55 protein-coding genes, 2 pseudogenes and 1 riboswitch (1 of these 58 running past the window's edge) are annotated in these 56,165 nt (G+C 59.8%); of the genes and pseudogenes, 35 read left to right on the top strand and 22 right to left on the bottom strand.

What is annotated here, in order from left to right; all coding sequences use genetic code 11:
- Positions 1–619, bottom strand: partial view of a phosphoenolpyruvate--protein phosphotransferase gene (gene ptsP / locus JWS10_RS19150; protein WP_299509387.1) — the 5' portion only. It extends 1,628 nt beyond the left edge of the window; 619 of the gene's 2,247 nt are visible here — the first part of the coding sequence; its start codon is at positions 617–619; its stop codon lies off the left edge, out of view.
- 237 nt (positions 620–856) lie between these two features.
- On the opposite strand from ptsP, the gene JWS10_RS19145 reads away from it, so the two are divergent.
- Positions 857–1,234: a hypothetical protein gene (locus JWS10_RS19145; RefSeq protein ID WP_299509386.1), complete on the top strand. Its 378-nt coding sequence runs from the start codon at positions 857–859 to the stop codon at positions 1,232–1,234.
- Between the two features lie 47 nt (positions 1,235–1,281).
- Positions 1,282–1,965, top strand: coding sequence for a L,D-transpeptidase (locus JWS10_RS19140; RefSeq protein ID WP_299509385.1), 684 nt, complete (start codon positions 1,282–1,284; stop codon positions 1,963–1,965).
- A 93-nt stretch (positions 1,966–2,058) separates the two neighbouring features.
- Here JWS10_RS19140 and JWS10_RS19135 read toward each other — a convergent pair whose 3' ends face one another.
- Positions 2,059–2,868, bottom strand: a complete 810-nt coding sequence (locus JWS10_RS19135) for an SDR family oxidoreductase (protein ID WP_299509384.1) — start codon at positions 2,866–2,868, stop codon at positions 2,059–2,061.
- A gap of 87 nt (positions 2,869–2,955) precedes the next feature.
- On the opposite strand from JWS10_RS19135, the gene JWS10_RS19130 reads away from it, so the two are divergent.
- Together JWS10_RS19130 and JWS10_RS19125 are read left to right on the top strand one after the other, a co-directional pair.
- Positions 2,956–3,441, top strand: a complete 486-nt coding sequence (locus JWS10_RS19130; RefSeq protein ID WP_299509383.1) for a MarR family winged helix-turn-helix transcriptional regulator — start codon at positions 2,956–2,958, stop codon at positions 3,439–3,441.
- 85 nt (positions 3,442–3,526) lie between these two features.
- Entirely contained in the window at positions 3,527–3,889 is a 363-nt protein-coding gene (locus JWS10_RS19125) for a DoxX family protein (RefSeq protein WP_299509382.1), read from the top strand.
- A gap of 208 nt (positions 3,890–4,097) precedes the next feature.
- On the opposite strand, the gene JWS10_RS19120 is transcribed toward JWS10_RS19125, so the two are convergent.
- The 3 genes from JWS10_RS19120 to purD form a co-directional block, all read right to left on the bottom strand.
- Entirely contained in the window at positions 4,098–4,787 is a 690-nt protein-coding gene (locus tag JWS10_RS19120; RefSeq protein WP_299509381.1) for an aspartate/glutamate racemase family protein, read from the bottom strand.
- 156 nt (positions 4,788–4,943) lie between these two features.
- A complete protein-coding gene (locus tag JWS10_RS19115; RefSeq protein WP_299509380.1) occupies positions 4,944–6,200 on the bottom strand; it encodes an aspartate kinase in 1,257 nt (418 codons plus the stop codon).
- A gap of 123 nt (positions 6,201–6,323) precedes the next feature.
- Positions 6,324–7,586 (bottom strand): phosphoribosylamine--glycine ligase, encoded by a 1,263-nt coding sequence (gene purD, locus JWS10_RS19110; protein WP_299509379.1) that lies wholly within the window; start codon positions 7,584–7,586, stop codon positions 6,324–6,326.
- Between the two features lie 84 nt (positions 7,587–7,670).
- On the opposite strand from purD, the gene JWS10_RS19105 reads away from it, so the two are divergent.
- Together JWS10_RS19105 and xseA are read left to right on the top strand one after the other, a co-directional pair.
- Positions 7,671–8,393: a hypothetical protein gene (locus tag JWS10_RS19105; protein ID WP_299509378.1), complete on the top strand. Its 723-nt coding sequence runs from the start codon at positions 7,671–7,673 to the stop codon at positions 8,391–8,393.
- Complete coding sequence (gene xseA, locus JWS10_RS19100; protein ID WP_299509377.1) at positions 8,302–9,861, top strand: exodeoxyribonuclease VII large subunit; 1,560 nt, start codon at positions 8,302–8,304, stop codon at positions 9,859–9,861. The genes JWS10_RS19105 and xseA overlap by 92 nt, the downstream gene beginning before the upstream one ends.
- A 239-nt stretch (positions 9,862–10,100) precedes the next feature.
- Here xseA and JWS10_RS19095 read toward each other — a convergent pair whose 3' ends face one another.
- The 3 genes from JWS10_RS19095 to JWS10_RS21295 all read right to left on the bottom strand — a co-directional run bounded on the left by JWS10_RS19095 (position 10,101) and on the right by JWS10_RS21295 (position 11,666).
- Positions 10,101–10,532, bottom strand: coding sequence for a hypothetical protein (locus tag JWS10_RS19095; RefSeq protein ID WP_299509376.1), 432 nt, complete (start codon positions 10,530–10,532; stop codon positions 10,101–10,103).
- Between the two features lie 90 nt (positions 10,533–10,622).
- Positions 10,623–11,291, bottom strand: a complete 669-nt coding sequence (locus JWS10_RS21300; protein WP_366943560.1) for a fatty acid desaturase — start codon at positions 11,289–11,291, stop codon at positions 10,623–10,625.
- A 3-nt stretch (positions 11,292–11,294) separates the two neighbouring features.
- A complete protein-coding gene (locus JWS10_RS21295; protein ID WP_366943559.1) occupies positions 11,295–11,666 on the bottom strand; it encodes a hypothetical protein in 372 nt (123 codons plus the stop codon).
- Positions 11,667–11,793: 127 nt separating this feature from the next.
- Here JWS10_RS21295 and ftsY point away from each other — a divergent pair, with 127 nt between their 5' ends.
- From ftsY to JWS10_RS19075, 3 genes are all read left to right on the top strand, one after another.
- Positions 11,794–12,795: a signal recognition particle-docking protein FtsY gene (gene ftsY, locus JWS10_RS19085; protein ID WP_299473736.1), complete on the top strand. Its 1,002-nt coding sequence runs from the start codon at positions 11,794–11,796 to the stop codon at positions 12,793–12,795.
- A gap of 263 nt (positions 12,796–13,058) precedes the next feature.
- A complete protein-coding gene (locus JWS10_RS19080) occupies positions 13,059–13,685 on the top strand; it encodes an inner membrane-spanning protein YciB (protein WP_299509375.1) in 627 nt (208 codons plus the stop codon).
- Between the two features lie 94 nt (positions 13,686–13,779).
- Positions 13,780–14,403: a hypothetical protein gene (locus JWS10_RS19075; protein ID WP_299509374.1), complete on the top strand. Its 624-nt coding sequence runs from the start codon at positions 13,780–13,782 to the stop codon at positions 14,401–14,403.
- Positions 14,404–14,562: 159 nt separating this feature from the next.
- Here the strand turns inward: JWS10_RS19075 and JWS10_RS19070 are convergent, their stop codons facing one another.
- Positions 14,563–15,483, bottom strand: a complete 921-nt coding sequence (locus JWS10_RS19070; protein WP_299509373.1) for an alpha/beta fold hydrolase — start codon at positions 15,481–15,483, stop codon at positions 14,563–14,565.
- Between the two features lie 96 nt (positions 15,484–15,579).
- The gene (locus JWS10_RS19065) at positions 15,580–16,305 is read right to left on the bottom strand and encodes a hypothetical protein (RefSeq protein WP_299509372.1); all 726 of its coding nucleotides are present in this window, start codon (positions 16,303–16,305) and stop codon (positions 15,580–15,582) included.
- A gap of 109 nt (positions 16,306–16,414) precedes the next feature.
- A riboswitch (SAM riboswitch) is annotated at positions 16,415–16,491 on the top strand.
- Positions 16,492–16,541: 50 nt separating this feature from the next.
- Here JWS10_RS19065 and metZ point away from each other — a divergent pair.
- Both metZ and folE2 read left to right on the top strand, forming a co-directional pair.
- The gene (metZ, locus tag JWS10_RS19060) at positions 16,542–17,723 is read left to right on the top strand and encodes an O-succinylhomoserine sulfhydrylase (protein WP_299509371.1); all 1,182 of its coding nucleotides are present in this window, start codon (positions 16,542–16,544) and stop codon (positions 17,721–17,723) included.
- A 154-nt stretch (positions 17,724–17,877) separates the two neighbouring features.
- Positions 17,878–18,966 carry a GTP cyclohydrolase FolE2 gene (gene folE2, locus JWS10_RS19055; protein WP_299509370.1) on the top strand — a complete coding sequence of 363 codons (1,089 nt, stop codon included), beginning with the start codon at positions 17,878–17,880 and terminating at the stop codon, positions 18,964–18,966.
- Positions 18,967–19,000: 34 nt separating this feature from the next.
- Here folE2 and JWS10_RS19050 read toward each other — a convergent pair whose 3' ends face one another.
- Both JWS10_RS19050 and JWS10_RS19045 read right to left on the bottom strand, forming a co-directional pair.
- Entirely contained in the window at positions 19,001–19,459 is a 459-nt protein-coding gene (locus tag JWS10_RS19050) for an SRPBCC domain-containing protein (RefSeq protein ID WP_299509369.1), read from the bottom strand.
- Positions 19,460–19,716: 257 nt separating this feature from the next.
- Complete coding sequence (locus tag JWS10_RS19045; RefSeq protein WP_299509367.1) at positions 19,717–21,486, bottom strand: serine protease; 1,770 nt, start codon at positions 21,484–21,486, stop codon at positions 19,717–19,719.
- Positions 21,487–21,642: 156 nt separating this feature from the next.
- On the opposite strand from JWS10_RS19045, the gene JWS10_RS19040 reads away from it, so the two are divergent.
- The 8 genes from JWS10_RS19040 to glmM all read left to right on the top strand — a co-directional run bounded on the left by JWS10_RS19040 (position 21,643) and on the right by glmM (position 32,557).
- On the top strand, positions 21,643–22,596 hold the full coding sequence (locus JWS10_RS19040; protein ID WP_299509365.1) for a glycine--tRNA ligase subunit alpha: 954 nt from the start codon (positions 21,643–21,645) through the stop codon (positions 22,594–22,596).
- 26 nt (positions 22,597–22,622) lie between these two features.
- The gene (locus JWS10_RS19035; RefSeq protein WP_299509364.1) at positions 22,623–23,066 is read left to right on the top strand and encodes a DUF6446 family protein; all 444 of its coding nucleotides are present in this window, start codon (positions 22,623–22,625) and stop codon (positions 23,064–23,066) included.
- Positions 23,067–25,472 carry a glycine--tRNA ligase subunit beta gene (glyS, locus tag JWS10_RS19030; RefSeq protein WP_299509363.1) on the top strand — a complete coding sequence of 802 codons (2,406 nt, stop codon included), beginning with the start codon at positions 23,067–23,069 and terminating at the stop codon, positions 25,470–25,472.
- A gap of 212 nt (positions 25,473–25,684) precedes the next feature.
- Positions 25,685–28,240: a putative PEP-binding protein gene (locus JWS10_RS19025; RefSeq protein ID WP_299509361.1), complete on the top strand. Its 2,556-nt coding sequence runs from the start codon at positions 25,685–25,687 to the stop codon at positions 28,238–28,240.
- 183 nt (positions 28,241–28,423) lie between these two features.
- Positions 28,424–29,137 carry a cell wall hydrolase gene (locus tag JWS10_RS19020; RefSeq protein ID WP_299509359.1) on the top strand — a complete coding sequence of 238 codons (714 nt, stop codon included), beginning with the start codon at positions 28,424–28,426 and terminating at the stop codon, positions 29,135–29,137.
- A gap of 115 nt (positions 29,138–29,252) precedes the next feature.
- On the top strand, positions 29,253–30,161 hold the full coding sequence (locus JWS10_RS19015) for a dihydroneopterin aldolase (RefSeq protein WP_299509358.1): 909 nt from the start codon (positions 29,253–29,255) through the stop codon (positions 30,159–30,161).
- Between the two features lie 45 nt (positions 30,162–30,206).
- Positions 30,207–31,217, top strand: a complete 1,011-nt coding sequence (folP, locus tag JWS10_RS19010) for a dihydropteroate synthase (protein WP_299509357.1) — start codon at positions 30,207–30,209, stop codon at positions 31,215–31,217.
- Positions 31,214–32,557: a phosphoglucosamine mutase gene (gene glmM / locus JWS10_RS19005; protein WP_299509356.1), complete on the top strand. Its 1,344-nt coding sequence runs from the start codon at positions 31,214–31,216 to the stop codon at positions 32,555–32,557. Before folP ends, glmM begins: the two co-directional genes overlap by 4 nt.
- A 110-nt stretch (positions 32,558–32,667) precedes the next feature.
- Here the strand turns inward: glmM and JWS10_RS19000 are convergent, their stop codons facing one another.
- A complete protein-coding gene (locus JWS10_RS19000) occupies positions 32,668–33,552 on the bottom strand; it encodes an acyltransferase family protein (RefSeq protein ID WP_299509355.1) in 885 nt (294 codons plus the stop codon).
- Positions 33,553–33,763: 211 nt separating this feature from the next.
- Positions 33,764–35,065: an MFS transporter gene (locus JWS10_RS18995; protein WP_299509354.1), complete on the bottom strand. Its 1,302-nt coding sequence runs from the start codon at positions 35,063–35,065 to the stop codon at positions 33,764–33,766.
- A 354-nt stretch (positions 35,066–35,419) separates the two neighbouring features.
- Between JWS10_RS18995 and JWS10_RS18990 the strand changes: the two genes are divergently transcribed.
- Entirely contained in the window at positions 35,420–35,641 is a 222-nt protein-coding gene (locus JWS10_RS18990; protein ID WP_299509353.1) for a hypothetical protein, read from the top strand.
- 87 nt (positions 35,642–35,728) lie between these two features.
- Here the strand turns inward: JWS10_RS18990 and ilvC are convergent, their stop codons facing one another.
- Both ilvC and JWS10_RS18980 read right to left on the bottom strand, forming a co-directional pair.
- Positions 35,729–36,751, bottom strand: a complete 1,023-nt coding sequence (gene ilvC / locus JWS10_RS18985; RefSeq protein ID WP_299509352.1) for a ketol-acid reductoisomerase — start codon at positions 36,749–36,751, stop codon at positions 35,729–35,731.
- A 137-nt stretch (positions 36,752–36,888) separates the two neighbouring features.
- Positions 36,889–38,034: a Hint domain-containing protein gene (locus JWS10_RS18980; RefSeq protein WP_299509351.1), complete on the bottom strand. Its 1,146-nt coding sequence runs from the start codon at positions 38,032–38,034 to the stop codon at positions 36,889–36,891.
- Between the two features lie 211 nt (positions 38,035–38,245).
- Here JWS10_RS18980 and JWS10_RS18975 point away from each other — a divergent pair, with 211 nt between their 5' ends.
- The 3 genes from JWS10_RS18975 (at position 38,246) to JWS10_RS18965 (ending at position 40,435) form a co-directional block, all read left to right on the top strand.
- Positions 38,246–38,701 (top strand): Lrp/AsnC family transcriptional regulator, encoded by a 456-nt coding sequence (locus JWS10_RS18975; RefSeq protein WP_299509350.1) that lies wholly within the window; start codon positions 38,246–38,248, stop codon positions 38,699–38,701.
- Positions 38,698–39,156 (top strand): Lrp/AsnC family transcriptional regulator, encoded by a 459-nt coding sequence (locus JWS10_RS18970; RefSeq protein WP_299509349.1) that lies wholly within the window; start codon positions 38,698–38,700, stop codon positions 39,154–39,156. The genes JWS10_RS18975 and JWS10_RS18970 overlap by 4 nt, the downstream gene beginning before the upstream one ends.
- Before the next feature lie 157 nt (positions 39,157–39,313).
- Positions 39,314–40,435 (top strand): aminotransferase class V-fold PLP-dependent enzyme, encoded by a 1,122-nt coding sequence (locus JWS10_RS18965; RefSeq protein WP_299509348.1) that lies wholly within the window; start codon positions 39,314–39,316, stop codon positions 40,433–40,435.
- A gap of 360 nt (positions 40,436–40,795) precedes the next feature.
- Here JWS10_RS18965 and tldD read toward each other — a convergent pair whose 3' ends face one another.
- Complete coding sequence (gene tldD, locus JWS10_RS18960; protein WP_299509347.1) at positions 40,796–42,220, bottom strand: metalloprotease TldD; 1,425 nt, start codon at positions 42,218–42,220, stop codon at positions 40,796–40,798.
- A gap of 329 nt (positions 42,221–42,549) precedes the next feature.
- On the opposite strand from tldD, the gene coxB reads away from it, so the two are divergent.
- The 12 genes and pseudogenes from coxB (at position 42,550) to JWS10_RS18900 (ending at position 52,727) form a co-directional block, all read left to right on the top strand.
- Positions 42,550–43,485: a cytochrome c oxidase subunit II gene (coxB, locus tag JWS10_RS18955; RefSeq protein ID WP_299509346.1), complete on the top strand. Its 936-nt coding sequence runs from the start codon at positions 42,550–42,552 to the stop codon at positions 43,483–43,485.
- A 72-nt stretch (positions 43,486–43,557) separates the two neighbouring features.
- A complete protein-coding gene (gene cyoE, locus JWS10_RS18950) occupies positions 43,558–44,490 on the top strand; it encodes a heme o synthase (RefSeq protein WP_299477379.1) in 933 nt (310 codons plus the stop codon).
- Complete coding sequence (locus JWS10_RS18945; RefSeq protein ID WP_299509345.1) at positions 44,490–44,723, top strand: hypothetical protein; 234 nt, start codon at positions 44,490–44,492, stop codon at positions 44,721–44,723. The genes cyoE and JWS10_RS18945 overlap by 1 nt, the downstream gene beginning before the upstream one ends.
- On the top strand, positions 44,720–45,301 hold the full coding sequence (locus JWS10_RS18940) for a cytochrome c oxidase assembly protein (protein ID WP_299509344.1): 582 nt from the start codon (positions 44,720–44,722) through the stop codon (positions 45,299–45,301). Before JWS10_RS18945 ends, JWS10_RS18940 begins: the two co-directional genes overlap by 4 nt.
- An 81-nt stretch (positions 45,302–45,382) precedes the next feature.
- Complete coding sequence (locus JWS10_RS18935) at positions 45,383–46,228, top strand: cytochrome c oxidase subunit 3 (protein ID WP_299474094.1); 846 nt, start codon at positions 45,383–45,385, stop codon at positions 46,226–46,228.
- 65 nt (positions 46,229–46,293) lie between these two features.
- Positions 46,294–46,962: an SURF1 family protein gene (locus JWS10_RS18930; RefSeq protein WP_299509343.1), complete on the top strand. Its 669-nt coding sequence runs from the start codon at positions 46,294–46,296 to the stop codon at positions 46,960–46,962.
- A gap of 9 nt (positions 46,963–46,971) precedes the next feature.
- Positions 46,972–48,357, top strand: a pseudogene (gene thrC / locus JWS10_RS18925) (threonine synthase).
- Positions 48,354–49,628: a pitrilysin family protein gene (locus tag JWS10_RS18920; protein WP_299509342.1), complete on the top strand. Its 1,275-nt coding sequence runs from the start codon at positions 48,354–48,356 to the stop codon at positions 49,626–49,628. The pseudogene thrC and the gene JWS10_RS18920 overlap by 4 nt, the downstream one beginning before the upstream one ends.
- Positions 49,628–50,212 (top strand): GNAT family protein, encoded by a 585-nt coding sequence (locus tag JWS10_RS18915; protein ID WP_299474104.1) that lies wholly within the window; start codon positions 49,628–49,630, stop codon positions 50,210–50,212. Before JWS10_RS18920 ends, JWS10_RS18915 begins: the two co-directional genes overlap by 1 nt.
- 62 nt (positions 50,213–50,274) lie before the next feature.
- On the top strand, positions 50,275–50,820 hold the full coding sequence (locus tag JWS10_RS18910; protein ID WP_299509341.1) for a DUF1697 domain-containing protein: 546 nt from the start codon (positions 50,275–50,277) through the stop codon (positions 50,818–50,820).
- 27 nt (positions 50,821–50,847) lie between these two features.
- Positions 50,848–52,260 carry an FAD-binding oxidoreductase gene (locus tag JWS10_RS18905; RefSeq protein ID WP_299509407.1) on the top strand — a complete coding sequence of 471 codons (1,413 nt, stop codon included), beginning with the start codon at positions 50,848–50,850 and terminating at the stop codon, positions 52,258–52,260.
- A gap of 74 nt (positions 52,261–52,334) precedes the next feature.
- Positions 52,335–52,727, top strand: a complete 393-nt coding sequence (locus tag JWS10_RS18900; RefSeq protein WP_299474165.1) for a DUF1428 domain-containing protein — start codon at positions 52,335–52,337, stop codon at positions 52,725–52,727.
- 226 nt (positions 52,728–52,953) lie between these two features.
- On the opposite strand, the gene JWS10_RS18895 is transcribed toward JWS10_RS18900, so the two are convergent.
- The 5 genes and pseudogenes from JWS10_RS18895 to JWS10_RS18880 form a co-directional block, all read right to left on the bottom strand.
- On the bottom strand, positions 52,954–53,496 hold the full coding sequence (locus JWS10_RS18895; protein WP_299474110.1) for an adenine phosphoribosyltransferase: 543 nt from the start codon (positions 53,494–53,496) through the stop codon (positions 52,954–52,956).
- A 123-nt stretch (positions 53,497–53,619) separates the two neighbouring features.
- On the bottom strand, positions 53,620–54,459 hold the full coding sequence (locus JWS10_RS18890) for an AAA family ATPase (RefSeq protein ID WP_299509340.1): 840 nt from the start codon (positions 54,457–54,459) through the stop codon (positions 53,620–53,622).
- A 38-nt stretch (positions 54,460–54,497) separates the two neighbouring features.
- Positions 54,498–54,614 (bottom strand): annotated as a pseudogene (locus tag JWS10_RS21290) (adenylyltransferase/cytidyltransferase family protein); the annotation flags it as partial.
- Positions 54,611–55,216 carry a nicotinamide riboside transporter PnuC gene (gene pnuC, locus JWS10_RS18885; RefSeq protein ID WP_299509339.1) on the bottom strand — a complete coding sequence of 202 codons (606 nt, stop codon included), beginning with the start codon at positions 55,214–55,216 and terminating at the stop codon, positions 54,611–54,613. The gene pnuC and the pseudogene JWS10_RS21290, both read right to left, overlap by 4 nt.
- A 1-nt stretch (position 55,217) precedes the next feature.
- Positions 55,218–56,084 (bottom strand): S-methyl-5'-thioadenosine phosphorylase, encoded by an 867-nt coding sequence (locus JWS10_RS18880; RefSeq protein WP_299509406.1) that lies wholly within the window; start codon positions 56,082–56,084, stop codon positions 55,218–55,220.
- Positions 56,085–56,165 lie beyond the last annotated feature (81 nt).

Raw genomic sequence — 56,165 nt, 5'->3', positions numbered from 1 at the left:
CCACCACGCGCGGCTCATGCAGCCAAACCCGACCCTCCGACGCACCCTCTTGCCCGCTCGACCCACGGAACAGCACCGGCTGCTTGTGCAACCGCCCCATGCCGCCGCCGCCCTCGCCCGAGAACGCGCCAAGCTCGGTCATCTCGGCCAACACCATCGCCACCACTTCCAGCGCGTAAATCTCGTCTTCCGAATAAGCCCGCGCCTGCTTTGACTGCACCACCAGCACGCCGAGCTTTTCGCCAACGCGCTGAATAGGCACACCGAGGAAAGCCGAATACAGCTCCTCGCCCGTCTCCGGCATGAACCGAAAACCTTTTTCAGACGGCGCATCGGCGGTGTTTACCGGCAGCCCCGTCCGCGCCACACGCCCCACCAAACCTTCGCCCAGCTTCATGCGTGTCTGATGCACAGCGGCCTTCTTCAAGCCTTCCGTCGCACACAACTCAAGCGTCTCCTCGTCGCGGAACAGGTAGATCGAGCACACCTCGGTGCCAATCGAATCCGCGATCAGATGGGTGATCTGGTCAAGACGGTCCTGACCCTTCGCCTTCGCACCCAGCACATCGCGCAGGCGGCGGAGGAGTTTTCGGCTGTCACTGTCACTGCGCTCTGGCATAATGTCTGATCCAAAAAGGCGTTCTGCCCTCTATAGGCGAGTTATGCGATAAATGGCAGTAGGGAAACCTTTCAGCCGGGCTAGTTGTGCCAACCGCCGCGCAACTTAAGCGCGTTGTGCGTCATTCGGCAGCTTGCCGCTTAAATCTGCCCGATATGCGATCACAGTGATGTGAAAACAGATGAACGGGCTGCGGAACAATCCGCGCGTCCACGCTCTCGACACCCCGCGCCGCGCATGGCAGGTAAAATCATGCTGTGTATCTCCCGCCTTTTCTTGGTGCTGCTTGTGCTGACGCTCCTGCCATGGAGCAGCTTGGCGCAAGGTCTTAACGCTCCACCGCTGCATATCGTGTCAGACAGCCCGCGCCTTGATCCGCAAAGTCACAGCCCAACAACATCCTCGGCCCAGCCTCACAAAACCTATGTCGCAGCGATCAAGCGCTGCAAAGGCCCGATCCTGCGCGGCACCCCCTGCGATCCCGTGCTCGCCGTCCTGCCTGCCGAGATGGAAATCGCCTTTGCCAGCCGCGCAACTCTGCTGCAAAGCCTGCGGTGGTCCCGCCTGAAAGGCCACCACCCGCCGCAGTCGATTGGTCCGCCCAGACGCGTCTGAACGCCACCGCACTCCAGTGCCTTGACCTTTAGCCCTTAGGATATCCCATGTTGACCAGACGCGCCTTTATGGCAGCGGCCTCTGCCGCATCGCTTTCCGCCTGTGCCGCCGCCAAACCACCCGAAGCGGCCCCCGCACCACCGCCCCCAATGCCCGCCCATTATGGCGCGATTTATACCGAGCCTCACCCCGTTCCAGCCATCCCCGATGGTGTGGTCGCTGAGAACCTGTGGCGGCAAGAGGTTGCGAACCCGTTCCCGTTCGAATCTGCGGGCACCATCATCGTCGATCCCGACGCTGCCTTCTTGCACCTTGTCACCGCACCCGGCCGCGCTTTGCGCTACGGTGTCAGCGTCGGTGCTGCGGGTTATGGCTGGAATGGCACGGCGCGGATGCAGTTTCGCCGCAAATGGCCGATCTGGAAAGCCCCGGATGAGATGGTCGCCCGCCGCCCCGAATTTGCGCCCTATTCCGTAGCGAACGGCGGAATGCCCGGCGGCCCCGGCAACCCACTCGGAGCCCGCGCGCTGTATTTGTTTCAAGACGGTAAGGACACGCTCTACCGCATCCACGGCGCCTGTGAGCCGAAATATCTCGGCAAAGCAGTGTCTTCCGGCTGCATCCGTATGCTCGATCAAGACGTCATTGACCTGCACGACCGCGTGCAAGATGGCTGCAAAGTGGTGGTGCTCGCGTCTATCGGCCACGCGCAGTTTGAAGCACCTTACTGACAGCTGAGAAAGCGGGCCATCGCTTGCGCCGCTCTGCGCACAACCGTTGCGCTGCCCCCGCGATTGCCAAGGCGGGGGCAGACATCGCCCGGTTCAGCCGCTGTGATACCGCGAAGCCGGGGTGCCGCTTTGACTGGCTGCAAACAGCGGCAAACGGGCGGCTTCAAAGCTGTCCCACAGGGTGGCATCCTCGACCGAAGGCAAGGTCACACTTTCGCCTGCGTCAAAGCCGGACAGCGCGGCGTCCACCAGATTTTGCGTCGTCATCACGAATTCAGACGGCACCGAGGCGATATCAAAGCCGGAAAGATCGTAGATTTCAGTGCCAACAGCCGCAGGCAGCACTGCCTGCACCCGAATGCCACTGCCAGCAACCTCCTCGGCGATGCCCCGGCTGAACGCCAGCATATAGGCTTTCGTACCAGAATAAACCGTGGTTCCGGGATAGGTGTGCAGCGCCACAGCCGAGGCGATGTTGATGATCGCCCCCGCCCCGCGCGCCAGAAAACCGGGCAGGACTGCGTGAGTCAACCGCGTCGGGGCGACAATGTTCAGCGACAGTTGGGCGGCAATATCACCGGCGGACATCGCGCCAAAACCACCGATGCGGGCAAGCCCTGCGTTGTTGACCAGCAGGGCGATGCTGGGGTCATCGGCCAGCAAACTTTCCACCGCTGACAGTCCGGCTTCGGTGGTCAGATCGGCGATCTGAATGCGCGCGCTGGCCCCATGCGCCTTGAGGTCTTCGGCCAAAGCCGCCAGCCGATCGCCGCGCCGGGCGACCAAAATCAGATCATAGCCGCGCGCCGCAAGGCGGTCAGCATATACCGCGCCGATGCCGGAAGAAGCTCCGGTAATCAGCGCGACCGGGCGGGACGGGGTTGCATTAGGGAGAGCTGTCATTGGATTTATCCTATTAGTTGAGAACTCAGGTAATGCAGCTCAGCTTGGGGGATTGTCAATGCCTGACCGCTCAAGTATTTTCACACAATGACGGATGACCACACCCAGTCCAGCAGCGAGGCCGCCCTGCATTCCGGCTGTTTGAACACCATGTTGCGGACAGCCGCGCGCCGGGTGACGCTGTTTTATGATGCCGAAATGCTGCCTGCGGGCCTAAGCTCGGCGCAAGCACGGCTGGTGGCGGTGGTGGCCGAGCTGGATGATGCGCAGGGGCAGGGGCCGCTGTTGCAAGCGGTGGCGGCCAAGCTTGGGCTTGAGGTTTCGGCGCTGACCCACGCACTGCGCCCACTGATCCGCGATGGTGTGTTGACGGTGACGCAAGGGCAAAAAGACGGACGTACCCGCCATGCCCGTCTGACCGCCGATGGCGCGGCGCGGCTGGACAAGGTATTTGCGCTTTATGCTGAAGCCAATCGGCAGATTGATGCGGTGCTTGGTGCCGATCAAGCCGCCGAGCTGCGCCGTTTGGCCGGGCTGGTGCTGGCCGCAGATTTGGGCAGCGCGGGCGCTTGACAGAATTATCTGCCAAAGTCAGGCTTGCTGAACGGCTTCGCAGCGCAACAAGCGGCAGCAGCAAAAACCTTAAAGCGCCGCAGCGATGAACGACGCGCTCAACCTCGTAGGCCGCCTGCTGATCGCGCTGCTGTTTCTTGGCGGTGCGGCGCAAAAACTTGGCGACCCCACCCCAGTCAGCGATATGATCGCCTCCATCGGCCTGCCGCTATGGCTGGTCTGGCCGGTGGCCGCCTTCAACCTGATCGCCGCCCTCGGCCTGATCTTCGGCCCCAAAGTCCGCACATGGGCGCTGATCCTCGCGGCCTATTGCATCTTCACCAGCTATTTCCACTACCAACTGCGCGCCGACCCGTGGCAGGTGACGATCATGGTGAAAAACTGGTCCATCGCCGGCGGATTGTTGATCTTGGCAGCACAGGGGCCGGGTCGGTATGTCTGGCGGTGAATGTCAGACCGCCGATTTCCAACTTCCCAAGCAAACAACCCGCCCGGAATCAAGGCGCGAATGCGCCGCCGGGCAGCGCCCGATCGCCCCCTCGGGCGGGCGCTTCTGCGCTGTCCCGCTTAGAACTTCCGTGGGATTTGCTGACCTATAAATTGCTTAGAACCTCTGTGGCTCGCCCACCCGGCGATCATGCACCGCCCTTTGATGCTCATCGCAGCGCCATTTCCAACGCCGCCTCACAATGGATGACCAGCGTATCAAACACCGGCACACTGACATTGCCCGCATTCAGCAGCATCCCGATCTCGGTGCAACCAAGGATCAAACAATCCGCCCCCGCCACAACCAACCGCCCCGCAATCGCCTCATAGGCGCTCCGGCTCGCATCGGTAATAATATCCCGGCACAACTCATCATAGATAATCCGATGCGTCTCAGCCCGATCCTCAGCCCCCGGCACCACCTGAGCCAACCCCGCCGACCGCAAACGATCCGTGTAGAAACTCTGCTCCATGGTGAACGCGGTAGCCATCAGCCCCGGCTTACGAAACCCAGCCGCCCTGATCGCCTCTGCCGTCACGTCCGCAATATGCAGCAACGGGATCGTCACCCCTGCCATCATCGGCTCCACCAACTTGTGCATGGTGTTGGCCGCCAAAACCAACACCTCTGCCCCTCCGCGCTGCAAAGCCTGCGCTTCGGTGTTCAGCAAAGCCGCCGCCGCATCCCAATCACCATCAGCTTGCCACGCCGCAATCGGCGCGAAATCCAGCGAGCGGATCAGCAGTTGCGGCGAGTGTAACCCACCCAACCGCGCCCGCGTCAGATCACAAAGCGTGCGGTAATAGGTCATGGTTGAGGCCGCCGACATGCCGCCCAAAATGCCGATGGTTTTCATGCCCGCTCCCTTTGCCCCATAGTTAACGCCATCCTAACGAAAAACCTAACGCATTGATCTCAAACACCCCAACACCCTGTCCACACGTGGCATCCATAGAAAAACGCCGAGCAGCCAAGCCACCCGGCGTCAAATCCCCAGCGGAAAAACCCTCGCTTAAGCTTTCTCAAGCTCAAAGGCATCATGCAAAGCCTGCACCGCAAGCTCCATATATTTCCGGTCGATCAGGACTGAGATCTTAATCTCAGACGTCGCGATCACCTTGATATTGACGTTCTCTTTCGACAAAGCCTTGAACATCGTCGCCGCCACTCCGGCATGAGACCGCATCCCGATCCCCACCACGGAAATCTTGGCAACATCGCTGTCCACCACGATCCCATCATAGCTGATCGTCCCGGAAGCGACGGCATCCTCCATCGCTTTCTGAGCCCGCGCGATCTGATTGACCGGACACGAGAACGTCATATCCGTCGTCGCCCCCTTGACGCTGCCCGCCTCAACTTCCGAGATGTTCTGCACGATCATATCGACATTGACGCCAGCCTCAGCCAGCGGCCCAAAGATCGCCGCCGCAATGCCGGGCCGATCCTCAACCCGCACCAGCGTCACCTTGGCCTCATCGCGCGAATAAGCCACGCCCGACACAACTTTCGATTCCATAATCTCATCCTCGTCGCAGACCAGCGTTCCAGAGTTCTCATCGGTGTCCTCAAACGAGGACAACACCCGCAGCCGCACCTTATACCGCATCGCCAATTCCACCGAGCGGGTTTGCAGCACTTTCGCGCCCAAGGATGCCAATTCCAGCATTTCCTCAAACGCGATCTTGTCCAGCTTGCGCGCTTTATTGGTGATGCGCGGGTCAGTCGTGTAAACCCCGTCCACATCCGTATAGATATCGCACCGCTCCGCCGCAAAAGCCGCCGCGAAAGCCACGGCTGTCGTATCGGACCCGCCACGGCCCAAAGTCGTCACGCGACCCTCAGCCGACACGCCCTGAAAGCCCGCGACCACGGCCACCTTAAAGCCCTCAGCAAACTTCGCGTCGATATTCTCGCGCGGAATAGACATGAAACGAGCACTCGAATGCGCCGAAGTCGTGTTGATCGGCACCTGCCAACCCTGCCAAGACCGCGCCGCGATCCCCATCTCCTGCAACCGCAAAGCCATCAGGCCAGCCGTGACATTCTCACCGCTCGACACCACCGCATCATATTCGCGGGCATCATAAAGCTTAGAGGTGCCCTCGACGTAAGCCACCATCTTATTGGTCTCACCCGACATAGCCGAGACGATGACGATCACGTCATAGCCGCGCTCGACCTCAGCCTGCACCTTCTTCGCGGCGTTTTCGATCCGTGCCAGATCGGCCACCGAGGTGCCGCCAAATTTCATCACGAGAAGCGGCATCCGCCATCCTTCGTCAAAACGTTATCGCGGGGTGTCTAGCAGGAACCCGCACGGGTGCAAGAGGGGCGGGCCTTGCCACCCGTCTGGAACGTTCTTCATTTACGAGACAAGCTCGAAACTCGCTTAAAGTGCGCGCCAGCCGATATCCGAGCGGCAGAAACCTTCCGGCCAGAGCAGCAAGTCAATCATCGCATAAGCCCGATTGCGCGCATCGGCCAAGGTATCGCCCCGCGCGGTGATGTTCAGAACACGGCCACCGTTGGCTACGATCTGACCGTCCTTCATCGCCGTGCCCGCATGGAACGCCATATGACGGCTGTCTTCCGGCATCCGATCCAGCCCGTCGATCACCGAGCCTTTCGCGTATGCCCCCGGATAACCCTTCGACGCCATTACCACGGTAATCGCGTGGTCATCCGCCCAATTCACCTGCGCCTGATCTAACCGCCCCTCGGCGCAAGCCAGCAGCAAATCCAACGCCTGCGCACCCAGACGCATCATCAAAACTTGCGTCTCCGGGTCGCCAAACCGCGCATTGTATTCGACCAGCCGCCCCTGACCGTCCTTGATCATCAGCCCCGCATACAGCACGCCCTGATACGGAGTGCCGCGCCGCGCCATCTCGGCAATCGTCGGCAAAACGATTTCATTCATCGCGCGCTGGGCAATCGCGTCGGTCAGCACCGGGGCAGGGGAATACGCCCCCATCCCGCCAGTATTCGGCCCGGTATCGCCATCTCCCACCCGTTTATGGTCCTGCGCGGTGCCAATCGGCAGGGCATGGACGCCATCGGTCAGGATGAAGAAACTGGCTTCCTCACCCGTCATAAACTCCTCAATCACCACTTCCGCACCAGCCGCCCCAAACTCACCGCCGAACATGTCGTCAATCGCATCCAAAGCCTCCGCCTCGGTCATCGCGACAATAACGCCCTTGCCAGCCGCCAGCCCATCGGCCTTCACCACAATCGGCGCCCCCTGCGCCCGGATATATTCCTTCGCCGGACCCGCTTCAGTGAACCGAGCATAAGCCGCCGTAGGCGCGCCACAAGCATCGCAAATCTCTTTGGTGAACGCCTTCGATGCCTCCAGCTTTGCAGCTTGCGCACTCGGCCCAAAGGTCAAAAACCCCGCCGCCCGCACCGCATCCGCCACCCCGGCAGCCAGCGGAGCCTCCGGCCCGATGATCACAAAATCAATCGCATTCACTTCGCAAAACGCCACCACAGCCGCGCCATCGAGAATGTCAAAATCCGCACATTCCGCCAGCATCGCAATGCCCGCATTGCCCGGTGCCACAATCAGCCGATCGGTCTTAGGGTTCTGCTTCACCGCCCAAGCCAAAGCATGTTCCCGCCCGCCCGAGCCAAGAATAAGGATGTTCATGCGCGCCTCCGGCTTGGCTTGTGGATGCAGGCTTCATAGGATGGTGCTTGCGGTTGAACAAGTGCGGCGATGTGCGAGGTGGCAATGCAGGACGAAAATCTGTGGCACGAGATCCAGACAGCTTTAAGCGCCCTTGCCACCGCGGACCTAACCCTTGAGTGGGCGATAACCGAGAGTCTTCGCAAAACTTTCGGGTTTAGCAAAGATCGTTGTGCCATAGTGATGCTTGAATACCGTAAGTTTCGGTATCTGCTCGATATTGCCGAAGGCCCGATATTACCTTCTCCACTCATCGCGTTCGTCCAATTGCGCGACACCCCCAGTTCAAGCGCGTTCGCTGAGATCAAACGTTGGTCGGTTCGTGCGTCAACACCGTTTAGGGGCTCACTGTCTTTTGTCTACAACCCGGCTTACCAGCGCGCGGTTGATTTGTATCAGCAGGAGTTCGGCGCTGTTCCAACGCGAAAGATTTGGCCAACACGTTTGCAGGCACTTCGCAGAAACCAAGCTTTTATGGCATTGGGACTCGGGATCGCAATGGTGGCTATGGGTGATTGGATGCAGTCTGGTGCCGCGTCAATCTCGGCATTGTCTTGTTTTTTCTGGCATTCGCTTCGGTCATTTTCTTTGGCGGCCATTGGGGCGAACCGCGAGGCGATGCCTAAACGAGCGTTCACGACTTTTCTATGCTCCGATTTCATGCCAAACTTCGCAAATGACCGACCTGTTCGAAGACACCCCCGCGCCGTCCAATTCCCCGGAATTCACCGTCTCCGAACTCGCGGGAGCGGTGAAGAAGGTGATTGAGGGCGAGTTCGGCCTCGTCCGCGTGCGCGGCGAAGTCGGCCGTATCAGCCGCCCCGCCTCAGGCCACCTCTATTTCGCCCTCAAAGATGACCGCGCCTCGTTGGATGCCGTCAGCTGGAAAGGCCAAGTCGCGAAAATGCAGGTCCGCCCCGAGGAAGGCATGGAGGTGATCGCCACCGGGCGCATGACCACTTTCCCCGGCCAGTCGAAATACCAACTGATCGTCGATGATGTCGCCCCCGCAGGTGCAGGCGCGTTGATGGCGATGCTAGAGAAACGCAAGGCCGCGCTGGGCTTAGAGGGTCTGTTCGATCCCGCCCGCAAAAAGCCGATCCCCTACCTGCCACACGTCATTGGCGTCGTAACCTCCCCCAGCGGCGCGGTAATCCGCGACATCCTGCACCGCCTGCGCGACCGCTTCCCGCGTCATGTGCTGATCTGGCCCGTCGCCGTGCAGGGCCAGAACTGCGCCGCCGAAGTCGCCGCCGCCATCAAAGGCTTCAACGCGCTAACCCCCGGCGGCCCAATCCCGCGCCCCGACCTGATCATCGTCGCAAGAGGAGGCGGCTCCCTAGAAGATCTCTGGGGCTTCAACGAAGAAATCGTCGTCCGCGCCGCCGCCGCCTCCCAGATCCCCTTAATATCCGCCGTCGGCCATGAAACCGACACCACCCTGATCGACTACGCATCCGACCTGCGCGCCCCCACCCCCACCGCCGCCGCCGAGCTCGCCGTGCCAGTGCGCCTCGACCTGATCGCCACGCTGGATGCCCTAACCGCCCGCCAGTCGCGCGGAATAGCGCAAACGCTGCAACGCCGCGACCAACGCCTGCGCGACCTCACCCGAGCACTCCCCCGACTGGAAACCCTACTCGCCACCCCCCGCCAACGCCTTGATACCGCTGGACAACGTCTTGGCGGAGCACTCGGCATGGCGGCGTCCAAAAAGCGCGGCACCTACGCCCACATCGCCTCGCGTCTGCGCCCCGAAGCCTTGCTCACCCTGATCGCCCGCCGCCGCGAGGCGCTGAACAATACTCAGTTGCGCCTCAACGACCGCACCACCCGCGCCACCGAGCGCAAACACGCAAGTTTCGACAAATGGGCCTCGCGCCTCGCCCCCGCGCTGACCCGCCTGATCGGTGACTCCGCGCGTAAAACCAACGAAGGCCATGCCAAACTGGCGCTGCTCGACACCCGCCTGCAAGCCGCTCCCGCCCGCCGCTTCGCTGCCCTTACCCAACGCCTCGACGCGCTCGACCGCACCCGCACCACCTTAGGCTATACCGAGACGCTGCAACGCGGTTACGCCGTCGTGCGCGGTGATGGCAACGTTATCACCAACAAAGCCGCCGCCGAAAAATCCCAGACGCTGGAAATCGAATTCGCCGACGGTCGTCTCAGCCTCGGCCCTCGGCCCGCGAAAAAGCCAAAATCCGGCGGTCCCGAGCAGGGCAGCTTGTTCTAAAACGTAATTCCCCAAATGCGACGGCCGCTCACCCGACTCACATCTGCGCAAACCACAAACACCAAGCGCCGCAAATTTGCCGAACCAGCGCGACAAATCACCCCGCCCCGATATTTCACCTATTCATAAATATCCCCGCCGGAGGCTCCACCATCCCGCCAAACCCAACGCTCAAAATTATCCCCCGGCAGCGCCGCCGAGCGGTGGCTCGATGCCACCCGAGGCGGCCCTACCATCAATCACACCCCAACCTGCGGCCCCATACATGCCATCGGCCCGCTGCTTTGCGCTATTTCCGATAAATCGGCCCCGCCGCCGTCGCCAGTAAACAGCGCGCTCATCCCGGCTTTGCCCATGAAAAACATCCAGCATTGCGGATCATTCGGGTCTTCGTAGACAAAGCAAATCTCCGGCCCGCTTTCATACCAATAGCCCTCGCGGCATTCATCCTCGGTGAACGCCCAGATGACTTTGCGCCCAGCTTTATACTGTTCGGTGCCATAGATCGTGCCGCCCAAAGCATAGGTCAACGTCTTGCCGGTGACATAGGCTTCAAATTCGGCACCGGTCATGGGCGGGCTGGGGGGTGTCACCATTGGCGTATCCGCTTGCGCAGAAGCCGCGCAAAGCACGGCTACCAAAGATAGGGCAGGGGCAATTCTAAGTCGCATGATAATCTCCATCGCGACGATTTTGCACGCAGGCTGGATAAAATGCCAGTGACAGCTTTGTGTAAGGCTCGGGCGGGCAGGGTCCGCGCCTCAGCGCCAGCGGTTCAAATGTGGACGAATGGCGCGCTTCCACAACGGCGGATAAAGCGCGATCATGCAGGCCAGCGGCAGTGGCCACGGCAGCCGAGGCGCATCGGCAACCTCTGGCAGTCGCAACGCCGGATAAGGCCGCGCCGGATGCGCATGGTGATCCGAGTGCCGCGGCGCGTTCAGCATGAAGGCCGACGAAAACCAATGCCCGGCGTTCCAGCTGTGGCGCGCTGATACCGGCTCCAACCGCCCATCCGCCCGGACCGCCCGCACCAGCCCATAATGCTGTACATAATCCGACAGCATCAACTGGCTCTGCGCATGTGCCGCGAGCGCCGCCCAAGCCAAAGCCCCCCAAATCCCGGCAATCGCAAATCCCAAGCCCAAGCAGACCACCGCCATGCCGATATAAAACGCGTAGGGATGCAGCCCCGCCTTACCGCGAACACGCAACGCATCCTCCGCCGCCCAACCGCGCCGAAAACTTCCCAACCAAGCCCGGATCAGAAACGCATAATAGCCCTCACCGGACCGCCCGGTATTGGGGTCTTCGGCACTCGCCGCATGGCGATGATGCACCAAGCGATGCGCTGAGGTGTGGTGGCCAAACAGCAGCCAACAATACACCAGCGCGCCCAGCCGAAACAGCCCCCGCCCCGGCCGGTGGATCAGCTAATGCGCCGCCGGGTTCGCCACTTGGCCAAACCACAGCCCCGCGCCCATGAACACCGCAACCCGCGCCCAGACCGAAAGCCCACTGTCGCCCGCAACAGCCCAGACAGCCGCCGGCATCAAAGCCAGCGCCCCCACAGCCAACACCACCAACAGCGCATCCGCCGCTGGAAACTCCGCCCCCTCCGCCGCATCTTCCAAAAACCAGCCGCTAATCTGATCCAACACCGCCGCGAACGCCGTCATATAGGCAAGGGCGGCAAAGCCCCACCATCCGCCCCAAACAATCCCCGCGCCAAACAGCGCAAGCGGCAGCAAAGACGCCAACGCAAACAGCGCCACTGGCAACGAACGAGAGGTTACAGCTTCCATGCCCCTATTCTACCATGAGAAATCGCAAGGGCCAGAGCAGGTTATGCCAATCCCGCCGCGCGGCCCTTCCAAAGCCTTGCTAAATTGACTAGGTGAGGGAAACCCCATTGCCTCAGCCGGAGCCGCCATGTCCTTCTTCAAAAAGCTGAAAGACCGGATGTTCCGCTCCTCCGACAAGATCGGTGAGGGGCTGGAGGCTTTGGTCGCCGATCCCTCCACCACGCCGGAAACTGCCCCCGAACCCGAGGCGAAACCCGGCCTGCTCTCGCGTCTGATCGGCCGCAGCGACGAGCCCCGCCGCCTGCTTGATGACGCCATGCTGGAGAGTCTTGAGGAGTTGCTGATTACCGCCGACATGGGCGTTGATACCTCCACCCGCGTCACCGCCAATATCGCCGAGGGCCGCTTCGGCAAACGTATCTCAACTTCCGAACTCCGCGACGCCCTCGCCACCGAAATCGCCCGCATCATGGCCCCAGTCGCCCGCCCGCTGCCGCTTTACCCGCAAAAACCGCAAGTTGTGCTGGTGGTCGGCGTCAACGGCTCCGGCAAAACCACCACCATCGGCAAACTCGCTTCGCAGTTCAAAGCCGCTGGCAAATCCGTGGTCATCGCCGCCGGAGACACCTTCCGCGCCGCAGCTGTTGAGCAGTTGCAAGTCTGGGGCACCCGCGCAGGCGTGCCCGTGCTGACCGCCCCCGAAGGCTCCGACCCCGCCAGCCTTGCCTTCGACGCCCTCACCAAAGCCCAAGCCGACGGCGCGGATCTGCTACTCATCGACACCGCAGGCCGCCTGCAAAACCGTCAGGATCTTATGGAGGAACTGTCCAAAATCGTCCGCGTCATTCGCAAGAAAGACCCGACGGCCCCGCACAACACCATCCTCGTGCTCGACGCCACCACCGGCCAAAACGCCATCAACCAGGTTGAAATCTTCCGCAAGATCGCCAACGTCACCGGCTTGGTAATGACCAAACTAGACGGCACCGCCAAAGGTGGCGTCCTCGTCGCTCTCGCAGACAAGTTTGGCCTGCCGATCCACGCCATCGGCATCGGCGAACAAATCGACGACCTCGCCCCGTTCGACCCCGACGAATTCGCCCGCGCCTTAGTCGGTCAAGCTGATTAGCGGCCAACCGACTAGGTCATCCTCTCTGCCCAAATATCCCGGGGTCCGGGGCTGGCCCCGGCGGCTCGCCGCAAGCGCCGTGTCAGTATCAAATCGAATCGACAACCACGCGATCTCGCCAGAAACCTCACCGATGTCCGCATTGATCGGCTGGCTTGTGCTGGGCGGTAACGTCTGGCTTGTCCGCACTGGCTTGTCCGCACTGGCCTGATGGCGCTGATTGCGTTAGGAGCAGCGGTGATTGAAACGTGCGGGGTGAGGCAATGGCCGCGACAACGACAAAAGCGAAACTGAATCCAATGGTCAAACTGAGCTTGGAACTCGGGCCGATCATCCTGTTCTTCGCGGGCTTCCGCTTTGTCAAAGACAAAACCTACCACATCTTCGGCACCGATTACTCCGGCTTCATCCTGATGACCGCGATTTTCGTGCTCTTGATCATCGCAACCACCGCGATCTTATGGAAACTCACCGGCACGCTGTCCAAAATGCAAGTGATGACACTTATCCTCGTGATCGTCATGGGCGGGCTGTCGGTCTGGCTGAAGGATGAGCGATTCATCAAAATGAAGCCCACACTACTTTACCTCGCATTCGGCATCATCCTGAGCATCGGCCTATTGCGCGGTCAATCCTACCTGAAACTGGTGATGGAAGAAGCCCTGCCGCTGCACCCCGAGGGCTGGATGATCCTGACCCGCCGCCTCACCGCTTTCTTCTTCGGCCTCGCCATCGCCAACGAGGTCGTCTGGCGCACCATGTCCACCGACGCCTGGGTCAACTTCAAAACCTTCGGTCTGACGGCGGCGCTGTTTCTGTTTTTCATCAGCCAGAGCGGGGTGCTCAGCCGCTACGCGATCGAGCCTGACGCAACCCCCGACAACAAATAAATCCCCGAGTCGACCGCCCCGTTACCGCCATATTTCAGCCCCAACCGGGCCCGATTGCCGCGCGAGAAAGGTGCAGTCAACCAGAGGATGCGGTATGTTGGACACCACTCTCGACATCCTAGCGCAGTTTTTCCGCAGCTTTCGCCGCACCACGCCGTTTCCTGTCGAAATCCTGCTGCCCGGTCTGCTCATCCTCTTCGCATGGCCCCTGCTGCGCATATGGCTCGACGATGCCCGCACCACCTTCATGGTGGCTTTCGTGCTTGGCATGGGTCTGCGTTTGGCGATGAAATCCCGCGTGATGATCGCCCGCACCCGTGCGCAGGTTTCGGCCCCAGTCACCGTTGCGCTGATCATGTTGGCTGGCCCCGGCGCGCTCGGCCTGCTGATCTGGTCGGCTGAACCCTTGCTGTGTCAGCGGTTTCTCAGCCTGTACTTCCTATTTGCGGCGGCACTTTACGCGATTGACGTGGTGGATGGCTCTTATGCGATCAACCGCTTCCGCTGGCCGCAACCCAACATGCGCGGCACCGATGCGGTGATGACCCGCGTGATGGTGATTTATAACCTCGCGATGGTGCTGGCAAATGAGACGCTGATCCAACAAGCCTCGCAAACCACATGGCTGCTGTATTTCGGCCTGCTGCCACTGGTGTCTAACATGATCCGCACCGCCTTGGTGCGCACCGTGCAAGAAGGCTACGGGGCAGGGGCGTAAGGCTGGAACCGAAAGGAAACTCTGCGGAGCAGAGTTTTTCGGTTCATTGCTCATAAGGCCAAGGGCCGTTGAGCAAGGGGTGATGTGCAGCAAACCAGCGTTCGCGACCCGACTTGTCTGCGGCCAAATCGGGCAAGAAAGATAGTGATGCGCCCCTGCCTATACCCGCTGCATCCGCCCCATCAACGGCCACTGCCACCCGGCCAGCAACCTTGACCACCTCGGATCACGCCGCTCTGGCAACGCCTCGCGCAGCGCCTGAACCGACAAACTGCCGTCCAAAATCGCCTGATACAGCCCCAACGCTCCCGGCCGCAGATACGGCGACCAATGGCTGATCCGCGCCGGAGCGTCGGGCAAATCATGCCCCAACCGCGCCAGTGCCGCCAAACTCGCAGGCTGATCCAACTGCACATCCAGCCAATTCGCCGGAGTTTCGCGCAAACCCTGCCCAATCGCGGTGTCCAAACCAGCACCCGCCAACCACTCAAAAAGAAAATCGAACAGATCGTTTTCGCGCGTGGTGACATTGACCACCTGCACGCAAGCGCCAGCCGCCGAGGCCATCGCTCGCATCGCTGGCCGCCGCGTCTCTGCCGCCGCCAGCAAGATCAACCGCCGCAGATCGCCGGGGTTCGCGTAGGGCAGGGCGGCCAGTGCCACCCTTGCCCCCAAACTATGCCCAATCACATCGAACGCCCGCCCCGGATCAAGACGTTGCACCAAAGCCGCGAGTTCTGCCAAAGCCCGCCCCGCCACGCGTGCCCGCACACAAGCGCCGCGAAACCGCCCGCGCGCCTGCCAGCCTAAGCCAATCGCCAAAGCGCGACCGCCGCTTAACCCGAGATGCCGAGGCCAAGAAATCGCCGTCCAATCCTGCACAGGCGGTTGCATCGAGAAGATATGCCCGTGCGGACAATTGCCGCCTCGCGCGCCGGGCGCAAAGCGATAACCGTGGATCATCACCACAACCGGCGCACCCACAGGTAGCAGCGCCAACGCCTCGGCCAACGCGACCCGATCCACCCGCAATCCAGCACGGCCCACATCCACTCGGAAAACATTCGTCTGATCCGGCATTGTTTGCCCCCTCGTGTCGCCTAAAGGCTGCCACAAGGCTGCAACAAAGCGATGAACGCCGCGTTACAGCAGCGTAACGGTCACTTAGCGTAACGGCTACTTTTTCTTGCCCCAAAACTCCATCAGATCGAACTGAAACATGATCGTCGTAGGTTTCGTCCCGCTTTGCAAAAACTGCGACTCGGCTTCTACCGTCAGCCCCGGTATCGGCAGCGGCACTGTCACCCCCGCGCCCTCGTCCAGCAGTTTGATCTTATAGCCGTCCAACCCCGGCACCGGCAGCCACTTGTCTTTGATCAGCCCAAACGCCATCAACCGGGTGTCGCGCACCGCCAAAATCGGCGCGATAAATGCCCCGGCCACCACGACCGTGCTGGATACCATCAGCACCTTCTCACCGGTCGGAGCCACCTTTGACTCACCCTTCAACACGCCCCACTGCCGCTTGGCCTCGTCTTGCAACAACCCAACTTGCTTTTGCACAATCGGCAGCTTGTAAACCGCCTCCAGCACGTCTTTTGCCTCACCCGCATGAGGCGTCGCCGGTCCCGGATTAGGCGCAGTCGGACCAGTCCCGGCAGGAAGCGGCACCAGCCAAGCCGCAGGCGCCCCCGCCACCGGGCCAACAACCACCGGGCGCAACGTCGAAAGTTGTAGCATCGGAATAAGATCGGCCCATCGCGGAGCCAGCATTGCCTCCATCCAAGCCCTAGCGGCCATCTTCGCCTCAATATCGGCGATCATGGCTTGGGTTTCCGGCGATAGTGTCAGCTTTTCGTTCATAAGATTCAGCGGCTTCGGCTGATATCCAAATCCAGACATCGGAATCACCTATGAAAAATGTGCGTTAATGCTGCCAGCTTACCCTGTTTTTGCAGCAAAGAGTGCGATTTCTGCCAACCGCCGTTGACCTCACCCCGCGCGAGGGCTATCCACCCCCCGTGGTGCTTTATTCCGAATTGCGGGCCACGTTAAACATTCCGCTAAAGAGGGTCAGGGTCGCAAGCCCCGAAGCCCTTTGGTTTCGGGGTTTTTCTTTGGACCGGAGGGTCTTCGCCATGACCAATGACTGGAAAACGCGCACCAAACTGGTGCATGAGGGTTCGCGCCGTTCGCAATATGGCGAGATGGCCGAGGCGATTTACCTGACCCAAGGTTTCGTCTACCCCACCGCCGAATCCGCCGAGGAACGCTTCATCAAAGCCGGGGATGATGAGTTCATCTACGCCCGCTACGGCAACCCGACCACGCGGATGTTTGAAGAACGCATCGCGGCCCTAGAAGGCACCGAAGACGCTTTCGCCACCGCATCAGGCATGGCCGCCGTCAACGGCGCACTCACCGCCATGCTGCGCGCAGGCGACCACGTTGTATCGTCAAAAGCCTTGTTCGGCTCGTGCCTTTATATCCTCGAAGAAGTCCTCACCCGCTACGGCGTCAACGTCACCTTTGTCGATGGCACAGACCTCGACCAGTGGCGCGCAGCCGTCACCCCCGCCACCAAAGCGGTGTTTTTCGAGTCGATGTCGAACCCCACACTGGAACTCGTCGATATCACCGAAGTCGCCAAAATCGCCCATGCCGTCGGCGCTTTGGTGATCGTCGATAACGTCTTCGCCACCCCGATCTTTAGCCGCGCGGTAGAGCAAGGCGCTGACGTGATTGTCTATTCCACCACCAAACACATCGACGGTCAGGGCCGCGCCTTGGGTGGCGTGATCTGCGGCACCAAAGACTTCATCCGCAAAGTCGCCGAGCCTTACCTGAAGCACACCGGGGCCGCGATGAGCCCCTTCACCGCTTGGATCATGCTCAACGGCATGGCGACTTTGGACCTGCGCTGCCGTGCGATGGCCACATCTGCGCTGAAAATCGCCGAGGTGCTGTCCGCCGATGATCGCATCTCCAAAGTGATCTTTCCCGAGCTTGCCTCGCACCCGCAACACGCACTGGCTATGGCGCAAATGGGTTCGGGCGGTACTTTGGTGACGTTTGATATCAAAGGCGGCAAGGAAGCCGCGTTCAGGTTCTGCAATGCGCTGGAAATCATCAAGATTTCCAACAACTTGGGTGATGCGAAATCCATCGCCACCCATCCCGCCACCACCACCCACCAGCGCCTGCCACAGCCACAAAAAGACGCGCTTGGCATCACGCCGGGGCTGATCCGGCTGTCGGTGGGGCTAGAGGATGTCGGTGATCTGATCGCTGATCTGCAAAACGCGCTGGCCGCAATCTGAACGATAGGGCGGGGTGACATTGCCCCGCCGACTCGCAAAATTGTGAACGCCGTTAATCCAATGTCGCCTTTCGCGCGTATTGCTTCGGACAGGCTTGGGAAAAGGCGGCAACTCGCCTATATTGAAGACCTGCGACCACAGTGGGGAAGCTGCGATGAACATTCATATGCCGGATCTTGATCAACGCCCGGGTCGCGCCGAGGCGGAGGCTGCTTTGGCGACATTGCGGGCTTGGGCGCGGCGTGCCACCGATGCCGAAATTGCAGGTCTTGCCCCCGGTGCTGGTGCGCTGGTCGGTCAAACCTATCCGGTGCTGTCGCGTGAATACCCCGCGCATTTCATTGTGACCGACGCCTATAAAGACTCGATGCCCGATTTGCAAAATGGCCCGGCCAGCCTGATCATCGGCGCCAAGCAAATCATCCAGCACGTCGGCATCTCCAATTTCCGCCTGCCGATCCGCTACCGCACGCGCCACAACGGCCCGCTGACGCTGGAGACTTCGGTGACAGGCACAGTAAGCCTCGAGGCCGAGAAAAAAGGCATCAACATGAGCCGCATCATGCGGTCGTTCTACGGCCATGCCGAGCGTGAGTTTTCTTATAAAGTCATCGAAAATGCGCTCGAAGATTACCTGAAAGACCTCGGCAGCTTTGATGCCCGCATCCAGATGCGCTTTTCGTTCCCCGTCAAAGTGGAATCGCTGCGCTCGGGCCTTTCGGGCTGGCAATACTATGATATCGCTTTGGAATTGGTTGATAAAGCCGGGGTGCGCAAACGCCTGATGCACCTCGATTTCGTCTATTCCAGCACCTGCCCCTGCTCGCTGGAACTCTCCGAACACGCGCGCCAAACCCGTGGCCAACTCGCCACGCCACATTCGCAACGCTCAGTCGCTCGCATCTCGGTGGAACTGGTGGGCGACAAATGCCTGTGGTTTGAAGACCTGATCGACCTTGCCCGCAAGGCCGTGCCGACCGAGACGCAAGTGATGGTGAAGCGCGAAGACGAGCAGGCGTTTGCCGAGCTTAACGCCGCCAACCCGATCTTCGTCGAAGACGCCGCCCGCAGCTTTTGCCTTGCGCTACAGCAAGACAACCGCATCGGCGATTTCCGCATTGTCGCCAGCCACCAAGAAAGCCTGCACAGCCACGACGCAGTTTCCGTGCTGACCGAAGGCCCGACCTTTGCAGCCGACAGCCTCGATCCCAAGCTGTTCGCGAGCCTCTACCACGTTGGCTAATCCACCGCGTTGATTGCCTGATCGAAGCGCCAAACTACTGCCGCGCTTCGATCAACTGCGCTTTGGCCCGCGTCAACCCGGCCGACTTGCCCGATTCCATCAGCGTTTTAAGATCGCACAGCACTATCGAATATGCCTCGGTCGCATCCAGCGCCGCCGCCATCTGTTCATCGTCGCTGCCCGCAAACCCCCAGCTGAGCAGCGTGACCGCCGTGCCATCCTCAAACGGGTCGAGATCAATCTGAACCGTCGATCCGTCGTCCCAGTCCCAAATTATCTGATGTGAGGGCATCATCCGCCGCGCCGTAACGGTGGCCTCGGCCCCCGTCACCATGAAAGTCCATTTGACTGCTTGCCCCACCCGCAACGGCCCATCCGCCTGCGCCAGCCAAAACCCACACAGCCAGTCAGGCTCGGTAAACGCGGTGTAAACGTCTTCCGGCGCCACATCGACAAACATCGTAACCCGCACCTGAGGTTGCTTCACCAGCATATCGCCATCCTTCGCAAAAAGCGTCAGAGAGTGAATGCGGAGAGGGGCGGGAGGTTCCCGGGGCAGCGAGCGAAAGCCGCCCGGACGATTACATTAGCCGCCGCTTAGGTCATCCTCTCTGCGAAAATATCCCCCGCGGAGCGTTCAACTGTTCAGCCTCTCGCAAGCCCAAAAGTTAAAAATCCCTTACCCACCCCCTGCTAAGCCATTGAAATTACGTGCCAGAGCCCTCTGGCCACACGTGGACACAGCCAAACTCACTCCCAGCAAGACACCAAAACCGTCATGCCTAGCCCTGCCGCATTCAAAGCATCCGGCGTCGCCAAATCGGTCGAAGTGGCCGCCGTTACGACCACACCCGAGGCCGTCAAAACCTGCCCGATCATCCCGGCTTGGGCGGCAAAAGCCACGCCATCCGGCAGCAGTTTCGCGCCCTTCACAGCAGGCGGCAACAGCATCCCCAGCACAGCGCCCGTGGCGTCCAGAACTGGGCCGCCCGCATCGCCCGGCAGCACAGGGGCGGCCAGCCGAGAAATCCCAGCCTCGCCGTTCAGTCCCTTCTCCTCCTCCAGCGTGCCGAAAGTCAGCACCGGAGCAGGAAGCTTATCCTCGTAAGAATACCCCGCCACCGCAACCTCAGACCCGAGCCGAACCGCCCCGCCAGCAAACCGCGCGAAAGCCGGCGGAGCCAGCGGCGACACCGGCCGCAAGATCGCAATCCCCGTCGCCTGATCCTGCGCCACCACCGTCGCGTCAGTCGCGTGATCAATCGTCACCCGCCCACATTGCGCCACAGCCTCAACAGTCGTCACCACAACCCCTGAGGCGTCCACAAAGAACCCCGAGCGTGACAGCTTCGGCAACTTCACTTCCATCCCCGCCAGCAACCCCGACCGCGTCGCCGCATCCATCGGCACCAAGCCCGGATCAAGCGCCTTATCGCCAACGCCGCGGAAGCTCGCCTTCAACGCGGGCAAAATCCGGCTCATCCGCTCCGCATCCGCCGGGTTCCAAACCACCAGATAGCCCTTCACCATGCCATCCTTCAGCTCGGCATAAGCATAGCTTTGCACCGCACTAGAGGCCGCATTGATGGTGAAACTTTTCTCCGACTTGCTCCGCTCACCCTCCGCAGGCACCACTTCCAGCGTTTGCAGCACATCATAAAGCCCAGACAGGCTGTCCTGATTGCCCGGCTCGGAGATCAATATCACTTTCAGCCCGGAGTTAGCCTTCTCATTGTAATGCACAAATGGCGGCTCATAATGGTCAAACTCCACCAATGCCATCGGCAGCGTAATCTCAATCCCGGCTTCCGGCTCCGAGATCGAAGCAAAGCCAAACTCCGCCTGATCCGCCTGATAGTTGCCCACCAACGCCGCCCGCTGCTTGCTGGTCAGCACGCCTGTGGCCTCAAACCCATTCGCCTCTTGCCAAGCCGCCATCGAGTTCCGGGTGCCGGGGCCAAAAGCGCCATCAATGCCGCCCTCGTAAAAGCCATACCAAGCCATCGCGGTTTGCAGCGCCTTGCGACCATCCGCGTCCAACTCTGCCTCCGAAGCCTTCGCCTCGCGCACAGTTTCCTCGGCAGGCATCACCTCAATCACCGGGTCAACGGCTTCAATCGCCGGATCTGCCAGCATCGGATCTACTATCAGGGGATCTGACAGCAACGGCTCAACCTCAACCTGCCCGGCAATCGCCCCCACCGGCCAAAATTGCTGGCGATGCGTGGCGTCATCGGTTACAAAGCTGTCGCCCGGAATAGCTCCGTCGCCGCGCAGATCGGACAGCGCGCCAGCGGCGGCTTCCGGCGAATATGGCCCCAGCACGATCGCATACCAGCCGGATGAAAGCTGATACCCCGAGACATTCGGAAACTCGGCGGCATAGGCGCGCGCCCGCGCTTCGGCTTCGGCCAAACTTGGCTGCGCCTCAACCTGCAACCAAGCCTGCTCTTGTGCCGTAGCCATCGAGCCAAACCCAAGCACCGCCAGCAGCGCCAGCACAACCATCCGAAGTCTCATCAAACCGTCCAATCTCAATTTTCGCCAAGCGCCGCAGTCTGGCGAACCTAGCAGAGCACCCCGCAGATGCACGTGCTTTCCGCCCCAGACATAAGCGCCGCATTGACCCTTGGCTGCCTCTTGCCTATGGAGTGGCAACATTTCAAGAGGTCCGTCATGGCTGATGCCCCCAAAGCCCCCCGCAGCTTTCAGGAAATCATCCTGCGTTTGCAGAATTACTGGGCAGCGCAGGGCTGCGCGATCTTGCAGCCCTATGATATGGAGGTCGGCGCGGGCACATTTCACCCCGCCACTACCCTGCGTTCACTGGGCTCGAAGCCTTGGGCCGCCGCCTATGTGCAGCCCTCGCGCCGCCCCACCGATGGCCGCTACGGCGAGAATCCCAACCGCCTGCAGCATTATTATCAATATCAGGTGATCATCAAACCCTCGCCGCCCGATCTGCAAGACCTCTACCTCGGCTCGCTCAAAGCCATTGGCATTGACGCATCCTTGCACGACATCCGCTTTGTCGAGGACGATTGGGAATCCCCCACTCTCGGCGCTTGGGGCTTGGGGTGGGAGATTTGGTGCGACGGCATGGAAGTCTCGCAGTTCACCTATTTCCAGCAAGTCGGCGGCCATGATTGCCGTCCGGTTTCCGGCGAACTCACCTACGGCCTCGAACGCCTCGCGATGTATGTCCTCGGCGTCGATCACGTCATGGACATGCCGTTCAACGACCCCGCCGCGAAAATCCCGCTGACCTATGGCGACATCTTCATGCAGACCGAGGAAGAATACTCGCGCCACAACTTTGATGGTGCCGATACCGAGCAACTTTTCCAACACTTCAAAGATGCCGAGGCCGAATGTCAGCGCCTGCTGGATTTCCCGCCGCTCGACCCGAAATCCGGCAAAACAATCATCATGGCCCACCCGGCCTATGACCAGACCATCAAAGCCAGCCACCTGTTCAACCTGCTTGATGCGCGCGGCGTGATTTCTGTCACCGAACGCCAAGCCTATATTGGCCGCGTCCGCGCGCTGGCGAAGAAATGTGCCGACGCCTTCCGGTTGACCCCGGCCGGTCGGGACGCAACAGGTCAAGACGCAGAGGCGCACTCGTGAATGGCAAATACGTCGCGGGTTTCATTGTGATCGTCGCCGCCATCGCTGGCATCGCCATGTATTGGCTGCAGGAATACGCCTACTATACCCCGGCGACCTTCCAAAAAGGCGCCGAGATCGAACTCACCCTGATCGAATCCGGCCAGCCCGAGGCGATCCTCGTTGACGGCGTCGAAGGCATCACGGCCGACTCCTCGCCGCTGCGCTTCCGCGCCTGCTTCCACACACCCCTCAGCCAAGCCATGCTGACCGAAACCTACAAGCACTACGAAAACGCGGTTCCGCTGATCGCGCCCACGTGGTTCAGCTGCTTTGACGCCACCAAAATCGGCGAAGCCTTGGAAAAGGGGGAGGCCATCGCCTTCCTGTCCCAGGCCAATATCGCCCCCGAAATCGACCGCGTTGTCGCGGTTTTTCCCGATGGCCGCGCCTATGCGTGGCACCAGCTTTCTCCTGAAGCGGAGCAATAAATGTCCGACCTGCTGATCGAACTGTTTTCCGAGGAAATCCCCGCCCGGATGCAAGCCCGCGCCCGTGACGATCTGAAATCCATGATCACCAATGGCTTGGTTGAGGCTGGCCTGACCTATGCCTCGTCGGGCGCGTTCTCGACTCCGCGCCGTCTGGTGCTGTCCATCGAAGGTCTGTCAGCAGAAAGCAAACCCGTCCGCGAGGAACGCAAGGGCCCAAGCGCCTCTGCGCCGCCCGCTGCGATTGAGGGGTTTTTGCGCTCCACCGGGCTGACACTCGATCAGTTGGAACGCCGCGCCGATAAAAAGGGCGAAACGCTTTACGCCGTGATCGAAAAGCCCGGTCGCGCTGCCAGCGTCATCATCGCGGAGGTTTTGGAAACCACTATCCGCACGTTCCCCTGGCCGAAATCCATGCGCTGGGGGTCCGGCACCCTGCGCTGGGTCCGCCCGCTGCACTCCATCCTCTGCCTGCTCTCCGACGAATCCGGCGGCGCAGTCGTTCCCTTGAACATCGACGGCATCCAATCCTCCAACACCACCGCAGGCCACCGCTTCCTGTCGCCCGCCCGCTTCCCCGTCACCAGCTTTGACGACTATGTGGTCAAACTGAAACGCGCCCATGTCGTGCTGGACTCAGCCGAGCGTGAAGCCGCAATCTGGCAAGGCGCGCAGAACCTCGCCTTCGCGGCGGGCATGGAAGTCGTTGAAGACAAGGGCCTTCTCACCGAAGTTGCGGGCCTTGTCGAATGGCCTGTCCCGCTGATGGGCCGCATCGCCGACACCTTCCTCGCCCTGCCGCCCGAGGTTTTGCAGACCTCTATGAAGGAACACCAGAAGTTCTTCTCGGTGCGCAATCCCAAAACGGGCCGGATAGAGGGCTTCATCACCGTCGCCAATACCGAGACGGCAGATCACGGCGAGACGATCCTGAAGGGCAACCAAAAGGTGCTGTCCGCCCGCCTGTCGGATGCAAAATTCTTCTGGGAAAACGATCTGCGCGTGGCGAAAGCCAACCCCGATTCCCCGATGCAGGAATGGCTCGACGGCCTGAAATCCGTCACCTTCCACAACAAACTTGGCTCCCAAGCCGACCGCATCGCCCGCATCGCAGCCCTTGCCCGCGAAATCGCCCCCTTGGTCAAAGCCGACCCCGATCTCGCCGAGCAAGCCGCAAAACTCGCCAAAGCCGACCTCCGCTCCGCCATGGTCGGCGAATTCCCCGAACTGCAAGGTCTGATGGGCATGTACTACGCCCGCGAAGCTGGCCTGCCCGAACCCGTGGCCCTCGCCGCCCGCGACCACTACTCCCCCCTCGGCCCCACCGACACCGTGCCGAGCGACCCAGTTTCCGTCGCCGTGGCGTTGGCTGATAAAATCGACACCCTGACCGGCTTCTGGGCCATTGACGAAAAACCTACGGGGTCGAAAGACCCGTTCGCGCTGCGTCGGGCGGCACTGGGGGTTATTCGGTTGGTATTGGGGAATGAGGTGCGGGCGAGGCTTGAGTTTGTGTTTCGACCTCGCATAAATGGTCTTGCTACAGAAAATGCGTCGTCCGCCCTAAATCGCATTGCAGACCTATTCTTGGAAATATCCCGCGGCGAAGAGTTTTGTAATCGACCAGCTTCCTACGCGCTTCATGAGGCTCGTTGCGAAGCAAAGCTCGGACTCATTTTGCCGGAAGATATCGAAGTGATTAATAACGTACTTGAAAGCTATTCTGACTGGCATCTCGACCATATTGATAACGTTCTTTCTGACGATGGACATGGCGATGTAAACCAATTTGAGATCACTGAAGCTATTCGGAATTCAGCGGACAAACTGGGCAAGATGTCGAGGAAGAAGACGAAAATTCTCGGACGTGTGTCCGCCTCATCCGACCTCCTCGCCTTCTTCCACGACCGCCTGAAAGTCTTCCTGAAAGACCAAGGCATCCGCCATGATGTGATCGACGCTTGCCTTGCTATGCCCGGCAATGATGACCTCACCCTGCTGGTCAAACGTGCCGAGGCGCTCGCCGCCTTCCTGAAAACCGAAGACGGCCCGAACCTGCTGCAAGGCTTCAAACGCGCCAACACCATCCTGACCCAAGCCGAGGCCAAAGACGGCGTAGAATACTCCTACGGCGCCGATCCAAAGTTCGCGGAAACCGACGAAGAACGCGCGCTGTTCGCAGCCCTCGACACCGCCGAAGCGCAGATCACCCCCGCGATGCGCCGCGAAGATTTCGCCGCCGCGATGGCCGCGATGGCGCAACTGCGCGCCCCGATCGACGCCTTCTTCACCGCCGTTCAGGTCAATTCCGACAACCCGATCATCCGCCGCAACCGCCTGAACCTGCTGCACCGCATCCGCGCGATTTGCGCAGGCGTGGCCGATCTGACCCGCATAGATGGCTAAATAACACCGCGAAAGCGGGGGATTCGCCCAAACAAGGTTAATCCCCTGCCACCTCGCCAAAGTGGAATCTTAGATGGCCGCTTTCTGGCCGCTTAATGGCCGTTTGTTGGGTCATTAACCTTTCATCAAAACGGCCAATTAACCAAGCTACCACAACGCTTGCACCAAGCCCCACCCAGTGTATCCTGCGCCCGCAAAGTAAAGGTGCCGCAGTGCAGAAAATCGCCGAGTTCGCAGAGATCACCCCGAGTGCCGACATCCGCACCTCAGCCCACGGCTGGCGTGCGAAATGCCTGCAACGGCTGGTCCGGCTTGATCTTCCGGTTCCGGAAACGGTGGCCCTCCCGGCGCAAACCGTGCGGTCAATCGCGGCTGGTCATCCCGTTGATGTCAAAGCAATATTGACTCATTTTGGTGCAATGCCGTTGCTTTCCGTGCGCCCATCGCCCGAGAATCCCGACTGGGGTGGCCCCGGAACCGTGCTGAATATCGGCATGAACGCCGCCCAACATACCCGTCTTGTCGAAACCAACGGCCGTGAAGCGGCAGATGCCATTTACCTGCGTTTTGTGCAAGGTTACGCCACTCATGTGGCTCGATTAGACCCAGATATGTTCGATTCCGGCAAGCCAAATGCCGACAGCCTACGGGACGCGCTGCGGCATTATGAGCGCGAAATGGAAGAACCGTTCCCCGAAGACCCGGCCCAGCAACTGTCCGAAGTGCTACGTTCGATGGCCCGCGCATGGGAAGGCACCTCCGCCCGCCTGCTGCGTCAAGCCAAAGGCGCGCCGGTTGAAGCTACTTTGGGACTGGTGGTGCAGCAGATGGCGCAGGGTATCGGGCAGGGGATTTCCGGTTCTGGCGTCATGCAATTCATTGATCCGGTTACAGGATTGCCCTTGGTGAAGGGTCGCTACTTGGGCCAATCGCAAGGCCGCGATGCGCTGAAAAAGACCGAGGCGCTTTACCTAACCCGCGACAAACGCGGGCCGTCGTTAGAGGATATCGCCCCGGAAATTTTCGCCGATCTGATCCGCCATGGTGCTGTGTGTCGGCAAAAATTGCGTGAAGAAATGCAGATTGAGTTCACCATCGAGGACGGCAAACTTTCGGTGCTGGATGCGGTGAAAGTTCAACGCTCGGCCCGTGCCGGCCTGAAAATCGCCGTGGCATTGGCCGATGACGGCATCATCAGCCGCGAGGAAGCCGTGCTGCGTGTGGAACCCCGCGCGCTGTCGGAACTGCTGCATCCACAGGTCGATATGCGGTCGGTGCGCGACGTCTTTGCCAAGGGCATCGCAGCTTCTCCGGGCGCTGCGGTGGGGCGGATCGTGTTCTCGTCGCAGGCGGCTCAGGCGAGTGCGGCGAGGGGTGAGCCTTGCATCATGGTGCGCCGTGAAACCGCACCCGAAGATATTCGCGGAATGCACGCCGCCGTTGGTGTGGTGACAGAACGCGGTGGAGTGACCTCACATGCGGCCGTGATTGCCCGCGGTTTGGGCGTCCCCTGCGTGGTGGGTGCGTCTGGTATGCGACTGGATCCAAAGGAAAAACGCCTGACTGCCGCCGATGGCCGCACCTTCGCTGAGGGCGATTTGATAACCGTTGATGGCACCACTGGTGATGTGCTGGCGGGCGCTGCCGAGATGCTCGCCCCGGCCTTGGACGACGCCTTCCGCAAGTTGCTCGGCTGGGCCGACAGCTTCCGGGATATCGGTATCCGCGCCAACGCCGACACTCCCGCCGATGCCGCGACCGCCCGGCAATTTGAGGCGCAAGGCATTGGCCTGTGTCGCACCGAGCATATGTTTTTCGACGAAGACCGCCTAGTGGTAATGCGCGAAATGATCTTCGCCGACACCTCGACGGATCGCGCGGCTGCCCTTGCACGGTTACTGCCGATGCAGCGCGCTGACTTTGTGCAGCTGTTCGAGATCATGGCGGGCCTGCCGGTTTGCATCCGCCTGTTCGATCCGCCCTTGCACGAGTTCCTGCCGCACAGCCGAGAGGGTCTACGCGAACTCGCCGAAGCTCTCGACCGCCCCTTGTCCGAAGTCACCCGCCGCGCTGAGGCATTAGCCGAGTTCAACCCGATGCTGGGGATGCGTGGTGTGCGGCTTGGCGTGGTGCTGCCAGAAATCTACGCGATGCAGGCGCAGGCGATCTTTGAAGCGACGGTCGAACTTGCCCGCAAAGGCACTCCGGTGATCCCCGAAATCATGATCCCGCTGGTGTCAGCGCGTCGTGAAGTTGAGCTGGTCAAAAGCCATATCGACGCAGTCGCGGCGTCAGTGCGAACGAAATCCGGCGTGGCGTTCCAGTTTAAACTCGGCGTCATGGTGGAAACGCCGCGTGCGGCCTTGCGCGCTGGTGAGATTGCGCAGCATGCGGATTTTCTGTCTTTCGGGACCAATGATCTGACACAGATGACCTACGGCTTGTCCCGGGATGACGCTGGTCGCTTTATGAATACCTATGTGCAGCAAGGGGTGTTTCCGGAAGATCCATTCCATACTTTGGACGTCGATGGCGTTGGGGAACTGCTGCTTATCGGCTCCGAACGGGGTCGCGCGACGCGCCCAGACCTGACGGTCTCGATTTGTGGCGAGCATGGCGGCAACCCCGAATCGATAGGGTTTTGCCGCAAAGCCGGGTTCGATTATGTGTCGTGCAGCCCCTATCGGGTGCCATTGGCCCGGCTGGCAGCGGCCCATTTAGCGTTAGCTGATCGTGTGGATGTCCGCAAAATAAACCCAATATCATGAGCATACAACCTTAAGTGAATGTATAGCGTTAAGATTTTGCGCGGAAAACCGCTCAAATGTACTAAAATAATGTGGTAAATTTGCCGCAGATCTGGACCGATGCAAAATCCTTGTTTAGCCAAATTCCTCGTCGTGTGGGGCTGCTCCCGCCGACGCTGCTGAAACGAACTGGGATACACTAATATGCGCATCCACCAAGCCTGGACGAGCGCCGCTGCGGCGCTTTGGGTCCTTAGCGGGGCCGCCTTTGCCGATGTGACGGTAAGCCATTCCAACGATCCCACCCTGCTGATGGGATCGCAAATGGCGTCTTTGTTCGGGGCGGAGCGCAAGGCAGTTGATGCGTTGCCCGAGGCTAGACTGACTGCGATGGCGGTAGGGCCGAAAGCTGCCGTGCCCGTGATCGCAAAGCCGATGAAGGTGCAGAAAATTGCCAACCAAGCCGTTCTGCAGAACCCGATTTTGATCAGCTATTCGGTCGAATGGTTGCAGAGCCAACCCGCTCCGGCAGGTGATCAGCAGTGGCAGTGTCTCAAGACCGCGATCTATTTTGAGGCGCGCGGCGAAACCTTAAAAGGTCAGTTTGCGGTCGCAGAAGTCGTTCTTAACCGGGTGGACAGCCCGCGGTATCCCAAGACCATCTGCGGCGTCGTGCAGCAACGCGGCAGTGGATCTTGCGCATTTTCGTATTCTTGCGATGGCAATAAAGACGTGATGACCGACCGCAGTTCAGCCGAAGTTGCCGGTCGTATCGCCCGCGTGATGCTGGATGGCGCTCCGCGCGCTTTGACCGCTGGCGCTACCTATTTTCACACGCGCGCTGTAAGCCCATCTTGGTCGCGCAAATTTGACCGCACTGCGGCCATTGGCTCGCATCTGTTTTACCGCCAACCCTAAGGACTTATTCGAGTCGCTAAGGTCGTGCCCCTTGCGCTTGGTGTCGGGTTCGGACTAGGCGCTGTGCAGGGCGCGCGCTAGTTTGTCCTGAACGCGTTCCGCCTTCGGGGGCTATATGACAAGCGACATCCGCCTAGCCTTTGCCCACCCGGAGGAGCGTTCGATCGCTTCGGCCACCGCAGATCCGCGTGATCGTATCAGCCTACGCGACCATATCGTCGAGGTCGACATTGGAGCGTTTCAAAAAGAGCGTGGCCATACTCAGCGCGTGCTTTTCAATATCGTGGTCGAGGTGCGCCCCGCCGCGCAGCCGCTCAACGATGATGTTGATTTGATCCTTTCTTATGACACCCTTACCGAGGCGATCGCGACCGAACTTGCGGCAGAACGGTTGAATCTGCTGGAAACTCTCGCCGAGCGTCTCGCCGAACGTATACTCGCCGAGCCGCAGGCGATGCGGGTTTTCGTCCGCGTCGAAAAACTGGATGTGGGTCCCTATAAGCTGGGCGTGGAAATCGTGCGCAGCCGCGCCGAGGATGCCGTCAAGATGATCGGGCAGGATGGCGAAGAAGCCGCTGTGCATCCTTTGGTGGTTTTCCTAAGCAACGCTGCGATCGGCGCCGTCGATCTGGCTGCACGGCTGGATGGCTGGCAGGCGCAGGGCCGCCCGGTGATTTTGGCCGTGGGCCTGCCCAATATGGATCGTCCCCAAACCGGGCATAAGCCTACTCAGCGCCGGGTGGACCTGTTGGCCATTGAGCAAAACGCTTGGGTGCTGGCCGCCCGAGACCCGCGCTGCGTGGTGATGGCAACGCGCACCGAAATTGATTGGGCGATAAAGCGCGGTCAGATGGTGGTTTGGGCTCCGTCTAAACTGGTGCTGGATGCCGTCGATGGCCCGCAAAGTCGCGAACCGGTTGCGATGGCGTTGTGGCTCGCCGAATTGATGGCCGCGGACCGTCTGATCGTTCACGGCGATGTTGCACTTCCAGCAGGAAGCCGCGTGCGGATCGAACAGGTCTGACGCTTCCCTCTTGCGACAAAAGGCTTTGAGTTTTACCACAAGCCTATGACCTATATCCGCCCTATTCCGATGACCGATCCCGCTCGCCCGACGGATGCCTTGCCGCTGGCAGGCGGCTGGTGTTGGTTCTCACATGTTGAATTGCTTGACCGTGATGAAGCGCCCCGCCTTTTGCACGTAAGCGATCTGGATGCCGAAACAAGGCGTCGCCTATCAAGTTCCCGGATGGCGTTTGGCGGCCTTACGATGGATCGGCCTCGGATCATGGGCATCCTGAATGTGACGCCCGACAGTTTTTCTGATGGCGGTCTGTTTCTGCGCCCGGAAGCGGCGTTGATGCAGGCGCGCAAAATGGCCACGGGCGCGGACATCATCGACATCGGTGGCGAAAGCACGCGCCCCGGCGCGGCCGAAGTCTCAGCCGACGAGGAAACCGCTCGCACCGCGCCTGTGATTGCGGCGCTGCGGGGGGGCGGCTTGGATTTGCCGATTTCAATCGACACCCGCAAGGCTTCGGTGGCCAGCGCGGCATTTGACGCAGGTGCATCCATCTTGAACGACGTGACGGCGCTGCAATTTGATAAGACCATGGCTGAAATTGCCGCAGCCTCTGGCCGCCCTGTGATCCTGATGCACTCCATCGCCACGCCACAGACTATGCAGGTCGACCCCCATTATGACGATGTCCTGCTGGACGTTTATGACGCCCTCGCTGCCCGTCTGGCCGAGGCCATCGCCGCTGGCATCCCGCGTGAAAAGCTGGCGATCGATCCCGGCATCGGTTTTGGTAAAACCCTGCAGCATAACCTGCTCTTGCTGTCACGGCTGTCGCTGTTTCATAATCTCGGAGTTCCCGTGCTGCTTGGAGCTTCACGCAAACGCTTCATTGGCACGATCGGTGCTGAGGCGGATGCCGCAAAACGTCTTCCGGGTAGCCTTGCCGTGGCGTTGGCCGGGGTGGCGCAAGGTATGCAGATGATCCGCGTGCATGACGTAGCCGAGACTCGTCAGGCTTTGTCCTTATGGCAAGCAGCAATAACAGGAGTGGCGCAATGACCCGCAAACTTTTCGGAACCGACGGCGTGCGGGGCACTGCCAACAGCTATCCGATGACCGCCGAGATGGCGCTGAAACTGGGTGCGGCGGCGGGTCAATACTTTCGACGCGATGGCTCAACGGCCCACCGCGTGGTGATTGGCAAGGACACCAGGCTGTCGGGCTATATGCTGGAGAACGCGTTGACGGCGGGGCTTACCAGCACTGGCATGAACGTGTTGTTGCTCGGTCCGGTGCCGACGCCAGCGGTGGGCTTTCTGACGCGTTCGATGCGCGCCGATCTAGGGGTAATGATCAGCGCCTCGCACAATCCGCACTACGACAACGGCATCAAGTTCTTTGGTCCGGATGGCTTCAAGCTGTCCGACATCGCCGAAGCCGAGATTGAGCTCCTGGTAGAGGCTGATCCAAGCCTCTCGCCGCCCGAAAACATTGGCCGCGCTAAGCGGATTGATGACGCGGTGGGGCGGTACCAAGAATTCGTCAAGACCACTTTCCCAGGCGGGTTGAGGCTCGACGGCCTGAAGGTGGTCATCGACTGCGCAAACGGGGCCGCCTACAAGGCCGCACCTGAAGTGCTGTGGGAACTCGGCGCCGAGGTGATCGCGGTGGGCGTCAGCCCGAACGGCAAAAATATCAACCATCGCTGCGGCTCCACTTACACCCAGACGGCGGCGGAGGCGGTTGTGGCACATGGCGCGCATGTGGGGATCAGCTTGGATGGCGATGCAGATCGGGTGATGATCTTAGATGAGACAGGTCGCGTGGCCGACGGTGATCAGATCATGGCGCTGCTGGCAGGGCGCTGGGCCGACAGCGGGCGTCTTCAGGGCGGCACCTTGGTTGCAACCGTAATGTCCAATCTGGGGCTGGAGCGGTTCATGACAGGCCGAGGGCTGCGGCTGGAACGCACCTCAGTCGGGGATCGCTACGTCGTGGAAGCGATGCGGCGCGGTGGGTTCAATCTGGGGGGTGAGCAGTCGGGTCATATCGTGATGACAGACTACGCCACCACGGGTGATGGCCTGATCGCCGGCCTGCAGTTCTTGGCCGAGATGGCGCGGTCAGGCAAGCCTGCGAGCAGTCTGGTGCGACAATTTGAAACTGTGCCGCAGTTACTGAAAAACGTTCGCTACGCACCGGGGTTGGAGCCGTTGAAAGCCGAAGCCGTCAGGGCCGTCATCGCGGCAAAGGAGGTCGCGATAGCCGGTAAGGGGCGGATATTGATCCGCAAGTCCGGCACCGAACCGCTGATCCGGGTGATGGCGGAATGTGAGGATGAGGCGATGCTGCGCGATGTGGTCGATGAGATTGTAGGGGCGGTGGAGGCCGCGGTCTGAGGGTGTCCACGCGGGGACACACCCGATTATCGTTTAGAAACAAATGGCTAAGAATTGCGTTAACGTAATTTTAACGCTTGAGTGGGGGTTGTTGCTAAACGCTGTTATCGTCAAAGCGCCACTTTCGATAACGAAGTCCGCCGGATGCATTCCCCTACTAGGACCGACAGGAAAGTAGCAGCAACCGTTAGCAAAATTGGCTTATCCGCCATAGCGCCCCGTGCGAGGGGTGACAAGAATATTGGGTGCATCAGATAAATCGCCATCGACATGAATGCGACCCATCTGGAGGCCGACGTGTCCGGAATGGAGAAGTTTAGGGCAAGCAAAACCAGCACCAACCCTATTAGCACTCCGATTGGCGCTTCGCCGCTAGTACCGAATACTCCTGCAAAAGACAAAATCGCTGCGGAAAGAACTATACACTGTCTAACGGGCGAGCTTCCAGCCGAGCGCAACGCAACCCCTATTACAAGCGGAGGGATGGCTGCGGCCCATTCCAATAGGGGATGTCCTAAAGTCGCGTTCGCGAGACTGTCCGATACCGGAAGCGCGAAAAGGCAAAGCACAAGACTAAAGCCGAAAAAGCCCCGCGTCTGCAGACTTACACGCCGTTCAAGTCCGCTCAATGCCACCAATGCGAAAAAACTAAACGGTAAAAACCACAAGTGCAGCGCAGGTCCGCAAAGCAGCATTGAGGAACTGAATTCATCGGAAAGTGGATGGTTTGAATGCATCGCCTGCGCAGTCTTGGCCAGCGCGTAGATCGCAGACCAGACCACCCACGGACGAAGCAATCGGTTAGCACGATCAGCCACTGCGCGCTCGAAGGGTATCAAAGGTGACGCATTCATCACTATGAGCAAAAGCAGGAACACGGTCAGTCCTGACAGTCCCAGACTTGCTTGCGGGGCTTTTGCGTGGAACCACACTATGCCAAAGGCGGCCAATCCTCGAAGGAGATCAATCGAGCCGTTTCGCGGGGAGCCAGCCATATTTCGCCCAGCCCTTAATGTGTTGCCAAACAAAAGCCCTAAACGCTCGCAAACGCAAACGTTAGTTTAAGCAGCTGTTGTCGCCGTTTGAGAGCAACTTGACAGCAAGCATATGAGCCATGTTCAATTAACTGCCGCAGCGGTTTGATGCATCCCAAGCATAAAGGCCGGAGACTTCTCACCGGCCTTTTGCAAAGATATCGCGACGTTTTCAGAGTTTGTCGCGACCCATCGCCAGCACGCAGAGCAGCGTGATCACCGACGCCGCCAGCAGGTAGTAGCCGACATAGGCCATGCCGTAACTCGCTTGCAGGTAGGTTGCGGCGTAGGGGGCGAGGGATGCGCCAAAGATGCCCGCGAAGTTGAAGGTCAGCGACGAGCCGGTGTAGCGCACTCGGGTTGGGAAGGGTGCTGCAAGGGCTGCGCCGATCACGCCGTAAGTTAGGCCCATTAGGAACAGGCCAACGGTGACGAAAATGTAGATGTTGGACTCGGGCTGTGCAGCGCCGCCCATGAGCGGTTCTAGCGCAAAAGAGAACATGCCGATCAGTACCGTCACCACCAGAAGGAAGCTGTAGCGGCCAACGCGGTCGGCAATCTTGCCAGCCAGCGGAATTGCCAGCCCGAAGATCACCGCGCCGAAGATCTGGATCAGCAGCGCGTCTTTGAACGGGATTTTTAGCACTTTGACGTTGTAAGACAAAAGCCATGCCGTGCAGATGTAGAACAGCACGAAGGTCACGAGGGCTACGAAGGTGCCGAGGAACAGGCTGCGTTTGTGGTTCTTGAACACTTCGGCAACCGGGATTTCGACGCGCTCGTGCTTCTCGATCGCTTTGGCGAACTCGGGTGTTTCCGAGATCGACAGCCGGACCCAGAGGCCGATGGCGATCAGCAGGATTGAGGCTAGGAACGGCAGGCGCCAGCCCCAGCTGAGGAAATCTTCTTCGGTGATGAAGTGCAGCAGCACCCAGAAAAAGCCTGACGACAAAAACAGTCCGAGGGGTGCGCCGAGTTGGGGGAACATGCCGTACCAGCTGCGTTTGCCTTCGGGGGCGTTCTCAGTTGCGAGCAACACCGCGCCGCCCCATTCGCCACCGAGGCCAAAGCCTTGTCCAAAGCGGCAGAGGGCGAGCAGTAGCGGAGCCGCGACGCCGATCTGGTCGTAGGTAGGCAGCAGGCCGATGATCACGGTGGAGACGCCCATGGTCAGGAGGGCAGCTACCAGAGTGACCTTGCGGCCGATGCGGTCGCCGAAGTGGCCAAAAACGACCGCGCCAAACGGGCGGGCGAAGAAGGCGATGGAGAAGGTGGCAAAGCTCGCCAGTAGTGCCGTCGTCGGGTCCGAGCCGGGGAAGAATAGGGCAGGGAACACGAGGACGGCGGCGGTGGCGTAGGCGTAGAAATCGAAGAACTCGATTGTGGTGCCGATCAGGCTGGCCAGCAGCACGCGTGCCGGGGAGTTCTGCGGTTTGGCCGCAGCGGGCGTGTTGCCCGAAGAAACATCAGTCATTTTTATATGCCGGTAATTTAGTTGCGTTTCTGGCTACGGGGATGATCGCAGCCGCGATGGGTGGGCGTTATACTTTTGTGATTGTGAGCGAAAGCTTAAACGGGCCGGATTGACTTTGCCCACACGTGGACAGTCTCCTGATTGTGGAAAATCAACGGGTTAGCAGGGGGGTGTTAACGAAGTTTTAACCTTTGGGCATCCGGGCGTTCGCCTCAGGGGAAGTTTGATTGAACGCATCAGTCACACCAAAACCTGCGTGACCGATATGTCGGAGTGCGGGGATTGCCGCTTTGGGAACCGGGAGCCGATGAGGATCGTTGAGGCGCATGATGATCTTCATATGAGGAATCCCCAATGGATTATGCATGGATCGTTCCATTGCTTGCGCTGGGCACGCTTTTGGCAGTGTGCATTTTTGCTTTGGTCAGCAAGGCGCGGACGGAGGAGCGCAAACAGGATCCTTCAGCCCCAAAATCCACTTTGGCAAAGGATGGGCCACAGGATGGCGTTGATTTGCTGAAGCCGGTTGAGGAGCAGGGCGAGAGAAAACCCAATGTGCCGCCGGTTCTTGAGTAGCCAGTGTCTGGAACTTGACCAAAGGTTTGGGCCTGAAATATGGGGCTGGCGGCCAAACAGCGCCAGCCCCAAATCTTCGATTACAACTTAGTTGCGCGCGCGGTCGACCATTTTGCCTTTGGAGATCCAAGGCATCATGTCGCGCAGTTTCTTGCCGACAAGTTCGATCTGGTGTTCGTCATTGGAGCGACGCGAGGCTTTGATGGTTGGTTGGCCGACGGCGTTTTCGAGCATGAAGTCGCGCACGAATTTGCCGGATTGGATGTCGGACAGCACGGCTTTCATGCGGGCCTTGGTCTCATCGTAAGGAAGAATGCGCGGGCCGGAGACATATTGGCCGTATTCTGCGGTGTTGCTGATCGAATAATCCATGTTGGCGATGCCGCCTTCATAGATCAGATCGACGATCAGTTTCACTTCATGCAGGCACTCGAAGTAGGCCATTTCCGGCTCGTAGCCGGCTTCAACCAGCGTCTCGAAGCCCATACGGATCAGTTCAATCAAGCCACCGCAGAGGACGGCTTGTTCGCCGAACAGGTCGGTTTCACATTCTTGACGGAAATTGGTTTCGATGATGCCGGAGCGACCGCCACCAATACCCGAGCAGTACGACAAACCGACTTCCATCGCTTTGCCGGTCGCATCGGTATGCACGGCTACAAGGCAAGGCACGCCGCCGCCTTTGGTGTATTCGCCGCGAACGGTGTGGCCGGGGCCTTTGGGGGCCATCATGATGATATCGACGCCCTTTTTCGGCTCGATCAGGCCGAAATGGATGTTCAGACCATGGGCGAAGGCAATGGCAGCACCTTCGCGGATGTTGTCATGGACGTATTTTTTGTAGGTTTCGGCTTGGAGTTCATCAGGCATGGTGAACATGATCAGGTCGGCCCAAGCGGCGGCTTCTGCGATGCCCATAACTTTCAGGCCCTCCGCTTCGGCTTTCTTGGCGGAAGGCGAACCTTCACGCAAAGCCACAACGAGGTTTTTCGCACCGCTATCGCGCAGGTTTAGCGCGTGGGCATGGCCTTGGCTGCCGTAGCCTAGGATGGCGACTTTTTTGTCTTTGATGATGTTCACATCACAGTCACGGTCGTAATACACGCGCATTGGGCGCTCCTTCGTTGTTGATGAGCGCAATATAGGCGGATTAAGAAGGGGATGCGCGCAAAATTTTTCAAAAACGGCAAAATGTTGTGATTTTTATGCGTCGATACCGAATATATTGAAAAATATATGCGCCCGCCTTATGCAGCGATGCGCAGGGTGGGTGCGATATCGGCCAGCCGCAGGCCGGGATAAGTCGCGCTGGCGGGGAACAATAGGTGCGCTTCCGCCTTGGTAAGGCTGCGACGGCACAGAACCTGCTCGCGCAATTTCAGCTGTGGGAAGATAGCGAGAAGTTCGGCCTGAGCGGTACTGCCCAGTGAGTTCATTGCGCCCGAGCCGGTGAACAGGCTTTCGCTGGCAACGCCTTCGGCAAAAACCATGTCATGCTGGTCTAGCATCAAGTGGATGTAGTCAGCGCGCCGCACCAGCGCACGGCGCACTGAGTCGCCGTTGAGCAAGAATTTTGCCGCCACCAGCACCTCGTTGCAGCCAAGGTAAAGCTCCGCCTTCGACGAATAGAGATACATCCGGTGGTTGGGTGATACATCGAGATCACGAAGATTGCCGAACGCGCCTGCTGCAATGCGAATGGGCGCATGTGGCCCAAAGCCATCAACGCGGCTGCGGCCAATCCAGCGGATCGGCCTCGCGCCACCGTCGAGGGTTAAAACCATGTCACCCGCGCACAAGGTCTCGATGGCGCGTGGGCCGGTTGTGGTCTCAATCCGGGTGCCTGCCACAAAGCAGGTAACAGTGGGGATCGGTAAGGTTTGGCCAGAGCCAGAATATGTCGAAGAACCCTGATGGTAGAATAAAGTCGTGCCGGGTGGCGGGGTAGCGCCCTTGAACATCACGCCGACCACGGTGGTGGTGTAGCCTTGGGTGATCGACACACCCACCATGTGATAAACGGTTCCGCTCGCGCTATAAACTGACACTTCGTATTCGTTTTCGACATTCACCGGTGCAGGGTTTTGCCAGCGCACAGTCGTGGCGCTCGGATTGTAGGTGACGCCGTTGACCGTCACCGGCGCAGCGAGCGTCTGATCAATGACATCGGCGTTATTAAACGGGTCATCGCTGAGAATGCCGTCGGCATCGTTGAATGTGATTGTGGTGTCGGCGGTGCCGAAGGTTATCGCTACGTCAGAGGGATTTTCCCAGCTGTACGCGTCGCCATTGACGGCATTAGAGATGGGGTTGCCTTGGGTCAAGGCCCCGCCGTCGGTGCGGGAGATGTTCAATGCGTTTTTAGCGAAAATATGGATGGTCTGTACTGACATGTTCTTCAAACTCGTAAAACCGGGCTTAACGCCGCTGCGCTGCTCTAGAAGCTTACGGTCCGGGGTGACAGCGTTATCTGCAATTTTGCAGCGTTCTTGGCAAAAATCACGCATTTGTCATATTTTCGCACAGAGGTTGTATTTCCGCTTTGACACTCAACCGAGACTTTGCGACAGATCATGCGCATAATGCGGACATAGTGAAAAAATCATGCTTGATGATACGGATCGGCGCTTGCTGCGTCACCTGTTGGCAGATCCAAGCCTTGCGACGGCGGCGTTGGCGGACCTTGCGGGCGTGACCACAGCGACCTGTTGGCGCCGGATTGAGCGCTTGCGGGCGAGTGGGGTGATCCGCGCCGAGCAAGTGCTGATTGACTGGCGGGCGCTGGGCTATGCGGTCGAGGTCAGTTTGCGATTCACACTGGATAAAACAAATCCGCGCGCGTTTGATGAGTTTCTGGATGCCGCGCGTGAGGTGCCGGAGGTGATCGCGATTGAGACGTTTCTGGGCCGGGTCGATGTGCGGCTGAACGTGATCGCGCGGGATATGGCGCATTATCAAGAGGTGTATCGGCGAAAGATTCTGGTGCTGCCGCATATCTCGGACATTGAGGCGTTGATGCTGATTGCGACGATCAAGGAAAGCGAAGGGTTGCCGCTGTGATTGATCTGGATGACGTGGATCGCGGATTGCTGCGGGCTTTGGTGCTGGATGCGGGGCTGTCGGCGGGGGAATTGGGGCGGCGGTTTGGGTTGAGCCAGCCTGCTGCGTGGCGGCGGATCAAGCGGTTGGAGGACGCGGGGGTGATTGCAGGGCGACGGTTGGACGTGGATCGTTCTGCGCTGGGCTTTGGGGTGACGGTGTTTCTAGGGGTGAAGCTCGCCACTAAGGGGCGGGTTTCATTGGAGGATTTTGAGAGGGCGGTGAAGGCAATACCAGAAGTGCAGGTGGTGCAGCATGTGTTGGGGCTGTTCGATTATCGCTTGCGGGTGGTGGCGCGCGACATTGCGGATTTTGAGCGGGTGCTGCGGCGGCGCATTATGACGCTGCCGGGGGTGGGGCAGGTCGAGGCGAATGTGCTGCTGACTGAGGAGCGGCGGCCGGGGCCGCTGGGGTAGTTAGTTGGCATAGTTACTCGTGCGGAATTTCGGAAGCTGTCTAATGCTCGCCGACGCGGCATAAAATTGGGAAAAACGAAAGAATGCTGTCGGTTTTTATACCGCGTCGGCGAGCATTTGGGGCTAAGATTGCGGCAAAGATTTAAGGAGTGCTGCGATGAAACTGCCTCATGCCAATGTTGACCCGGATGGGTTGGAAGAATTCTCGGTGGTGTTCACCGATCGCAGTTTGAACCATATGTCGGCGAAGTTTCAGGGCGTTATGCGCGATGTCTCTGGGCTGTTGCGTGAGGTTTATCAGGGGGTTGCGGTAGCCTTGGTGCCGGGTGGCGGCACTTACGCGATGGAGTCGGTGACGCGGCAGTTTGGGCAGGGCTCGGCTTTGATCGTGCGCAACGGCTGGTTTTCGTATCGCTGGAGCCAGATTTTTGAGGCGGGCGGGTTTGCCGAGCCGACTGTGGTGATGGCGCGGGCGAGCGGAAATGGCGCGCAGGCGGCGTATGCGCCGCCGCCGATTGACGAGGTTTGCGCGAAGATCAGGGAAGTGCGGCCCGAAGCGGTGTTTGCGCCACATGTCGAGACATCTTCGGGGATTATCTTGCCGGATGATTATATCGCGGCGATGGCTGCGGCGGCGCATGAGGTGGGGGCGCTGCTGGTGCTTGATTGCATCGCGTCGGGGTGCGTTTGGGTGGATATGGCGGCGACTGGGGTGGATGTGCTGATTTCAGCGCCGCAGAAGGGGTGGTCGGCGTCTCCGGCTGCTGGAATTGTGGTGATGAGCGGGCGGGCGGAGGCTCGGTTGGCGGAAACCACGTCGAATAGTTTTGCGCTCGATTTGAAGAAATGGCGAGCAATTATGGTGGCTTACGAGGCGGGTGGTCATGCGTACCATGCCACCATGCCGACCGATGCGATCGTGGGGTTCCGCGATGCGATGCTGGAAACCAAGGCGATGGGGTTTGAGGTGGCGAAGGCTGCGCAGTGGGAATTGGGAACGGCTGTGCGGGGGATGTTGGCGGAAAAAGGTGTGGCCTCGGTTGCGGCGGAGGGGTTTCAGGCTCCGGGAGTTGTCGTGAGTTTTACCGAGGATGCGGGCGTGCAGAACGGCTCGAAGTTCCGGGAGTTGGGGATGCAGATTGCTGCAGGGGTGCCGTTGCAAGTGGGAGAGGGGGCGGAGTTTCGCACCTTCCGGCTGGGGTTGTTTGGTTTGGATAAGCTGGCGGATGTGGCAGGCACGGTGGCGCGGTTGCGGCGCGGGGTGGATGCGGTTTTGTGAGGGTTTGGCTGCGCCATTAACCGCATGGAAAACGGCCATATTTGCCGGGGATTTGCCGAGTTAATGCAGCGTGCGGGGCGATTTTCGGGTAGGCCGAATATCGTGGTCTGGTGGTCTGCTGGGCTGGTCTGATCGATTATACGCCGGACGACTTTGGCGTCGTGGATTGCTCCGCGGGGGATAATTTTACGCAGAGGATGCGTTAGGGGCAGGTCTGGGGGACTGTGCGCGGCCGTGCTGTTTTGGCGGGCTTCGTGGCCCTGCCGGATGCCTCCGGCGGGGATATTTTTGCAGAGAGGATGACCCGGAGTGGGCGGTCGCGGTTTGTGCCGACCCGCGACCGTCTGGGCGGAAGCCGCTTTACGTTTGCGAGCCGCCTACGGTCAGGCCGCCAATGAGTAGGGTGGGTTGGCCTACGCCGACGGGTACCCATTGGCCAGCTTTGCCGCAGTTGCCGATGCCGGGGTCTAGGGCGAGGTCGTTGCCGATGGCGCGGATTTGTTTGAGGGCGGTGGCGCCGTCTCCGATCAGGGTGGCTCCCTTTACGGCTTCGCCGATGACGCCGTTGCGGACGCGGTAGGCTTCGGTGCAGCTGAACACGAACTTGCCGTTGGTAATGTCAACTTGGCCGCCGCCGAAGCCGACTGCGTAGATGCCATCTTTGAGGCTGGCTACGATGCCTGCGGGGTCGTCTTTGCCGGACAGCATGTAAGTGTTGGTCATGCGTGGCATTGGGATATGCGCATAGCTTTCGCGGCGACCGTTTCCGGTGGCGGCGACACCCATCAGGCGGGCGTTTTGGCGGTCTTGCATGTAGCCGACCAAGCGACCGTCTTCGATCAGGATGTTTTTCTGCGAGGGCGTGCCTTCATCATCGACACTTATGGAGCCGCGACGGTTGGGGATGGTGCCGTCGTCCAGCACGGTGACGCCGGGGGAGGCGATCATTTGGCCCATCAATCCCGCAAAGGCAGAGGTTTTCTTGCGGTTGAAGTCGCCTTCGAGCCCGTGGCCGATGGCTTCGTGCAGCAGGATGCCGGGCCAGCCGGGCCCTAACACTACGTCCATCATGCCAGCGGGCGCGGGGACGGCGTCTAGGTTCACCAGAGCGATGCGCAGGGCTTCTTTCAGCAACGGCTGCCAGTGGCTCGGCTGCATCAGCGAGGCGAGGCCATAACGGCCACCGCCTCCGGTGCCGCCTTGCTCACGTTTGCCGTTGGACTCGATGATGACCGAGACGTTCATCCGGGCCATCGGCCGCACATCTGTATAGCGCAGGCCCTCGGGTCGCAGGATTTCAATCTCTTGCAGGCCAGCGGCAATGGTGGCCGAGACTTGCACCACGCGCGGGTCGAGGGCGCGGGCGTAGGCGTCGATTTCTTTTAGCAGGTCAATTTTGACTGCGAAAACTGCGTCTGCCATCGGATCGGCATCGCTGTAGAGTTTGATGTTGGTGCGTTTGGGGGCATCGGCCAAGGTGCCGCCGCCATCGCCGACAGCAAGGCGGGCGGTTTCAGAGGCGCGTTTCAGGGCGGACTCGGAGATTTCGGTCGAATGGGCGTAGCCTGCGACTTCACCGCGCACGGCACGCAAACCGAAACCTTCGGAGGCGTCATAGCTGGCGGTTTTGATGCGGCCATCGTCGAGCACAATGGCTTCGGAGCGGCGGCGTTCAAAGAATAGCTCGCCATCATCGGCACCAGCAGTGGCCGCGCGCAGGGTGGCGAGGGCGGTTGCCTCGTCTATATGCTGCTCAAACGGGCGGAAGGGCGTGTCGGTGGACATTGGGCAGGGCCTTTCGGGGCGGGAAGCTTTGGGTGCGGGCAGGTGCGGCGTCTGAGGTGGCAGCCCGGTTATGCGGAACTTAGGGGGCGGGCGCGGCTATCGCAAGGCAGCGATTGCGTGCTGTGTGCGGGCTTGCCAGTGAGGGTGAGCGGCACGAGTTCAGATATTTGCTTTGATCTTGGTCAAGTGGCGCGGTTTTGCCGCAGCTTACTCTTGTCGGGAAGCAGCTAATATGGTTTCAGAGAATTCAGAAACATCGGGATTCTGCCCACGCTCGGGCATGGCCGAAAAGGTGGCGTGAAAGCTGCCCTTGGATACGGGAAATAAACATGCGTCTTTTGTCCTCTTTCAACGCCGTTGCGGCTGCCAGCCTCGGACTGCTTCTGCAGCCTAGCTACGCTCTGGCACAGGCTTTGGAAACGGTGGGGAAGCCTATTCCGTATGGCACCGACCATCAGCCAGCGGCGACCAATATCGCGCGCGATCTGCAATGGCTGGATCACATGATCCATATCATCATCGGTGTGATCGTGCTGTTCGTGACGGTGCTGCTTTTGTACATCATTGTGCGCTATGCCAAAAAGCGCAACGCGGTTCCGGCAACGTTCACCCATAACTCACCTTTGGAAGTGGCGTGGACAATCGTTCCGATTCTGGTTTTGGTGTTCATCGGATCGTTCTCGTTGCCAGCTTTGTTTGAGCAACAGGAGATTCCGGTAGCCGATCTCACCATCAAGGTGACGGGGAATCAGTGGTATTGGTCCTACGAATACCCCGATGTGAAGGTCGGCGACGATACGCTAAAGTTTGACGCCTTCCGTATCGACGGCGCAACCAAGATTGACGATGCGGCGGCGGGCTGGGGCGATGATCAGCCTATGTCTACCGCTGAGGTGTTGAGCGATGTCGCAGTGAAGAAGCTGGCGTATTTCGGTTATAAGAAAGAAGATTTCCTGCTGGCGACTGACAATGCTGTGGTGATCCCGGTTGGCAAAACCATCGTAATGCAGATCACTGGCGCTGATGTGATCCACGCTTGGGCGATACCTGCTTTCGGTGTGATGCAATCGGCGGTGCCCGGGCGTTTGGGCCAGCTGTGGTTCAAGGCTGAACAGGAAGGCGTTTACTTCGGCCAATGCACAAACATTTGCGGCAAGGACCATGCCTATATGCCGATCACCGTTAAAGTGGTCAGCCAAGCGGCCTATGATGCTTGGATTGCGCAAGTTACCTCAACGGGCAATCTGCGGCTCGCGTCGAACTGAGGCCCAAGCTGCGGCAAAGAGAGCTCCCGCCGGTTTGGGGGCCTTTGACACACCAGAAAGCCAGGACATGTTATGACCGATATCCGGTCTTTTGAGGCCCCGAAAGAAGCGGGATTTGGCGATTTCGTGCAGCTGTTGAAGCCGCGGGTGATGTCGCTTGTGGTGTTTACTGCGATGGTCGGCCTGCTGGTCGCCCCGGTGCATCTGCATCCGGTGGTGGCGTTTACCGCGATCTTGTTCATAGCACTGGGGGCAGGGGCTTCGGGTGCTTTGAACATGTGGTGGGACGCTGATATTGACGCAATCATGCGCCGCACCAAGGGCCGTCCGGTGCCTGCGGGTCTGGTGCAGCCGGGTGAGGCTTTGGCGATTGGGCTGGCGTTGTCGGGTATCTCAGTTGTCATGCTGGCGCTGGCGACCAATATCCTTGCGGGCGCTTTGCTGGCGTTCACGATCTTCTTTTATGCCGTCGTGTATTCGATGTGGCTGAAACGCTCTACCCCGCAAAACATCGTGATTGGCGGGGCTGCCGGAGCCTTCCCTCCGATGATCGGCTGGGTGGCTGCGACCGGTTCGATCTCGGTCGAAGCCGGGTTGATGTTCATGCTGATATTCATGTGGACGCCGCCGCATTTCTGGGCCTTGGCGTTGTTTATGAACGAGGATTATTCCAAAGCCGGTGTGCCAATGTTGACTGTGACCCATGGCAAGCGGGTGACGCGCAATCATGTGCTCGGCTATACGCTGGCCTTGATCCCGTTTGCGATTGCACTAGGTTTTACCTCGATCGGAGGGCCGGTGTATCTGGCGGTTTCGGTGCTGCTGAACGCCGAATTTCTGCGCGGCGCGTATCGGATTTGGAAGCGCGATGAGGCGATGGCTGAGGCGGACAAATACAAGGTTGAGAAATCGGTGTTCCGGTTTTCACTGTTGTATCTGTTCCTGCATTTCGGCGCGCTGCTGGTTGAGGCTGTGTTGCATGGCAATGGCATGGGGGGCTGGTGATGGCTTTTCCGAAACCCGAGCATGAAATTCACTCCCGCAGGTTTTCCCGCAATCTGGGCGTCGGCTTGGCACTGTTAAGCTTTGTCGCATTGGTGTTCGCGCTGACTGTGGTGAAGGTGACCGAGGGCGATGTGGGCCATGCCAATGATGCGCCGGGGATACTTGGGTCAACGCAGCCGATTGCACCGGAAGAACCTGCTCCTGCACCTGTTGCTCCGGCGGTAAATCCATGAGCAACTCGGTCAAACAGCAAAAGAAAACCGCCGCGATGCTTGCGGGTGTGGCCGTGGTCATGCTGTCACTGTCGTTTGCGGCGGTGCCGTTTTACAACTGGTTTTGCCGGGTGACGGGCTATGCGGGGACGACTTCGGTGGCCTCGCAGGGTGCCGATGAAGTGCTTGAGCAGGTTATAAAGATCCGCTTCGACGCCTCGCTTGAGGCAGGGATGCCGTGGCAGTTCAGGCCCGTGGTGCCGTCGATGGAGCTGCATATCGGCGAGACCGGCCTCGCGTTCTTTGAGGCGTATAACCCGACCGACAAGCCGGTGGGTGGGCAGGCGAGCTATAACGTGACGCCGGATCAATCGGGTGGCTATTTCACCAAGATTGAGTGTTTTTGCTTCACCGAGCAGGTGTTGCAACCCGGTGAGCGCGTGCAGATGCCGGTCAGCTTTTACGTCGATCCGTCGATTGTGAAAGACCCGGAAGCCAGTCTGATCAAAGAGATCACGCTGTCTTACACCTTCCATGTCGCCGATATTCCAGAAAAGCAGGCAGCGCTTGCTGATGCACCCGCCAAAACGCTAGAATAGGGTGGTTCGGGTTTGTGCGATGCTGTTAACGTCGTAAAAACCCGAGCCGCCTCAACTAAGAAAATCCGAGGGAACCCGACCATGGCCCACGCCAAGAACCACGATTACCACATTCTGCCGCCGTCGATTTGGCCGTTAGCCGGTGCGCTTGCCGCAGGTGTCATGCTCGCCGGCTCCGTGTTGATGGTGTCGCCTAACATCTCCCCGGAAAACAAGTTTCTGGGCATCGGACACAACACGCCTTGGTTCTTTCTAGGGGGTCTTGTCGCCGTGCTTTACGTGATGTTCGCATGGTGGTCAGAAGTAACCCATGAGGGCCAGACCGGCGATCATACGCCGGTGGTGCGGATCGGCCTGCGCTACGGCTTCATCCTGTTCATCATGTCGGAAGTGATGTTCTTCTCGGCGTGGTTCTGGACGTTCTTCAAACATGCGCTTTATCCGATGGGGCCGCTGTCGCCAATTCAAGATGGTGTTTGGCCGCCCGAGGGTATCGTTTTGTTTGACCCGTGGCATCTGCCGCTGATCAACACGCTGATTTTGTTGTGCTCGGGCTGTGCCGCGACTTGGGCGCACCACGCTTTGGTGCATGAGAACAACAACCGTGAAGCGATGAAACAGGGGCTTATTCTGGCGGTTGTGCTGGGCCTGCTGTTCACCTTCTTCCAAGCCTATGAATACAGCCACGCGGCGTTTGGTTTTGCGGGCAACATCTATGGCGCGTCGTTCTTCATGGCGACCGGGTTTCACGGCTTTCACGTGATCATCGGCACGATCTTTTTGACCGTCTGCCTGATCCGTACTTACAAAGGCCATTTCACGCCCGAGCAGCATGTCGGGTTTGAAGCGGCAGCGTGGTATTGGCACTTCGTGGATGTGGTCTGGCTGTTCCTGTTCGCCGCTGTCTATATCTGGGGCAGCGCGTAACTTTTCAGCCATAAGATCAGCGCGCGGGCCCGATGTGGCCCGCGCTTTGCTTTCAAGGTTTAGCCATGAAATTCCGTCTGATATCGGCGCGGCTGCTGGGTTTGGCTGGCGTGGGGTTTTTGTGCAGTCTCGGCATCTGGCAAGTGCAGCGGATGTATGAAAAGCGTGCGCAGCTGGATGAGATGACGGCGGGGATTTCGGTGCCCGCGGTGGTGGTGCCTGCGGTTTTGGACCCTGAGCGCGATCGTTACCGCCCGGTGATCGCGGCGGGTCGGTTTACCGGAGAGACATTGTATGTGCTGTCAGGTCAGCCGATGGTGGGGGCCGGGGTACAGGTGGTGTCGGTTCTGCAAATGGCGAACGGGCGGCGTTTGCTGGTGGATCGCGGGTTTCTGCCGGATGAGGAAAAGCACAAAAAGCTGCATGTGCGTGAATTGACGGTGCAGGGCAACCTGATGTGGCCGCGTGACAGCAATCAGTATACTCCGCCACCCGATGCTAAGACCGGAATGTGGTTTGCGCGGGATGCGGTGGCTATGTCTGCGGTTTTACATACAGAGCCGACATTTATTGTCGCCCGCGCACCAACTGGTGACGGGATAGAGGCGATGCCGGTGGATACTTCGTCTATTCCCAATGACCATTGGGGTTATGCCATCACGTGGTTTTCACTGGCTTTCGTATGGGCGGTGATGACAGCAGGGCTGGTGTGGCGTATCAGGCGACAGGTTTGAGGGAAGACGATGCGGTATATCTCGACGCGGGGCGCGGCTCCGGTTTTGACGTTTGGCGAAGCGATGATGACGGGGCTGGCGCGCGATGGCGGGCTTTATGTGCCGGAAGTGGTGCCGGTTTTGGGGCGCTCGGATATCGCGGCGATGGCGGGGCTGCCATATGAGGAAATTGCGTTTCGGGTGATGCGGCCGTTTCTCGGCTCGACGTTTACCGATGTTGAGTTCAAGGGGCTAATCGCCAAGGCTTATGCCGGATTTGGCCATGCAGCGCGCGCACCTTTGGTGCAGCTCGGGCCGAACCATTTCCTGTTGGAGCTGTTTCACGGGCCGACGTTGGCGTTCAAAGACTTCGCCATGCAGCTGATCGGCCAGATGATGCAGGCGGCTTTGGCGAAGACCGGCGAGCGGATTACCATTGTTGGCGCGACCTCGGGCGATACCGGGTCGGCTGCGATGGAGGCGTTTCGCGGGTTAGCCAATGTCGATCTGTTCATCCTGTATCCGCATGGCCGGGTGTCGGATGTGCAGCGGCGGCAGATGACGACCCCATCTGAGGCCAATGTTTATGCGCTGGCGATGGATGGTGATTTTGACGATTGCCAAGCGCGTGTGAAGGATATGTTCAACGATTTTGACTTCCGCGATGGTGTGCGGTTGGCAGGGGTGAACAGCATCAACTGGGCACGGGTGCTGGCGCAGGTGGTGTATTATTTCAGCGCGGCTGTATCTTTGGGCGCGCCGGAGCGCAGCGTGAGTTTCACCGTGCCGACGGGTAATTTCGGTGACATTTTCGCGGGCTAAATCGCGCGGAAGATGGGGCTGCCGATTGAGCAGTTGGTGATCGCCACCAACCAGAATGACATTCTGGATCGGGCGATGAAAACCGGGGATTACGTGCAGAATGGGGTGTCGCCGACGATCTCGCCGTCGATGGATATTCAGGTCAGTTCCAACTTTGAACGGGCGTTGTTTGATGCTTACGGTCGTGATGGTAAGGCGGTTTCGGCCCTGATGGACGAGTTGAAGGCGGGCGGCTTCCATATTTCGCAGGGCGCGATGGGGATGCTGCGCGAAACCTTTGATTCGGGGCGGTGCTCGGAGGAGGAAACCACCGCGACGATGCGGCGGGTGTTTGCGCAGACTGGCGAGGTTTTGTGTCCGCACTCTGCCGTCGCCGTGAAAGTGGCCGAAGCGCATTTGGGCGGTGCGCCGATGGTTACGCTTGCCACCGCGCATCCCGCGAAGTTTCCTGATGCGGTTGAGGCGGCGATGGGGGTGCGTCCGGGGCTGCCTGCGCGCATGGCGGACTTGTTTGACCGCCCGGAACGTGTCACCCGTGTGCCAAATGATCTGGGCGCTTTGCAGGCCCTGATCCGTGAAAGGATTGCCCGTTGAGCCTTGCATTTGCCGGTACGCGACTGACCACTCTGCCGAACGGTTTCCGTATTGTCACCGAACACATGCCGGGGCTGCTGTCAGCCAGCGCCGGGATTTGGGTGATGGCGGGCGGTCGGCATGAGCAACCCTCGCAAAACGGCATCGCGCATTTTCTGGAGCATATGGCGTTTAAGGGCACCAAGCGGCGCACCAGTTTGCAAATTGCCGAAGAAATTGAGGATGTTGGCGGCTATATCAACGCCTATACCTCGCGTGAGATGACCGCGTATTATGCGCGGGTGCTTGAGGCCGATGTGGGTCTGGCGCTGGATGTGATTGGCGATATTGTGCTGAACCCGGCCTTCGACAAGAAGGAAATCGAGGTTGAGCGGCATGTGATCTTGCAAGAAATCGGCCAAGCGTTGGATACGCCGGATGATATCGTATTCGATTGGCTGCAAGAGGCGTCTTATCCCGATCAGGCGTTTGGGCGGACGATTCTGGGGCCGGAGGAGCGGGTTTCCTCGTTTGGCCGCAAGGATTTGCAGGGTTTCGTGGCCGAGCATTACGGGCCGGGGCAGATGATTTTGTCGGCCGCCGGTGCGGTTGATCACGATGCAATTGTGAAACAGGCCGAGGCGATGTTTGGCAGTATGAAGGCCAAGCCTGCGACAAGTTTCCAAGCGGCGACCTTTAAGGGGTCGGAGCGGCGCGAGGTGAAGGATCTGGAGCAGGTGCATTTCGCTATGGCGTTTGATGCGCCGGGCTATCGGCATCCGGACGTTTACACGGCTCAGGTCTACGCGATGACGATGGGCGGCGGCATGTCGAGCCGTTTGTTCCAGAAGGTGCGCGAAGAACGCGGGCTGTGTTATTCGATCTTCGCGCAGTCAGGCGCTTACGAGGATGCGGGGCAGATCACGCTTTATGCAGGGACTTCAGCGGAAGAAATCGGCGAGTTGACCCAGATCACCATGGATGAGTTGAAGCGCGCGGCGGATGATATGTCGGAGGCCGAAGTGGCGCGGGCGCGGACGCAGATCAAGGCCGGGATGCTGATGGGGCTGGAAAGCCCGTCGTCTCGGGCTGAACGCATCGCGCGATTGCTGGCGATTTATGATCGGGTGCCGGGGGTGGATGAAGCCGTGGCGCGGATTGACGCGGTTACGATGGCCGATGTGCGTCGATATGCTGGTGAACTCGCGGGCGCGGATTCGGCTTTGGCTTTGTATGGTCCGGTTGAGGCTGCGCCGACGTTGCAGGATATTCGCAAGCGTCTGGCCGCGTAATGCTGTCGTTCCGCCGCAGGCCCACGGTTGAAACCGAGCGGATGACTCTGCGGCTGCCGGTGCATTCCGACTATAAAGCATGGTCGGGTCTGCGCGAGGCTTCGGTAGAGCATCTCACCCCGTGGGAGCCGGTTTGGGCGCAAGATCATCTCTCGCGCAAGGCGTTTACCAACCGGGTGTATTGGGCTGGGCGGGCGGAGGCTAGCGGTGCGGCGCTGGCAATGCTGATGTTTCGGCGAGAGGATCGCCAGTTGTTGGGCGCCGTGACGCTGGACAATATCCGGCGTGGACCGGTGCAGGCTGGCACGATGGGCTATTGGATCGGTGCGCCGTTTGCACGGCGCGGTTATATGAAGGAAGCAGTGCAGGCTTTGGTGCATTTTTCCTTCGCGCAGCTTGACCTAAGCCGGATTGAAAGCGCCTGTTTGCCCGAAAACGTCGCATCGCGCGGCGTGTTGGAAAAGTCAGGCTTTAAATATGAAGGTGTTGCGCAATCTTATTTGCAAATCAACGGGCGCTGGCGGAACCATGTGCTATACGCCAACTTACGCAATGACCGACGCGGTCGCACGGACGTAGGATAAGCCGCTGCTTTGCAGCCGGTAGCCCTACGCCGGAGCGGGCGGGGTCTTGTCTGGAGAGCCCTATGAGTGAAGTGAAAGTCCTGCTGCTGCGCGGCGTTAACGTGTCAGGTGCCAACCGCCTGCCGATGCCGGAATTCCGGCAAATGCTGCTAGAACAAGGGCTTCAGCAAATCCACACCCATCTGCAAAGCGGCAATGCGGTGTATCTTGATCCGGGCGTGGCCGGGGTTGAGGCAAAGATTACTGCGGCGATGAAAGATCGTTTTGGTTTCGCTCCGCCAATGTTTGTGATGACCTTGGCTGAGTATGATGCGATTCTTGCCGCCAACCCCTACAAGAAGCAAGGCGTCGCGGATGGCACCCAGGTGCATATCTATTTCTTGGAAAGCCCGATTGCGGCAAGTGTAACCTCGGGTCTTTCGGCACATGCGACGGGTGGCGAAGCGATCTCGGTGACCGATAAGGCGCTGTATCTGCTGGCTCCGAACGGGGTGGGGCGGTCGGTTTTGGCGACCAAGCTGGAAGCTGGATTGACCATGGTAAAAACCGCACGCAACCAGACTTCGGCCACTGCGATTGCGGCTTTGGCGCGGACGATTACGGTTTAAGGCCGTTAAGTTATGGCTGTGCTGTCGATGTTGAACTCTGCTGACACTGCGTTCGTTGACCATTTGCGGGGGCTGTTGCCCGAAGGCACGCTGCATGTGCCGGAACCACGCTATCTGGAAGAACCGCGCGGACGTTGGCAGGGCTTGGCGGGCGTGGTGGCGATGCCTCGGACGGTTGCCGAAGTGTCAGTGGTGGTGCGGGCTTGTGCGGAGGCGCGGGTCGGGCTGGTGCCTTGGGGCGGTGGCACCGGGCTGGTCGGTGGACAGCTGATGTCCGAAGGACCGCTGCCCGTGGTGCTGTCGCTAGAGCGGATGGCGGCGTTGCGCGGGGTTTATCCGGACGAGAACGTGCTGGTGGTTGAGGCGGGGATGATCCTCGCCGATGTGCAGCGCCACGCGGCGGATGCAGGCCGGGTGTTTCCGCTGGCTTTGGCGTCGGAAGGGACGTGCCGGATCGGCGGCAACCTTGCAACCAATGCGGGCGGTTTGACCGTGTTGCGCTACGGCAATGCGCGGGATTTGTGTCTGGGGATCGAGGCGGTTTTGCCGGATGGCAGTGTTTTTAATGGCTTGAAACGCTTGCGCAAAGATAACACTGGCTATGATCTGCGCCATCTGCTGATCGGGGCTGAGGGGACTTTGGGCCTGATCACCGCCGCCAGCCTACGGCTGTATCCGGTACCGGGAGTTGTGGGGACGGCGCTGTTGGCGGTGGAAAGCCCAGCGGCTGCGCTGAAACTGCTGTCTTTGGCGCAGGCGCGGCTGTCGGGGATGGTTTCTGCGTTTGAGTTGATCGGGCGGATGGGACTGGAGTTTCTGGCCGAGAAAATCCCCGAAGTGAAATCTCCGATTGGGATGCCGGAGTGGATGGTGTTGATCGAGATTGGTATGCCAGCCGGCTTTGGTGTTGTGGAAGATCATCTGGGTGGGCTGTTCGAGGCGGCTTTGGCGGATGGGCTGGTGTCGGACGGGGTAATTGCGGCGTCTGAAGCGCAGCGGGCCGGGTTGTGGCGTATCCGTGAGGCGATGCCAGAGGCCAACCGGATGATAGGGGCTGTCAGCAGCCACGACATCTCGGTGCCGTTGGGGTTGGTGGCGGAGTTTATCGCGAAAGCCGGGCCTCGGCTGGCGGCGATTGGCAATTTTCGGGTGAATTGTTTTGGCCATCTTGGTGATGGCAATCTACATTACAACGTGTTCCCGACCTTTGGCCGCAATCGCCGCGAATATGACGGCGTGCGCGATGCGGTGAAATATTGCGTGCACGATCTGGTCGATGAACTTGGCGGCTCGATGTCAGCCGAACATGGTTTGGGGCGGCTGAAGGTGGACGATCTGGAGCGGTATGGCGATCCGGGCAAGCTTTCAGCGATGCGCGCGATTAAAGCGGCGCTGGACCCGTTGGGGATTATGAATCCCGGCGCGGTGTTGCGCCGATAACCCCATAGAGCGCGGGAACTGATTTCGCGCTGATCGGTTCCCCTCTGCATCATCCCTTAAACGGAGGACGCATGATGAGTTATATTCAGGGATTTTTGGTCGCAGTTCCAAAGGCGAATAAGCAGGCTTATATCGAATCTGCAAAGGCTGCCTCGCCGATATTCAAGGAGTATGGCGCGGTTCGGATGGTCGAGACCTGGAGCGAGGATATCGCTGATGGCAAAGTCACCGATTTTAAGCGTGCGGTGAAGGCAGAGCCGGATGAGGCTATCGTATTTTCTTGGATCGAATGGCCCGACAAACAGACCTGCGATGCCGCGGGCGAGAAAATGGAAACCGATGCCCGCTGGAGCGAGATGCCCGAGATGCCATTTGACGGCAAAAGGATGATCTGGGGCGGGTTTGAGCCGATCTTTGACACTCAGGGAGAGCAGGGGCTGGCGCCGGGATTTGCCACGTCAGCGTGATCGAAAGAAGCGCCCTGCCGGGAAACCGACAGGGCGCTGGGGTTGGGTGGGTCACGTGTTGCAAGCAGCGTCACCCTAAGGCTGGGTTGGCCTTAGTGAATTTGGTTTAGAACGATTCGGTGAACAGGCCGTTAATGGTGATGTGAAATGGTGTTTCGGGCGAGGTCAGTAAACCAGAGGCCCCGGCTCAAGGCCGGGGCGGCGTGGGTGAACTGGGCGGGCGACGTTAAAGCCCCTCGAAGGCGCAGAGGGCGTGAACGTCCATCCCCATGCTTTCCAACTTTTGGCGACCGCCCAAATCAGGCAGATCAACCACAAAAGCACAGCCGATGACTTGCGCGCCCAAGCGCTCAATCAGTTTTATGCCAGCTTCTGCAGTGCCTCCGGTCGCGAGCAGATCGTCGACCAGCAGAATTTTCTCGCCCGGTTGCATGGCATCGTCATGCACCTCAACCACGGCCTCGCCATATTCGAGCGTATAGGCTTGGCTGATGGTCTGCCCCGGCAGTTTGCCCTTCTTGCGGATCGGCACGAAGCCGGTGGAAAGCTGGTGTGCCACGGCTCCGCCGAGAATGAAACCGCGGGCTTCCAGCCCCACGACCTTATCAATCCGCATTCCGGCATAGGGGGCGAGCAACTGGTCAACGCACATCCGGAACCCGCGCGGATCGGCGAACAGCGTGGTCACGTCGCGGAACAGGATGCCCTCGTGCGGGAAATCGACGATGGTGCGGATGTAGTCTTTGACGGTTTTCTTCGCAGCGGGCATCGGCGGGCCTTTCAGAACTCGGGTCTGTCTACCATCAGCCAGAACACCGCGACAAGGGCGGCGAAGGCGGGGCGGCGTGGTGGCAAATGAAACCGCCGGCGCCCAGCAGCAGATCTTTGATCGCTACGCCCGCGCGTGCGCCTGCGGCGGGTCAGTCAGCGCCGAGATTGCAGACAGGCACGTCTGCCACCTTTCTTGGGGGGCGCCGCTCACCACACACACATTTGCGCCCACATCGGCCAGCACTTCAAGGCAACGTCGATGGAAAGCACAACGGTGATCGGTGTCAGCCTGATAGCGTGTGCCATCGTTTATCCAAGGCATATCGGTGTCGAGAAGCAGATAAAGGTCGGCTGGATCAGAGATTTTGGCAGGGCCAGCGGGGCCGCCCAGCAGATATTCCTGCCAGACCGAAGTCAGCAGCGGGTCGGTATCTTCAAACAGTATAGCACCCGCCTGCGGCGCAATCGCTGCGCGCATCGCGCGGTGACCTGCGGCGATCATGGTGAAATCGGCTTCGCTCCATGCCAGATCAGGTTTGAAGGCGTCATGTGTCCGGCCGTATTCGGGCACAAACAATGTGTCAAAATGGGCGGCAAGCGCGCGGGTCATCGTCGATTTACCGACGCTTTCGGCGCCAAACAGGACCACTCGCTTTTGATAAAGAGCGCGGATCGGCCCCGGAACAAAGCGCCAGTGCGCGGCGGGATTTGTGCGGATGGCAGTGGCGCTGACGGGAAAAGCCAACCGGTCAGGGTCAATCAATACCGGAGTGGCACCCAATTCTGCGGCAAGTCGCACGACATAGGGCTCCGAGCCGAAAACCGAGGTGATCGGCAAAGGCTGAGCAGCCGTGCATATGCCTCGCCAGATCGGCCAGAAATCGGGTGATCCTTGGGCTCTTGTGGCACCACCTTGTCGTGATGCATCACCCGGACATTGGGCAGCAATGCGCGCATCCATCGGGCTCGATCCATGCCACTTATCGGATCATCTGGCAGCGAACATACCAACACCGTCAATTCGTCGCACAGCGCAGCGGCGGTATTGCACATAAAGACATGCCCCGCGTGGGGCGGCATGAACTTGCCCAACAGAAATCCGCGACGAACGGTCATGCTTGCTGACCAAGCCAAGCTTTTCGCCACTGTATCAGCCCCAAGAGCGCAAGACCCAGAAACACCGCGTATAGGACTGCGGTGGGATGCAGACCCTTGGCCAGAAAGACGTTGATCGCGATGATGTCGACGACGATCCACACCAGCCAATTTTCCAGCAACCGCCGCGCGAGCATCGACTGTGCAATCACGCTGAGCGTGGCAATGCACGCGTCCCAATAGGGCAAGCTGGCGTCGGTGTAGCGGCTCATTGCCGCGCCAATCGCCAATATGGCTGACAGCGTTATGGCGCAGACGCCGGCCGTTTGACGTGGACTGGCACGCAGCACGATCAACTCGCCGGTTTCGCGTCGACCGGCAAGCCACCAGAACAACCCGAAAACCTGGATGACGAAGAAGAAAATCTGCAGGATGGCATCGCTGTAGAGTTTGTAGTCAAAGAATATCACCGCATACAGCGCGACCATCACAAGGCCGAACGGATAGTTCCAAAGGCTGCGGCGGATGATGAGGGCGACGTTGATCAAGCCGCAGATTGCGGCGGTGATCTCGATGGCTCGGGTGCCGAACATTCCGCCCAGCAAGGTGAGGATTTCATCCATCCTACAGCACGCGGCCTGAGATGGCGTCGAGTTTGCTCAGCAAGTCGGGGTCGCGTTTGTCCGGCGCGGTCATCAGCGCGTGGGTCAAAGCATGGTCGCAGCCGTGCGGGCAGGTGGGGTGATCGGGCAGCAGCGCGGGCAGGTTCGCCACAAGATTGCGGGCGGAGTTTGCGTTGGCGGTGAGAGTTTGTATCACTTGCGCGACGTCAACCGCGCCGTGATCTTCGTGCCAGCAGTCGAAATCGGTGATCATGGCGAGCGAGGCGTAGCAGAGTTCGGCTTCGCGGGCGAGTTTGGCTTCGGGCATTCCGGTCATGCCGATCACGTCCGCACCCCAGCTGCGATACAGGCGGGACTCAGCCAGGGTGGAGAATTGCGGGCCTTCCATCGCGATGTAGGTGGCGGATGCGTGGGTTTTGATACCGGCTTGTTGAGCGGCTGTTAGGCAGGCGGAACCGAGGCGGGGGCAGGTCGGGTGGGCGAGGGAGACATGGGCGACGCAGCCCTCACCGAAGAAAGATTTTTCGCGGGCAAAGGTGCGGTCGATGTATTGGTCTACCAGCACGAAATCGCCGGGTTGGTAGTCGGGTCTTAGGGAACCCACCGCTGAAACGGCGAGGATATCGGTGCAGCCGAGGCGTTTCAGGGCGTCAATGTTGGCGCGGTAGGGCACGGAGCTGGGGGAGTGGACGTGGCCGCGACCGTGGCGGGGCAGGAAGGCCATGGGCGTGCCGTTGAGGCGGCCGACGAGGATTTCATCGGAAGGTTTGCCCCAAGGGGTGTGAACTTTGACCCAAGATGCGCCCTCTAGCCCGTCGATTTGGTAGACGCCGGAGCCGCCGATTACGCCGATCATGGGGGGCATTATAGGCTCCGTTGGTTGGGGGTTCTTGGGGAGTTTAGGCGGGGAATGGGGGGAGGGGAAGGGGGTGTTTGAGGGGCTCCCAAC

This window comes from Cypionkella sp., assembly GCF_028290025.1.
Taxonomy (GTDB): domain Bacteria; phylum Pseudomonadota; class Alphaproteobacteria; order Rhodobacterales; family Rhodobacteraceae; genus Cypionkella.
Note: the sequence above shows the minus strand (reverse complement) of the source record. Positions and strands in the feature narration are given on the sequence as shown.

Excerpts from the sequence above, each read along its gene's own strand:
- JWS10_RS18975 (WP_299509350.1), top strand. The coding sequence starts at position 38,246 with ATGCTTGATGATACGGATCGGCGCTTGCTGCGTCACCTGTTGGCAGAT.
- purD (WP_299509379.1), bottom strand. The coding sequence starts at position 7,586 with ATGAACATCCTTATTCTTGGCTCGGGCGGGCGGGAACATGCTTTGGCT.
- JWS10_RS19105 (WP_299509378.1), top strand. The coding sequence starts at position 7,671 with ATGCAGGACGAAAATCTGTGGCACGAGATCCAGACAGCTTTAAGCGCC.
- JWS10_RS19125 (WP_299509382.1), top strand. The coding sequence starts at position 3,527 with ATGAACGACGCGCTCAACCTCGTAGGCCGCCTGCTGATCGCGCTGCTG.
- JWS10_RS19095 (WP_299509376.1), bottom strand. The coding sequence starts at position 10,532 with ATGCGACTTAGAATTGCCCCTGCCCTATCTTTGGTAGCCGTGCTTTGC.
- JWS10_RS18990 (WP_299509353.1), top strand. The coding sequence starts at position 35,420 with ATGGATTATGCATGGATCGTTCCATTGCTTGCGCTGGGCACGCTTTTG.
- JWS10_RS18890 (WP_299509340.1), bottom strand. The coding sequence starts at position 54,459 with ATGGATGCGCGCATTGCTGCCCAATGTCCGGGTGATGCATCACGACAA.
- JWS10_RS18945 (WP_299509345.1), top strand. The coding sequence starts at position 44,490 with ATGGCTTTTCCGAAACCCGAGCATGAAATTCACTCCCGCAGGTTTTCC.
- cyoE (WP_299477379.1), top strand. The coding sequence starts at position 43,558 with ATGACCGATATCCGGTCTTTTGAGGCCCCGAAAGAAGCGGGATTTGGC.
- JWS10_RS19080 (WP_299509375.1), top strand. The coding sequence starts at position 13,059 with ATGGCCGCGACAACGACAAAAGCGAAACTGAATCCAATGGTCAAACTG.
- JWS10_RS18980 (WP_299509351.1), bottom strand. The coding sequence starts at position 38,034 with ATGTCAGTACAGACCATCCATATTTTCGCTAAAAACGCATTGAACATC.
- folE2 (WP_299509370.1), top strand. The coding sequence starts at position 17,878 with ATGAACATTCATATGCCGGATCTTGATCAACGCCCGGGTCGCGCCGAG.
- JWS10_RS19015 (WP_299509358.1), top strand. The coding sequence starts at position 29,253 with ATGACAAGCGACATCCGCCTAGCCTTTGCCCACCCGGAGGAGCGTTCG.
- tldD (WP_299509347.1), bottom strand. The coding sequence starts at position 42,220 with ATGTCCACCGACACGCCCTTCCGCCCGTTTGAGCAGCATATAGACGAG.
- JWS10_RS19120 (WP_299509381.1), bottom strand. The coding sequence starts at position 4,787 with ATGAAAACCATCGGCATTTTGGGCGGCATGTCGGCGGCCTCAACCATG.
- JWS10_RS19020 (WP_299509359.1), top strand. The coding sequence starts at position 28,424 with ATGCGCATCCACCAAGCCTGGACGAGCGCCGCTGCGGCGCTTTGGGTC.
- pnuC (WP_299509339.1), bottom strand. The coding sequence starts at position 55,216 with ATGGATGAAATCCTCACCTTGCTGGGCGGAATGTTCGGCACCCGAGCC.
- JWS10_RS18965 (WP_299509348.1), top strand. The coding sequence starts at position 39,314 with ATGAAACTGCCTCATGCCAATGTTGACCCGGATGGGTTGGAAGAATTC.
- JWS10_RS19070 (WP_299509373.1), bottom strand. The coding sequence starts at position 15,483 with ATGCCGGATCAGACGAATGTTTTCCGAGTGGATGTGGGCCGTGCTGGA.
- JWS10_RS19115 (WP_299509380.1), bottom strand. The coding sequence starts at position 6,200 with ATGCCGCTTCTCGTGATGAAATTTGGCGGCACCTCGGTGGCCGATCTG.
- JWS10_RS19045 (WP_299509367.1), bottom strand. The coding sequence starts at position 21,486 with ATGAGACTTCGGATGGTTGTGCTGGCGCTGCTGGCGGTGCTTGGGTTT.
- JWS10_RS18930 (WP_299509343.1), top strand. The coding sequence starts at position 46,294 with ATGAAATTCCGTCTGATATCGGCGCGGCTGCTGGGTTTGGCTGGCGTG.
- coxB (WP_299509346.1), top strand. The coding sequence starts at position 42,550 with ATGCGTCTTTTGTCCTCTTTCAACGCCGTTGCGGCTGCCAGCCTCGGA.
- metZ (WP_299509371.1), top strand. The coding sequence starts at position 16,542 with ATGACCAATGACTGGAAAACGCGCACCAAACTGGTGCATGAGGGTTCG.
- JWS10_RS18935 (WP_299474094.1), top strand. The coding sequence starts at position 45,383 with ATGGCCCACGCCAAGAACCACGATTACCACATTCTGCCGCCGTCGATT.
- JWS10_RS19065 (WP_299509372.1), bottom strand. The coding sequence starts at position 16,305 with ATGTCTGGATTTGGATATCAGCCGAAGCCGCTGAATCTTATGAACGAA.
- JWS10_RS18895 (WP_299474110.1), bottom strand. The coding sequence starts at position 53,496 with ATGCCCGCTGCGAAGAAAACCGTCAAAGACTACATCCGCACCATCGTC.
- JWS10_RS19050 (WP_299509369.1), bottom strand. The coding sequence starts at position 19,459 with ATGCTGGTGAAGCAACCTCAGGTGCGGGTTACGATGTTTGTCGATGTG.
- JWS10_RS19140 (WP_299509385.1), top strand. The coding sequence starts at position 1,282 with ATGTTGACCAGACGCGCCTTTATGGCAGCGGCCTCTGCCGCATCGCTT.
- JWS10_RS18915 (WP_299474104.1), top strand. The coding sequence starts at position 49,628 with ATGCTGTCGTTCCGCCGCAGGCCCACGGTTGAAACCGAGCGGATGACT.
- JWS10_RS18910 (WP_299509341.1), top strand. The coding sequence starts at position 50,275 with ATGAGTGAAGTGAAAGTCCTGCTGCTGCGCGGCGTTAACGTGTCAGGT.
- JWS10_RS19130 (WP_299509383.1), top strand. The coding sequence starts at position 2,956 with ATGACGGATGACCACACCCAGTCCAGCAGCGAGGCCGCCCTGCATTCC.
- JWS10_RS21295 (WP_366943559.1), bottom strand. The coding sequence starts at position 11,666 with ATGGAAGCTGTAACCTCTCGTTCGTTGCCAGTGGCGCTGTTTGCGTTG.
- JWS10_RS19145 (WP_299509386.1), top strand. The coding sequence starts at position 857 with ATGGCAGGTAAAATCATGCTGTGTATCTCCCGCCTTTTCTTGGTGCTG.
- xseA (WP_299509377.1), top strand. The coding sequence starts at position 8,302 with ATGACCGACCTGTTCGAAGACACCCCCGCGCCGTCCAATTCCCCGGAA.
- JWS10_RS18940 (WP_299509344.1), top strand. The coding sequence starts at position 44,720 with ATGAGCAACTCGGTCAAACAGCAAAAGAAAACCGCCGCGATGCTTGCG.
- JWS10_RS18905 (WP_299509407.1), top strand. The coding sequence starts at position 50,848 with ATGTTGAACTCTGCTGACACTGCGTTCGTTGACCATTTGCGGGGGCTG.
- glyS (WP_299509363.1), top strand. The coding sequence starts at position 23,067 with ATGTCCGACCTGCTGATCGAACTGTTTTCCGAGGAAATCCCCGCCCGG.
- JWS10_RS19040 (WP_299509365.1), top strand. The coding sequence starts at position 21,643 with ATGGCTGATGCCCCCAAAGCCCCCCGCAGCTTTCAGGAAATCATCCTG.
- ftsY (WP_299473736.1), top strand. The coding sequence starts at position 11,794 with ATGTCCTTCTTCAAAAAGCTGAAAGACCGGATGTTCCGCTCCTCCGAC.
- JWS10_RS19135 (WP_299509384.1), bottom strand. The coding sequence starts at position 2,868 with ATGACAGCTCTCCCTAATGCAACCCCGTCCCGCCCGGTCGCGCTGATT.
- glmM (WP_299509356.1), top strand. The coding sequence starts at position 31,214 with ATGACCCGCAAACTTTTCGGAACCGACGGCGTGCGGGGCACTGCCAAC.
- folP (WP_299509357.1), top strand. The coding sequence starts at position 30,207 with ATGACCTATATCCGCCCTATTCCGATGACCGATCCCGCTCGCCCGACG.
- JWS10_RS18995 (WP_299509354.1), bottom strand. The coding sequence starts at position 35,065 with ATGACTGATGTTTCTTCGGGCAACACGCCCGCTGCGGCCAAACCGCAG.
- JWS10_RS19000 (WP_299509355.1), bottom strand. The coding sequence starts at position 33,552 with ATGGCTGGCTCCCCGCGAAACGGCTCGATTGATCTCCTTCGAGGATTG.
- JWS10_RS18900 (WP_299474165.1), top strand. The coding sequence starts at position 52,335 with ATGAGTTATATTCAGGGATTTTTGGTCGCAGTTCCAAAGGCGAATAAG.
- JWS10_RS19075 (WP_299509374.1), top strand. The coding sequence starts at position 13,780 with ATGTTGGACACCACTCTCGACATCCTAGCGCAGTTTTTCCGCAGCTTT.
- ilvC (WP_299509352.1), bottom strand. The coding sequence starts at position 36,751 with ATGCGCGTGTATTACGACCGTGACTGTGATGTGAACATCATCAAAGAC.